36 protein-coding genes, 15 tRNA genes and 1 other RNA gene (1 of these 52 running past the window's edge) are annotated in these 47,902 nt (G+C 42.1%); 21 read left to right on the top strand and 31 right to left on the bottom strand.

The features are described 5' to 3' along the window. Positions 1-17: 17 nt before the first annotated feature. A complete protein-coding gene (locus tag WKU26_RS02485) occupies positions 18-1,067 on the bottom strand; it encodes a DUF2027 domain-containing protein (RefSeq protein ID WP_340320780.1) in 1,050 nt (349 codons plus the stop codon). 142 nt (positions 1,068-1,209) lie between these two features. Here WKU26_RS02485 and WKU26_RS02480 point away from each other — a divergent pair, with 142 nt between their 5' ends. Next, on the top strand, positions 1,210-2,427 hold the full coding sequence (locus WKU26_RS02480) for an S-adenosylmethionine:tRNA ribosyltransferase-isomerase (RefSeq protein WP_340320779.1): 1,218 nt from the start codon (positions 1,210-1,212) through the stop codon (positions 2,425-2,427). A 443-nt stretch (positions 2,428-2,870) separates the two neighbouring features. Here WKU26_RS02480 and WKU26_RS02475 read toward each other — a convergent pair. Next, positions 2,871-2,941 (bottom strand) — tRNA-Gln (locus WKU26_RS02475). A 48-nt stretch (positions 2,942-2,989) separates the two neighbouring features. After that, positions 2,990-3,060 (bottom strand) — tRNA-Gln (locus WKU26_RS02470). 282 nt (positions 3,061-3,342) lie between these two features. Here WKU26_RS02470 and rsfS point away from each other — a divergent pair. The 3 genes from rsfS to WKU26_RS02455 all read left to right on the top strand — a co-directional run bounded on the left by rsfS (position 3,343) and on the right by WKU26_RS02455 (position 6,785). After that, positions 3,343-3,702: a ribosome silencing factor gene (gene rsfS / locus WKU26_RS02465; protein WP_178266582.1), complete on the top strand. Its 360-nt coding sequence runs from the start codon at positions 3,343-3,345 to the stop codon at positions 3,700-3,702. A 33-nt stretch (positions 3,703-3,735) separates the two neighbouring features. Beyond that, positions 3,736-5,748, top strand: coding sequence for an ATP-dependent zinc metalloprotease FtsH (gene ftsH, locus WKU26_RS02460; RefSeq protein ID WP_340320778.1), 2,013 nt, complete (start codon positions 3,736-3,738; stop codon positions 5,746-5,748). Positions 5,749-5,945: 197 nt separating this feature from the next. Then, on the top strand, positions 5,946-6,785 hold the full coding sequence (locus WKU26_RS02455; protein ID WP_269877757.1) for a phosphatidate cytidylyltransferase: 840 nt from the start codon (positions 5,946-5,948) through the stop codon (positions 6,783-6,785). A gap of 88 nt (positions 6,786-6,873) precedes the next feature. Here WKU26_RS02455 and lpxB read toward each other — a convergent pair whose 3' ends face one another. Together lpxB and surE are read right to left on the bottom strand one after the other, a co-directional pair. Continuing rightward, a complete protein-coding gene (gene lpxB, locus WKU26_RS02450) occupies positions 6,874-8,007 on the bottom strand; it encodes a lipid-A-disaccharide synthase (protein WP_340320777.1) in 1,134 nt (377 codons plus the stop codon). Then, a complete protein-coding gene (surE, locus tag WKU26_RS02445; RefSeq protein ID WP_178266586.1) occupies positions 8,004-8,771 on the bottom strand; it encodes a 5'/3'-nucleotidase SurE in 768 nt (255 codons plus the stop codon). Before surE ends, lpxB begins: the two co-directional genes overlap by 4 nt. A 259-nt stretch (positions 8,772-9,030) precedes the next feature. Between surE and WKU26_RS02440 the strand changes: the two genes are divergently transcribed. The 4 genes from WKU26_RS02440 to WKU26_RS02425 are packed head-to-tail and all read left to right on the top strand — an operon-like array spanning position 9,031 to position 12,777. Continuing rightward, entirely contained in the window at positions 9,031-9,798 is a 768-nt protein-coding gene (locus tag WKU26_RS02440) for a ParA family protein (protein ID WP_178266587.1), read from the top strand. 6 nt (positions 9,799-9,804) lie between these two features. After that, positions 9,805-10,698 (top strand): ParB/RepB/Spo0J family partition protein, encoded by an 894-nt coding sequence (locus tag WKU26_RS02435; RefSeq protein ID WP_178266588.1) that lies wholly within the window; start codon positions 9,805-9,807, stop codon positions 10,696-10,698. Positions 10,699-10,710: 12 nt separating this feature from the next. Further along, positions 10,711-11,520, top strand: coding sequence for a DUF5683 domain-containing protein (locus WKU26_RS02430; RefSeq protein WP_340320776.1), 810 nt, complete (start codon positions 10,711-10,713; stop codon positions 11,518-11,520). A gap of 3 nt (positions 11,521-11,523) precedes the next feature. Further along, positions 11,524-12,777 carry a lytic transglycosylase domain-containing protein gene (locus WKU26_RS02425; protein ID WP_340320775.1) on the top strand — a complete coding sequence of 418 codons (1,254 nt, stop codon included), beginning with the start codon at positions 11,524-11,526 and terminating at the stop codon, positions 12,775-12,777. A 503-nt stretch (positions 12,778-13,280) separates the two neighbouring features. Here the strand turns inward: WKU26_RS02425 and WKU26_RS02420 are convergent. After that, on the bottom strand, positions 13,281-14,780 hold the full coding sequence (locus WKU26_RS02420) for a Do family serine endopeptidase (protein WP_340320774.1): 1,500 nt from the start codon (positions 14,778-14,780) through the stop codon (positions 13,281-13,283). 257 nt (positions 14,781-15,037) lie between these two features. Between WKU26_RS02420 and rnpB the strand changes: the two genes are divergently transcribed. Further along, positions 15,038-15,401: RNase P RNA component class A (rnpB, locus tag WKU26_RS02415), an RNA gene on the top strand. Between the two features lie 25 nt (positions 15,402-15,426). Next, positions 15,427-16,740, top strand: coding sequence for a YihY/virulence factor BrkB family protein (locus WKU26_RS02410; RefSeq protein ID WP_340320773.1), 1,314 nt, complete (start codon positions 15,427-15,429; stop codon positions 16,738-16,740). A gap of 8 nt (positions 16,741-16,748) precedes the next feature. Here WKU26_RS02410 and WKU26_RS02405 read toward each other — a convergent pair whose 3' ends face one another. The 13 genes from WKU26_RS02405 to WKU26_RS02345 form a co-directional block, all read right to left on the bottom strand. Beyond that, positions 16,749-17,354 carry a riboflavin synthase gene (locus tag WKU26_RS02405; protein WP_178266592.1) on the bottom strand — a complete coding sequence of 202 codons (606 nt, stop codon included), beginning with the start codon at positions 17,352-17,354 and terminating at the stop codon, positions 16,749-16,751. A gap of 47 nt (positions 17,355-17,401) precedes the next feature. Next, on the bottom strand, positions 17,402-17,605 hold the full coding sequence (locus tag WKU26_RS02400) for a hypothetical protein (RefSeq protein ID WP_178266593.1): 204 nt from the start codon (positions 17,603-17,605) through the stop codon (positions 17,402-17,404). 125 nt (positions 17,606-17,730) lie between these two features. Further along, positions 17,731-17,803, bottom strand: a tRNA-Gly gene (locus WKU26_RS02395). Between the two features lie 14 nt (positions 17,804-17,817). Further along, a tRNA-Leu gene (locus tag WKU26_RS02390) sits at positions 17,818-17,901 on the bottom strand. 28 nt (positions 17,902-17,929) lie between these two features. Beyond that, positions 17,930-18,011: transfer RNA gene (locus WKU26_RS02385), tRNA-Leu, on the bottom strand. 27 nt (positions 18,012-18,038) lie between these two features. Continuing rightward, a tRNA-Gly gene (locus WKU26_RS02380) sits at positions 18,039-18,111 on the bottom strand. 22 nt (positions 18,112-18,133) lie between these two features. Further along, a tRNA-Gly gene (locus WKU26_RS02375) sits at positions 18,134-18,206 on the bottom strand. An 8-nt stretch (positions 18,207-18,214) separates the two neighbouring features. After that, a tRNA-Leu gene (locus tag WKU26_RS02370) sits at positions 18,215-18,296 on the bottom strand. Between the two features lie 38 nt (positions 18,297-18,334). Continuing rightward, positions 18,335-18,407 (bottom strand) — tRNA-Gly (locus WKU26_RS02365). Between the two features lie 277 nt (positions 18,408-18,684). After that, positions 18,685-19,851, bottom strand: a complete 1,167-nt coding sequence (nspC, locus tag WKU26_RS02360) for a carboxynorspermidine decarboxylase (RefSeq protein ID WP_340320772.1) — start codon at positions 19,849-19,851, stop codon at positions 18,685-18,687. A gap of 11 nt (positions 19,852-19,862) precedes the next feature. Further along, the gene (locus WKU26_RS02355) at positions 19,863-22,229 is read right to left on the bottom strand and encodes an ATP-dependent helicase (RefSeq protein ID WP_340320771.1); all 2,367 of its coding nucleotides are present in this window, start codon (positions 22,227-22,229) and stop codon (positions 19,863-19,865) included. A gap of 411 nt (positions 22,230-22,640) precedes the next feature. Then, the gene (locus WKU26_RS02350; RefSeq protein ID WP_340320770.1) at positions 22,641-24,005 is read right to left on the bottom strand and encodes a PFL family protein; all 1,365 of its coding nucleotides are present in this window, start codon (positions 24,003-24,005) and stop codon (positions 22,641-22,643) included. Positions 24,006-24,023: 18 nt separating this feature from the next. Continuing rightward, positions 24,024-24,296, bottom strand: coding sequence for an ACT domain-containing protein (locus WKU26_RS02345; protein ID WP_178266681.1), 273 nt, complete (start codon positions 24,294-24,296; stop codon positions 24,024-24,026). A 173-nt stretch (positions 24,297-24,469) separates the two neighbouring features. On the opposite strand from WKU26_RS02345, the gene WKU26_RS02340 reads away from it, so the two are divergent. The 5 genes from WKU26_RS02340 (at position 24,470) to WKU26_RS02320 (ending at position 27,143) form a co-directional block, all read left to right on the top strand. After that, positions 24,470-24,554: transfer RNA gene (locus WKU26_RS02340), tRNA-Ser, on the top strand. Positions 24,555-24,584: 30 nt separating this feature from the next. After that, positions 24,585-24,660 (top strand) — tRNA-Met (locus tag WKU26_RS02335). 20 nt (positions 24,661-24,680) lie between these two features. Next, positions 24,681-24,753, top strand: a tRNA-Met gene (locus WKU26_RS02330). Positions 24,754-24,884: 131 nt separating this feature from the next. Further along, positions 24,885-25,832: a cysteine synthase A gene (gene cysK / locus WKU26_RS02325; protein WP_340320769.1), complete on the top strand. Its 948-nt coding sequence runs from the start codon at positions 24,885-24,887 to the stop codon at positions 25,830-25,832. A 24-nt stretch (positions 25,833-25,856) separates the two neighbouring features. Then, positions 25,857-27,143 carry an O-acetylhomoserine aminocarboxypropyltransferase/cysteine synthase family protein gene (locus WKU26_RS02320; RefSeq protein WP_340320768.1) on the top strand — a complete coding sequence of 429 codons (1,287 nt, stop codon included), beginning with the start codon at positions 25,857-25,859 and terminating at the stop codon, positions 27,141-27,143. Here WKU26_RS02320 and WKU26_RS02315 read toward each other — a convergent pair. From WKU26_RS02315 to WKU26_RS02300, 4 genes are all read right to left on the bottom strand, one after another. Next, complete coding sequence (locus WKU26_RS02315) at positions 27,134-27,778, bottom strand: helix-turn-helix transcriptional regulator (RefSeq protein ID WP_340320767.1); 645 nt, start codon at positions 27,776-27,778, stop codon at positions 27,134-27,136. The two genes, WKU26_RS02320 and WKU26_RS02315, sit on opposite strands and share 10 nt — an antisense overlap. 112 nt (positions 27,779-27,890) lie before the next feature. Continuing rightward, positions 27,891-27,965 (bottom strand) — tRNA-Val (locus WKU26_RS02310). 30 nt (positions 27,966-27,995) lie between these two features. Beyond that, a tRNA-Val gene (locus WKU26_RS02305) sits at positions 27,996-28,073 on the bottom strand. Between the two features lie 34 nt (positions 28,074-28,107). Next, positions 28,108-28,182: transfer RNA gene (locus tag WKU26_RS02300), tRNA-Val, on the bottom strand. A gap of 382 nt (positions 28,183-28,564) precedes the next feature. On the opposite strand from WKU26_RS02300, the gene WKU26_RS02295 reads away from it, so the two are divergent. Further along, complete coding sequence (locus WKU26_RS02295) at positions 28,565-29,722, top strand: acyltransferase family protein (protein ID WP_340320766.1); 1,158 nt, start codon at positions 28,565-28,567, stop codon at positions 29,720-29,722. Positions 29,723-30,542: 820 nt separating this feature from the next. Here WKU26_RS02295 and WKU26_RS02290 read toward each other — a convergent pair. The 4 genes from WKU26_RS02290 to WKU26_RS02275 all read right to left on the bottom strand — a co-directional run bounded on the left by WKU26_RS02290 (position 30,543) and on the right by WKU26_RS02275 (position 35,435). Then, positions 30,543-30,710 (bottom strand): 4Fe-4S binding protein, encoded by a 168-nt coding sequence (locus tag WKU26_RS02290; RefSeq protein WP_340320765.1) that lies wholly within the window; start codon positions 30,708-30,710, stop codon positions 30,543-30,545. A 121-nt stretch (positions 30,711-30,831) separates the two neighbouring features. Then, the gene (locus WKU26_RS02285; protein WP_340320764.1) at positions 30,832-33,801 is read right to left on the bottom strand and encodes a glycoside hydrolase family 3 N-terminal domain-containing protein; all 2,970 of its coding nucleotides are present in this window, start codon (positions 33,799-33,801) and stop codon (positions 30,832-30,834) included. Further along, entirely contained in the window at positions 33,802-34,647 is an 846-nt protein-coding gene (locus WKU26_RS02280; RefSeq protein WP_340320763.1) for a bifunctional metallophosphatase/5'-nucleotidase, read from the bottom strand. A gap of 17 nt (positions 34,648-34,664) precedes the next feature. Next, complete coding sequence (locus tag WKU26_RS02275; RefSeq protein WP_340320762.1) at positions 34,665-35,435, bottom strand: 5'-nucleotidase C-terminal domain-containing protein; 771 nt, start codon at positions 35,433-35,435, stop codon at positions 34,665-34,667. Positions 35,436-35,629: 194 nt separating this feature from the next. Here WKU26_RS02275 and rplS point away from each other — a divergent pair, with 194 nt between their 5' ends. After that, positions 35,630-35,983: a 50S ribosomal protein L19 gene (gene rplS / locus WKU26_RS02270; protein ID WP_204402086.1), complete on the top strand. Its 354-nt coding sequence runs from the start codon at positions 35,630-35,632 to the stop codon at positions 35,981-35,983. A 72-nt stretch (positions 35,984-36,055) separates the two neighbouring features. On the opposite strand, the gene WKU26_RS02265 is transcribed toward rplS, so the two are convergent. From WKU26_RS02265 to WKU26_RS02255, 3 genes are read right to left on the bottom strand one after another with little or no spacing between them, the layout of a single operon-like run. Then, the gene (locus WKU26_RS02265; RefSeq protein ID WP_178265932.1) at positions 36,056-36,712 is read right to left on the bottom strand and encodes an ABC transporter ATP-binding protein; all 657 of its coding nucleotides are present in this window, start codon (positions 36,710-36,712) and stop codon (positions 36,056-36,058) included. 4 nt (positions 36,713-36,716) lie between these two features. After that, on the bottom strand, positions 36,717-37,439 hold the full coding sequence (locus tag WKU26_RS02260; RefSeq protein ID WP_340320761.1) for a tRNA threonylcarbamoyladenosine dehydratase: 723 nt from the start codon (positions 37,437-37,439) through the stop codon (positions 36,717-36,719). Further along, the gene (locus WKU26_RS02255; protein WP_340320760.1) at positions 37,436-39,583 is read right to left on the bottom strand and encodes a cation:proton antiporter; all 2,148 of its coding nucleotides are present in this window, start codon (positions 39,581-39,583) and stop codon (positions 37,436-37,438) included. Before WKU26_RS02255 ends, WKU26_RS02260 begins: the two co-directional genes overlap by 4 nt. A 202-nt stretch (positions 39,584-39,785) precedes the next feature. On the opposite strand from WKU26_RS02255, the gene WKU26_RS02250 reads away from it, so the two are divergent. Together WKU26_RS02250 and WKU26_RS02245 are read left to right on the top strand one after the other, a co-directional pair. Beyond that, a complete protein-coding gene (locus WKU26_RS02250) occupies positions 39,786-40,796 on the top strand; it encodes an aspartate-semialdehyde dehydrogenase (RefSeq protein ID WP_340320759.1) in 1,011 nt (336 codons plus the stop codon). A gap of 237 nt (positions 40,797-41,033) precedes the next feature. After that, positions 41,034-43,424: a TonB-dependent receptor gene (locus tag WKU26_RS02245; RefSeq protein WP_340320758.1), complete on the top strand. Its 2,391-nt coding sequence runs from the start codon at positions 41,034-41,036 to the stop codon at positions 43,422-43,424. A 138-nt stretch (positions 43,425-43,562) separates the two neighbouring features. Here the strand turns inward: WKU26_RS02245 and WKU26_RS02240 are convergent, their stop codons facing one another. Further along, entirely contained in the window at positions 43,563-45,245 is a 1,683-nt protein-coding gene (locus WKU26_RS02240) for a putative transporter (RefSeq protein WP_340320757.1), read from the bottom strand. A gap of 314 nt (positions 45,246-45,559) precedes the next feature. Here WKU26_RS02240 and mutA point away from each other — a divergent pair, with 314 nt between their 5' ends. Together mutA and scpA are read left to right on the top strand one after the other, a co-directional pair. Next, positions 45,560-47,422, top strand: a complete 1,863-nt coding sequence (gene mutA / locus WKU26_RS02235) for a methylmalonyl-CoA mutase small subunit (RefSeq protein WP_340320756.1) — start codon at positions 45,560-45,562, stop codon at positions 47,420-47,422. 4 nt (positions 47,423-47,426) lie between these two features. Beyond that, on the top strand, positions 47,427-47,902 hold the beginning of the coding sequence (gene scpA / locus WKU26_RS02230; RefSeq protein WP_178265939.1) for a methylmalonyl-CoA mutase. 1,675 nt of this gene lie beyond the right edge of the window; only the first 476 of its 2,151 coding nucleotides appear in the window; the start codon lies at positions 47,427-47,429; the stop codon falls past the right edge of the window.

Here is a 47,902-nt window from a genome sequence, read left to right as displayed (position 1 = left end):
TTTTTTATCTTCTTTCTTTAATGAATAGTAACCATTGTAGCTCCAAAACCATACTCACGGAACGAAGCATCCTGACTGGAGTAATTTTTATATTTCCGCTTCAATTCATCCAAGATGGCACGGCGCAATACTCCATCCCCTTTTCCATGAATAAAGACAATTTTCTGTCCTTTCTTATTTTTATATTCTTCAAGCGTTTTATGAAATACATCCAACTGATAACTTAACATTTCTGCATTCCCCATCCCAGTGGTATCATCCAGCAATTCATGGATATGCAAATCGACCTCTACCAAATCATTTCTCATTTTAGCTTGCTTACGCTGGATCTTTCCCGGTACTTCGGGTTGAGCTTTCTTCAACAGAGCTTCCTTTATATCATCAGCCGAAACAAAAACCTGCTTTACGGCCTCATCATCACGAACTACATCGTAAATAAGAGCTGGCTCTTCAAAGAATTCAGACGGTTGAAAAGTATGCAGCTTATAGAATTTTACCGTATCAATACGAATTTCCTGACAAACTGCCGGTTTCAACAAGAATGTACGGTCGTCTTTGTAAGCAATCAGTTGCACTGCTACGTGTTCCATTCCGTTTAATGCACTCTTTTCAAACTCTTCCAAATGAAGTTTCATATTGGGTTTCACAGTACCTCTGCTGCGCAGTGTCCAACTTTTTCCTTCAGCCGACAAATACAAATAATCGATAAAATAATTGCTGTCGTTTATCAGATAAGCATCGAAAGATGTAGAAGATATAGCTTTTACATCTTGAGGTACATAAGCCAGGAACACATTCAATATATCGTTTCCACGAATTTCGGGTGCACGATAGGTAATAGGCTTTTCCTCTTCCGGTTCTTCTTCTACAACCGCAGGTTCAGGCTTTGATACCGACTTCAACGGAATGTTATAATCGTCTGTCTGAATTACCACACACTCTTTTATCAGCATTGGAATTTCAAAACCATCTTCTCCTTCCACCAGTGCAATATCTTTTCCTTGAAATCCTCGTACTATTCCACCTCCTACTTCACTCAGAAAGCGGACTTTATCTCCTATTTTCATATTTGTTCATTTTTTTATTCATACAAAAGTAAAGAGTTTAAAGAAATACACCTCCAATATTTGATAAAAAAATCAAACCTTTTCATCTATATAAACTAGGAATATTATACTTTTGCAAACTATAAACTAACTGACTGACAAGATGGAAGAAACAAAACACATCAAAATCAACGATTATAATTATCCTCTTCCGGAGGAACGTATCGCAAAGTTCCCTCTTCCTGTACGAGACCAGTCCAAACTGCTGGTATATCGAAAAGGTGAAATAAGCGAAACCATCTTTACTTCATTACCAAACTATCTGGATGCCGGTAGCTTAATGATTTTCAATAATACAAAGGTTATTCAAGCCCGCCTTCACTTCCGTAAAGAAACAGGTGCCCTGATCGAGATATTCTGCCTGGAACCTATCCAGCCCAATGATTATGCACTCAATTTTCAGCAAACCCAACATGCTGCCTGGCTATGTATGATTGGTAACCTGAAAAAATGGAAAGAAGGCAGTCTGCACAAGGAGCTCACCGTAAAAGGAAAACCTCTCACTCTTACTGCTACACGCGGAGCTTGTCACGGGACCAGCCATTGGGTAGATTTTACCTGGAACAATGACGAAGTGACTTTTGCGGATATACTCGAAGTTTTTGGAGAACTTCCTATCCCTCCTTACCTCAACCGGGAAACACAGGAAAGCGATAAAGAGACCTACCAAACCGTATATTCCAAAATAAAAGGCTCAGTAGCAGCACCTACAGCAGGTTTACATTTCACTCAAAGAGTATTAGATTCGCTGGCAGAAAAAGGTGTCGATCTGGAAGAAGTAACTCTTCATGTAGGAGCAGGTACTTTTAAACCTGTGAAAAGCGAAGAAATAGAAGGTCACGAAATGCATACAGAATACATCTCTGTCAATCGCCGCACCATTGAAAAATTGCTTGCGCATCAGGGAGAAGCTATTGCAGTAGGAACTACCTCTGTACGAACATTGGAAAGTTTGTACTATATAGGAACTACAATCAGTCAACACCCGGATGCCAGTCAGGAAGAATTACATGTAAAACAATGGCAACCTTATGAAACTTCCTCGTCTTTAAGTGCCATAGAAGCATTACAGCAGATACTGAATTACATGGAGAGACACCAGTTGGAGACTCTTCATACCAGTACTCAAATTATCATCGCACCAGGATATGAATATAAAATAGTAAAAAAGATGATTACCAACTTCCATCAGCCACAAAGCACCCTGTTACTGTTGGTTTCAGCTTTTGTAAAAGGAAATTGGAAGAGTATCTACGATTATGCACTCAGCCATGATTTCCGCTTCCTGAGTTATGGAGATTCATCACTGCTAATACCGTAAAACAGAAATATATAACTTTATCAACCCCATAGAAGAAACACGGTTTTATCTTGATAAAAGTCAAGAAAAGCCGTGTTTCTTTATTATATACCATTTATCAAAGAACAACTACTCATAAAAGAGAATATATTTGCGTCGGATAACATGGACAAACAACTAAACGAGCACATTATTAAACTCTGTAAAACAGGGAAAAACGACACTAATAAACTAAACAAAAGTAAATGATGAAACAGGTAAAAAGTTTTTTTAAGGTGGTAAAAAGAAATCTGCAATGGAGTGCCATAGCCATCTATGGACAATACTCTAAATAAGTGCAGTGTTTTCAGAAGAATACAAATACAATTACACCGAACTAAGGTTGTTTGTGAGAACAGACAACCTTTCTTTTTGATTTAATTGATATATAACAAAAAAGCACTTCCAGTTAGAAGTGCTTTTTGTTGGGCTACTCGGACTCGAACCAAGAAAAACAGGACCAGAATCTGTTGTGTTACCATTACACCATAGCCCAAACTTAACAGATATCCTCTCCGTGAGGACCTCCATGCCTTTAAGTGAGTTGGGCTACTCGGACTCGAACCAAGAAAAACAGGACCAGAATCTGTTGTGTTACCATTACACCATAGCCCAAAATCACAAGATGTTGTCATCTTTTTGTTTTGACGGTGCAAAGGTACAACATTTTTTGAACACACAAAGCATTTATCACTTTTTTTTCAAGAAAATATTTTCTTTTCCTAAAAATACAATGTCTTTACCTCATCGTATTTCTATCTAAAGAGAACTTTTATCACTAAAAATATAAAAAAGAGAAAGAGAATTAAAGCACTTTCTTTCGTGATATACAGAAAAGCAAGTATATTTGCCAGACATATATTAATGATAACTTTGAATAGAACAAAATAAGAAAGAATGAACGAAACAAAAATCTTAGTAGAAAAAATAACTGAAGGCATTCAAGAGAAAAAAGGGAAAAACATCGTAATCGCTGATTTAACCAACATCGAAGATACAATCTGCAAATATTTTGTAATTTGCCAAGGAAACTCCCCTAGTCAAGTAGCAGCAATTGTCGATTCAATAAGAGACTATGTTCGCAAAGAAACAGGAAACAAAGTATATGCCATCGACGGATTGCGTAATGCACAATGGGTAGCTATGGATTACAGCGATGTGTTAGTACACGTATTTTTACCGGAAGTAAGAGATTTCTATAATCTGGAACACTTGTGGGCTGATGCAAAACTTACTCACATTCCTGATTTAGACTGAAATTTAATCCTATAAACACTTTTTTGACGAATTATGAATGAAAATTTAAATAACAACAAGCCCAAAATCAACGTACCTCGTCCTAATCTGACGTGGCTGTATGTTGCTATAGCGGCAGTATTTGCTTACCTGTTATTTACCAGCGACGGAGGTAGTGCCAGCAAGGAGGTAACCTACACCGAATTCAAAGATATGGTAAGTAAAGGCTATGCAAGTAAAATTACCGCCTACGATGACAATACGGTGGAAATGCAAATCAAACCAGAACATATTGTCGACGTATTTAAAAAAGATGCTAGTAAAGTAGGAAGAAGTCCTTCCATAACTGTAGAAGTCGGTTCAATAGAATCGCTAGACAAATTTCTTGAGCAAGAACAGACAGAAGGACATTTTACCGGTACTATCAATTACGAAAAGAGAAACAATTATTTCGGAATGATATTCTGGAACATTGCTCCGTTCCTTCTTCTGATTGGTATCTGGATGTTTGCTATGCGACGCATGAGCGGTGGAGCCGGAGCAGGTGGCGGAGGTAACGTATTCAACGTTGGAAAAAGTAAAGCACAATTGTTTGACAAAGGTTCTACACGTGTTACTTTCAAAGATGTAGCAGGACAAGCAGCAGCCAAGCAGGAAGTTCAAGAAATTGTAGACTTTTTGAAACAGCCGCAAAAATATACCGATTTGGGAGGAAAGATTCCTAAAGGCGCTTTGTTGGTTGGCCCTCCGGGAACTGGTAAGACCTTACTTGCTAAAGCTGTAGCAGGTGAAGCAGACGTACCATTCTTTTCTATTTCAGGTTCCGATTTCGTAGAAATGTTTGTCGGTGTAGGTGCTTCACGAGTACGCGATCTTTTCCGTCAGGCAAAAGAAAAATCACCTTGTATCATCTTTATTGACGAAATTGATGCCGTTGGTCGTGCACGTGGAAAAAACCCCAGCATGGGAGGAAATGACGAACGTGAAAATACATTGAACCAGTTGCTGACTGAAATGGATGGATTTGGTTCAAACAGCGGCGTAATTATCCTTGCTGCTACAAACCGCGTGGATATTTTGGATAAAGCGTTATTGCGTGCGGGACGTTTCGACCGTCAGATCTATGTAGATTTACCCGATTTGAACGAACGTAAGGAAGTATTCGGAGTACATCTGCGTCCATTGAAACTGGATGATAGCGTAGATATTGATTTGTTATCACGTCAGACACCAGGATTTAGCGGTGCAGATATTGCCAACGTATGTAACGAAGCCGCATTGATTGCCGCACGTCATTCTAAAACAGCTGTCGGAAAAGATGACTTCCTTGCTGCTATCGACCGCATTGTAGGAGGACTGGAAAAGAAAACCAAAGTAATGACTGCAGCAGAAAAGCGTGCCATTGCATTGCACGAAGCGGGTCATGCTACTATCTCGTGGTTCCTGGAACACGCCAATCCATTGATTAAAGTGACCATCGTACCACGTGGACGTGCCCTTGGAGCAGCCTGGTATCTGCCCGAAGAACGACAGATTACGACCAAAGAGCAGATGCTCGATGAAATGTGTGCTACACTGGGAGGACGAGCTGCCGAAGAAGTATTTATCGGACACATTTCTACCGGTGCCATGAACGACTTGGAACGCGTCACCAAACAAGCATATGGCATGATTGCCTATGCAGGTATGAGCGACAAGTTACCTAACTTATGCTATTACAGCAACGATGAATACAGCTTTAACAAGCCTTATAGTGAACATACTGCCGAACTGATAGACAAAGAAGTTCAATCGATGATCAATGAGCAGTATGCACGTGCAAAAGCGTTGTTGCAGGAGCACAAAGAAGGTCATAATCAGTTGGCACAATTGCTGATAGATAAGGAAGTAATCTTTGCGGAAGATGTAGAAAAGATTTTCGGCAAACGTCCGTGGGCTTCACGCTCCGAAGAAATCATGGCTGCAGAAACAACTGCAGAAAGCAACTCTGAGGAAGATACAGCCCAACCGCAGGAAACAAAAGTTTCTGAAACTGAAACAACTTCTGCAAGTGAAGAAAAGCAATAATAAGAATTAGAAAAAGTAAAGAATCTGTAGCCTGTTTTTTGTGCACAGATTCTTTGCTTCTTATAAAGTCAAAGTTTTGAAAGAACAACGTCTGAATTTGCATTCCTTATATTTAAGGATTCAGCAAGACAAAGACCTCAAATCAAAATTGAAGAACTCATAAACTCAGTAAACATTAACCCTCAAAAAATATTGCCGTGAAGAGCAACTTTATCCAACGAGCCATTACAGGTATAATTTTCATAGCTGTACTGATAGGATGTATTTTGGGAGGTGGAATTCCCTTTACCATCCTTTTTGCACTAATTAGTGCATTAACGATCCATGAATTCGGTACGATCGTAAACCGTACCGGAAAGGTTCAGATGAATAAGCGTATTACCGTATTATCAGGTGTATTCCTCTTTCTTTGCTTCAGTTATACAGGAGTAGTACCAGGTACATACGAAATCTTTATCCCCTACCTGTTTCTGATCATGTATCTGCTTATCAGTGAGCTTTACATGAAACGTAAAGATCCTATCAACAACTGGGCCTATGGAATGATGAGCCAGCTTTATATCGCTTTACCTTTTGCCCTGCTTAATGTATTGGCTTACCATACGACAGAAGCAGAAGGTATATCACAGTATAACCCAATTTTACCTTTGTCTATTTTTATTTTCAACTGGGTAAACGACACAGGCGCTTACTGCACAGGTATGCTTTTTGGAAAACATCGCCTGTTCGAAAGAATTTCTCCTAAAAAATCATGGGAAGGTTCTATCGGAGGAGCAGCATTCAGCATTGTAGCCGCTATCGTCTTAGCTCACTTCTTCGACTTCCTGACCGTAGCACAATGGATTGGCTTAGGACTGACTGTAGTCATTTTCGGAACATGGGGTGATTTGACCGAATCTTTGCTAAAACGAACATTAGGTATCAAAGATTCCGGAAACATCCTTCCCGGTCACGGAGGAATGCTCGACCGTTTCGACAGTACCCTAATGGCTGTACCGGCTGCAGTAGTTTATCTGTATGTTATTTCATTGGTATAACACCCTGCCTCAATAATAAGGCCATAAAAAATAAGCGTGAGCAATATATCGGAATAATTGCTCACGCTTATTTTTTATCACACTTTTATTATCTTTTCCGCAACGAACAGACAATAGTCTTGGCAGCTCTTTCGGAAGCCCCGGGAGCCCCCAAACGTTCTATCAGGCAATCATAATCATTCAGCATCCGGGCTCGGGAATTTCCTCCTTCCAGAATAGCCGAAAGTTCTGCTTTCACATTCTCCACAGTCATACCGTCGGCTACCAACTCTGTAACCACTTCTTTATCTGCTATCAGATTAACCAGCGAAATATATTTCACTTTCAAGATATGCCGACGAAGGAAAGAAACCAGTTTACCCATTGCTGTATAATAACATACCACCTGCGGCACACGAAACAAAGCGGTTTCCAATGTAGCTGTACCCGAAGTAACTAAAGCAGCCTCAGCCTGCTGCAACAAACGATAAGTCTGTCCAAATACAATCTTCGTATCAGCAGCCATGTACTCACGGTAGAAAGAAGGATCGATACCGGGTGCTCCAGCCACTACAAACTGATATTCCGGAAAATCTTTTGCAGCTTCTATCATACGAGACAGATTATCTTTTATTTCCTGCTTCCTGCTACCGGCAAGCAAGGCAATAATGGGCCGTCCGTCCAAAGCATTGACTGTTCGGAATGTTTCTGCAGTTTCCTGTCCTTTTTTCCGGAATTCGTCTACAGCATCTACACACGGATTACCCACATAACATACCGGATACTGATGCTTCTTAAAGAAATCGACCTCAAAAGGAAGAATGGAAAACAAACGGTCTACATCCCGTTTTATATTCTTGATGCGATACTCTTTCCATGCCCAGATTTTAGGAGAGATATAATAATACACTGGAATCTGTGTATGCTTTTTGATATATTCAGCAATCTTCAGATTGAAGCCCGGATAATCTACTAAAATCAAGACATCCGGACGCCATGCTTCCACATCGTGCTTGCAATAATCCATGTTGCGGAAAATAGTACGCAAGTGCAACAGCACAGGAATGAACCCCATGTAAGCCAATTCCTTATAATGCTTCACACAGGTACCTCCCACCGCTTTCATCAAATCACCTCCGAAAAAGCGAAATTCAGCTTGTGGATCTTCCTGCTGCAAAGCCTTCATCAAATTAGAAGCATGCAAATCGCCCGATGCCTCTCCTACAATCAGGTAATATTTCATAAGTTCCAGGTTTTCAATTCTTCCATCAACTTATAATCCGTCACATCCACTTTTGTCGGAGTAATTGCCACATATCCGTTGTCTAAAGCCCAATGATCTGTTGCCTCTGCTCCCACTTCCAGATTACAATAGTCCCCTGTCAGCCAAAAGCTGTATCCTCCGCGTGGGTTTTCTGTCTTTACAAACTCGTTAATCCACACCCCATTGGTCTGCCGGCAAACGCGTACACCTTTTATTTCCGCTGTATCCGGGAAGTTTACATTCAGACAAGTTCCGTTGGGAAGACCTTTTTCCAGCACCTTTTCTACAATAGAACGTACATAAGGTAGGACCGGTGAGAAATCGGCATCTGCCGCATGATTACACAACGAAAAGCCTACCGAAGGAATCCCTTTGAGACAACCTTCTATCACCACTCCCATAGTACCCGAATAATGTACATTGACAGAAGAGTTATCTCCATGATTAATACCACCGATAACCATACTGGGAACACGTGTTACGATATCAAACAAAGCCAGCTTAATACAGTCTACAGGCGTTCCTGTACATTTATAAATAAATAACCCCGGTTCTTGTTGTATCAGCGAATACTGCAAGGGCTGCACAGAAGTAATTGCTCCCGATGATCCTGAGCGAGGACCGTCTGGCGCCACCACAACCAAATCTGCAACCGGACGTAGAGCCTTTATCAATTCACGTATACCTTTTGCATTAAACCCATCATCATTCGACAACAATAAAAGCGGTCTTTCTTTAGCCATAATTCTACTTATTTTATTTATGGCAGTAAAGGTACAATCTTTCAGGCGATTGCCCAAGCAATCCTCAGACTACATTGCGTTTACAAATCTTAATCTTCTCAAACTTAGAAGCATAATTAAGTAAAAATATGTATCTTTGCCCTGCTCAAGTTATTAACAAAAGCAGTGAGTTATCAACACATCTTACGAAATATAGGGTCAGATGATAGGTACTCTCCGCTATTATTAGTTACTTCGCTGTCAGAATAAACTGATTAATATGGGAAAAATTATTGCTTTAGCCAATCAAAAAGGCGGAGTAGGCAAAACTACGACAACTATTAATCTGGCTGCATCATTAGCTACCCTGGAAAAAAAGGTTCTGGTAGTCGATGCAGACCCACAGGCAAACGCTTCATCCGGTTTGGGAGTAGACTTAAAAGACATAGATTGCTCCATATACGAATGTCTGATAAACCAAGCTGATATAAGAGAAGCGATTTATACAACCGATATTGACGGATTGGATATCATTCCTTCGCACATCGATCTTGTCGGTGCAGAAATTGAAATGCTGAATCTGGAAAATCGCGAGAAGATTATGAAACAGGCCTTAGAACCTATGAAAAGTGAATACGACTATATTCTGATAGACTGTTCACCTTCGTTGGGACTGATTACCATCAATGCGCTTACCGCTTCCGATTCTGTCATCATCCCGGTGCAATGTGAATACTTCGCACTGGAAGGTATCAGCAAATTGCTGAATACCATTAAAATAATAAAAACAAAATTGAATCCGGCATTGGAAATAGAAGGCTTCCTTCTCACCATGTTCGATTCTCGTCTGCGTCTGGCCAACCAGATATATGATGAAGTAAAACGACATTTCCAGGAACTGGTATTCAAGACCATTATACAGCGTAACGTAAAACTGAGTGAAGCTCCAAGCCATGGTATTCCGGCCATCTTGTATGATGCAGACTCTACAGGAGCAAAGAACCACCTGGCATTGGCAAACGAAATTATAAATAAAAACAGCAAGTAAAAAACTATGGCAGTACAGAAAAAGTTTGCATTAGGCAGAGGACTTGACGCATTGATTTCTACCGAAGAAGTAAAGACTTCGGGCTCCTCTTCTATCAACGAAATTGAGCTGAATAAGATTTCTGTCAATCCCAATCAGCCTCGCCGCGAATTTGATCCGGTAGCCTTACAAGAACTTGCAGACTCCATCGCGGAAATAGGTATTATCCAACCTATCACATTACGTAAACTCAGTGAAGATTCTTATCAGATTATAGCAGGAGAACGACGCTACCGCGCTTCTATACAGGCCGGACTGAAAACGATTCCTGCTTATATCCGTACGGCAGACGATGAGAATGTAATGGAAATGGCGCTGATAGAGAACATTCAGCGTGAAGACCTTAATTCACTGGAAATAGCGCTGGCTTACCAGCATCTTATAGAGCAATACGAACTGACTCAGGAACGTTTGAGCGAACGCATCGGAAAAAAACGTACTACTATAGCCAATTATCTGCGCCTGCTGAAACTACCGGCTCAGATACAGGTTGCTCTGAAGAACAAGGAAATAGACATGGGACATGCACGTGCTTTGCTGGCACTGGACGATCCCAAGACACAAATCCGCATCTTCAACGAAATTCTGCTTCAAGGATATTCGGTTCGTAAAGTAGAAGAAATTGTAAAAGCACTCACTTCGGGAGAAAGCATCGAATCGGGGGGAAAGAAAATCGCTCCCAAAGGTGCAAAGCTTTCTGAAGAATATACTATGCTGCAAAACCATCTGTGCAGTTTTTTCGGAACCAAAGTACAGTTGTCATGCAGTGCCAAAGGAAAAGGGAAAATCAGTATTCCATTTAATAACGAAGCCGACTTGGAACGTATCATGGAAATTCTGGATACACTAAAGGCTGAATAAAAGAAGAACAAATTGAGACAACAACGTTATCTATACATATCATCTGTAATTCTGATTTTGTGTTTCATCTTTGGAGCACAAACAGAAGTTTCTGCCCGGCAAACCAATCTATCCGGTTTGTGGGGAGATTCTATACAGGTGCATCATCGTACAGACAGCATTGCTTTGCAGGATACGGTGAGAAGCGAATGGTCGGATATCCACCAAAAAGAACTGGAAAAACTGGAAGCTCCGGTAGATACAGCCGCACTCATCCGCCAAAACGATTCCATCCAGCAAACAATGTTACAACAACAGCCTGCAGAAACCAAGAAAAAACGCTGGTTGCCCGTACCCAACAACTCCATTTGGCTGGGACTGGTAATTCCCGGTGCAGGACAGATTTACAATCATAAATACTGGAAACTCCCCATCATCTACGGAGGATTCCTGGGATGTACCTATGCCCTTACCTGGAATACCAAAATGTACAAAGATTACTCACAGGCTTATCAGGACATCATGAGCGACAATACTGAAAATGACAGCTACATGAACTTTATCAAAAACGGTATGACCAAGGAAGATGTCTTGAAAAATCTGGACTATTATCAGAATATATTTCGCCAGCGCAAGGATGCTTTCCGACGTCAACGAGACTTAAGTATCATTGCCTTTATTGCTGTATATCTGCTTTCAGTTGTCGATGCCTATGTGGATGCCGAACTGTCGAACTTCGATATTTCGGACGACTTGACCATGACACTGGAACCTACTATATTCAATGATGCATATCGTGGCCGACCGCAAGGTATAGGCATACAATGCAATATTAAATTTTAATCCATGAAAAAAATATTTATCGGTTTACTAACTCTGCTAAGTACTTCTGCACTGTATGCACAACAGACAGAACAAAGCATAACGGTCCGCTCGGCCAGTGGAACTGACCAGGTAATTGACTTACCGGAAGGTATGTTGTCTACTACAGATAGTTTGTACTTAGACTGGATATCCAAGAACTATATCAATTTAGGGGAAAACTGCACAAGCACCGCCACCAATCCTGTTGTCAGCGACTCGGTCTATATCGACCGTCTGCAGCGTATTCCTGCCATTATTGAAATGCCTTACAACGAAGTGGTAAGAAAATTCATCGACATGTATGCTACTCGCTTGAGACAGAAAGTAGCATTTATGCTGAGTGCAAACAATTTCTACATGCCTATCTTCGAGGAAGCACTCGACCTGTACGACCTTCCACAAGAGTTGAAATACCTGCCGGTCATTGAATCGGCCCTCAACCCTACAGCAACTTCACGCGCAGGAGCAGTCGGACTCTGGCAGTTCATGCTGACTACCGGCAAAATCTACGGGTTGAAAAACAACAGTCTGGTAGACGAACGCCGCGACCCTATCAAGTCGACCCGTGCTGCTGTACGCTACCTGAAAGATTTGTACGAAATATACAACGACTGGAATCTGGTATTGGCTGCCTACAACTGCGGACCGGGTACTATCAATAAAGCCATCCGCCGTGCCGGAGGAGAGAAAGATTTCTGGACTTTGTACAACTATCTGCCTAAGGAAACCAGAGGATATGTGCCTGCATTCATTGCTGCCAATTATATCATGACATATTACTGTGAGCACAATATCAGTCCGATGGGAATGCGCATGCCCGAAGGAACCGATACTATCCAGGTATCTAAAAATCTGCATTTGCAGCAGGTAGCAGATGTCTGCAAAATCAACATCGACCAGTTGCGTGCCTTGAATCCGGAATTCAAGAAAGATATTATCCCAGGCAACGAAGAGCCTTATGCATTGCGTCTGCCTAACAACATGATTAGCTGCTTTATCGAACACGAAGACAGCATCTACAACTATAAGCCGGAAATATACCAGAAACGCCGCGCAACAGTAGCTATCACTACTCCAAAATCTTCTTCGGGTAAGGCTGTATACCACAAAATACGCAGTGGAGAAACGTTGGGAGGTATTGCAGCAAAATATGGCGTCAGCATAAGTCAGCTACGCCGTCTGAACGGAATAAAAGGAAGCAACATACGGGCTGGAAAATCGCTCCGCATCCGATAATTCATTACTCAATCAGATACTGAAACAGAATCAGTTGTCTTGTCGGTACTTCGAAGGTTTAAATACAAACGAAGATCTACTGATACACGACAGTTGATTCTGTTTTTATTTTCATCCATCAGTCTTCATACCCTGATAAAATACATTTTTAAAGAAAAACGATTCGGGTTTCCGCATCGAAGCACATATTCGTTTGGACTGAACTTTCTGAGCAAGGAAACAACCCGACATAATCTTTTCAGCTCCTTCAAAGACAGCCTTGCCTTATTAGACGAATTTCCAGTACTTTCAAGTGATGAGTGCAGTTTTTCCTTGAAAAAACTATACTACTTTCAAGAAGAAACTGCACTCATCACTTGAAAGTACTGGGCAAAAGAATATAAACGGGATGAAATTTGTAATCTCAGAAAAAAGAATGAGCCCCAAAGAAAAAGCCCGACTTGTATGTCGGGCTTTTTCTTTCGTCTGATTTCGAGATGAACAGTCAGTACAATCTATATCTATTAATTTTGCGACAAATCTACAGCATAATTTGCACGTTTTCCTGACGGATAAACACCTGTCATAAACAATACCTGATCAGGAGATTGCGAAGCAGCCTTCATCACATCTTCCAAATCCTGTACGGTTTTCAACTGCTTGCTGTTTGCTTTCAGAATAATGAATCCTTTACGGATACCACTTTCCTTCATTCGGCCGTCCGATACTCCGGTTACCTCTACTCCATAACCCAAGTTCAACTGACGTTTCAAATCTTGAGGCACTTCACGGAAGGCAGCACCCAAAATCTGCATATCGACATTCTTCACAATTTTTGTATTACCCTGTGCATTCTTCAAGGTAAGTGTAAATTCTTTCTCTTTCTTATCGCGCAATACAGTCAATTTAATCTTATCACCCGGACGGTACTTAGCCAATGTACCTTGCAGTTCGGCCATAGTCTTTATCTTCTTACCTTCCATTGCAATAATTACATCGTTTTTCTGGAGCACTCCATCAGCAGATCCACCTTCTGTAACTTCCACAATCTGTACACCTTCTGTAGCACCCAGTTCTTTCTGTTCCTTCTTGATTTCATCCGGATATACTTCGTTACCCATATCACGTCCAGCAATACCCAACAACGCACGTTGTACAGTACCATATTGCTTCAAGTCGGTTACCACCTTCGTCATAATGCTGGTAGGAATGGCAAAACCATATCCCGAATAAGCTCCTGTAGGTGAATAAAGCATGGCATTGATACCTACCAGTTGTCCGGTAGCATCTACCAGCGCACCTCCACTGTTACCCTGATTGATGGCTGCATCGGTCTGAATAAACGATTCCACACCGTTTGCTCCCAATCCTCTGGCCTTGGCACTGACGATACCTGCTGTAACTGTAGAACCCAAGTTAAACGGATTACCTACTGCCAATACCCATTCTCCCACTTTCAACTGGTCGGAATCACCCACCGGAATAGCCGGGAAATCATCACCTTCGATTTTAATCAAAGCCAAGTCGGTAGAAGGGTCTGTACCAATCATACGGCCTTTCATTTCACGTCCGTCGTGCAGTTTTACAGAAATATCATCGGCATTTTCAATCACGTGATTATTGGTTACGATGTATCCGTCTTTCGAAATAATCACGCCCGACCCCAAACCACGACGTTCCGGAGTCTGCACCTGCTGACGGCGTCCCTGGCCGTCTCCAAAGAAGAAGTCGAAGAAATCCGGTTGAGTCTGAATGGTTTGTACTTTACTGCGCTGTACAGCCATGATATGCACAACAGAATTCAAAGAACTTTCTGCAGCTTTTGTCAAATCTACGGGTTGCATGCTTGCGGGCGACAAGGCAGCCGTACGCGTATTCAGATTAGTCTGAAATGCATCATTGAAGGAAACCTCACCTTTATTATCTTTTGATTGTAATACGGTATAAGCAGTAACTCCTGCTACACCTGCGCTGGCAACCAACATTGTCGCTGTTCCTATTACATACTTAGTTACTCTTTTCATAATTCTATTCTGATTATATTGTTAATTTCGTCATTTGTTTAACATTTCATTTGCTAAAGTAGAACAAAAATTATACGATTGTACTCCTTGTCAGTTCTTTTTTCTCTCTTTTAACAAAGGCATAGTACCCATTAACCGCAATTAACGGGCAATTCTGCCAATTTTACATTCATTATCAGTTATTTTTGTCAGCATCAAAGGATATTTTGCCAATTATGTCGCCATTTCGGTTTATTTGCGTACCTTTGCAGTGAAAAGCAGTTGGTCGGTTTGTCGCTGGTACATGTGTGTACAAGAGGAAAGTCCGGGCAACACAGAGCATCCTACTTCCTAACAGAAAGCTGCCCGCGAGGGTGGAGTAATGCAGAAGAAAATAACCGCCTTTTCTTTCGGGAAAAGGTAAGGGTGAGAAGGTAGGGTAAGAGCCTACCAGCCGTATAGTGATATGCGGGCTGTGCATCTTAGGAGTTGTAAGGTCATGTAAACCGGCATTAATGAGGGTTGCTCGCCCCACGTCGGAGGGTAGACCGCTAGAGCCTGCTGGTGACAGCAGGCGTAGATAAATGACAGACACCTTATTTTTATAAGGAACAGAACCCGGCTTATAGACTGACTGCTTTTTCTTTAATTTCATCCCCTCACTACTATGAACAAGAACCGAATAAACCAATGGCTGCATTTCTTCCAGTACGATATCTGGCGAATCACAGACGACGAGCTGAATCCTATCCAACGAAAGTTATATGCCTGCATCAAAATCCCCATTTTATCGGTTCGACAATTTTTGAATGACAGAATTCAGGTACGTGCCGCTGCATTGACTTATAGTACTCTGTTATCCATTATTCCCATATTGGCTATACTTTTTGCCATTGCCCGTGGGTTCGGATTCGATTTAATTATCGAGAACAATCTCCGTCAAAGCATGACTGAACAGCAGGCAGAACTTATCATCTCATGGATTAATTCGTATCTGCTTCATGCCAAGAGCGGAGTATTCATTGGAGTAGGTCTGATTATGTTGCTGTGGACTATATTGATTCTGACAGACAATATCGAGCGGAGTTTCAACGCTATCTGGCAGGTAAAACATCCCAGAAGTGTATTCCGTAAAATTACCGATTATTTCTCCATGATTCTTCTGTTGCCGTTGCTGATTGTCATCTCCAGTGGTCTGACAATCTTTATGACGACCTATATCAAAAACATGGATAACTTTTTGCTGCTGACCCCCATCTTAAAGTTTGTGGTACGCATGATTCCTTATATACTTACATGGGGAATGTTTATCGGTTTATTTATCTTTATTCCTAATACCAAAGTACGCCTGCGGCATAGCTGGTTGCCGGGTATCCTGGCAGGAAGTGCTTTTCAGGCATTCCAATACATTTATATCAACAGTCAGATATGGCTTTCAAGCTACAATGCCATCTATGGAAGTTTTGCAGCAATCCCCATGTTTCTGTTATGGGCACAAATATCATGGACCATCTGCCTGTTTGGAGCAGAAATGAGTTATGTAAGCCAGAACCTCACTTCTTTTGAATTTGGCAAGGAAACCGCCAATATCAGTCGGCGCTACCATGATTTTTTCTGCACCATCATCCTGTCTGCTATCTGCAAACAGTTCGCTCAGGGGAAACAGCCTTATACAGCCGAAGAAATAAGCAAGGAACATAAAATACCAATCCGTCTGACCAAGAAGATTCTGTATGAATTGCAGGATATGCATCTCATCTACGAAGCAGGAAATGAGGACAACCGGAAAGATACCGGTTATGTACCGGGAATGGATATCAACCGTCTGACAGTAGGAATGCTCCTGAGCCGACTGGATTCAACCGGCTCAGAAGCATTCAAAATAGATCGTAAACAATACTCAGCTTCTTGGGAGGCTTTGGTAAAAGCCCGCGACGAGTATATTTACCATAACAATCAGATTTTATTGAAAGATCTCTGATATTCTCTTTATTTGGTGAGCTGCATCATACGGCTCAGATACTTGCCGATAATATCGAACTCAATATTTACAATACTTCCTACCTTGAAAGTATGGAAGTTGGTATGTTCGTATGTATAAGGAATAATGGCTACCTGAAATGAATTTTCTGTAGGATTGCATACAGTAAGACTGACTCCGTTGACAGTAACCGAACCTTTATCTACGGTAAAATATCCACGTTTGGCCATTTCGGGATTGAAATCATACTTAAATGTAAAATACCAGCTTCCTTCTGCATCATCGATTGCCACACAAGTGGCAGTCTGATCTACATGTCCCTGTACGATATGACCGTCTAAACGACCATTCATCATCATGCTGCGTTCTACATTTACCTTATCTCCCGCCTGCAAAAGTCCGATATTAGAGCGTTCAATGGTTTCCTTCATGGCTGTTACAGTATAAGTACCATCCTGAATACTGACCACTGTAAGACATACTCCATTATGAGATACACTCTGGTCTATCTTCAATTCATCCACAAACGAACACTTCAAAGTAAGGTGAAGATTTTCCTGATCTTTTACTACCTTAACAACTTCTGCATATTCTTCTACTATTCCTGAGAACATAAGCTTAATTCTATTTTTTTTATATTATTATTCCTGTTATTTATTCATCAATCGGGAATAGGCTTGCTCCAAACCATCTCTCCCTCCGAATCGACTACCATAATTGTACCTCCGGCGTATTCTCTAATATAACTGTTTCCTTTTTCCAGCATATCTTCAGCCATATGAATCGCCTTCTCTTCAGTCTTTATTGAAAAACCTTTGTTATCAGTCGATCTCCCGTCTGTAAAATAGATATCGTATGTCTTCATCTTGTCTGTATATAAATAAAACAGCCGCAAATATATCAAAATACACGAAGCACCACAATAAGAAATAAAAAAAATCCTCACAATCTTCTTAAAGCTGATTGCAAGGATTACTACTAATCATTTTGAGCGGAAAACGAGACTCGAACTCGCGACCCTAACCTTGGCAAGGTTATGCTCTACCAACTGAGCTATTTCCGCAATTTATCATTGTGTGAAGGAAATGAGACTCGAACTCACACGACATAACTGTCACCACCCCCTCAAAGTGGCGCGTCTACCAATTCCGCCATTCCTCCATAAAAAAGAGAAAGGATGTCTTCTTTGTGCCCAGAACAGGACTCGAACCTGCATGCCTCTCGACACACGCACCTGAAACGTGCGCGTCTACCAATTCCGCCACCTGGGCAATTTACGCACAACCTTTCTGCTTTCGAGCGGAAAACGAGACTCGAACTCGCGACCCTAACCTTGGCAAGGTTATGCTCTACCAACTGAGCTATTTCCGCAATTTGTATCAAAATGTTTTTGAGCGGAAAACGAGACTCGAACTCGCGACCCTAACCTTGGCAAGGTTATGCTCTACCAACTGAGCTATTTCCGCAATTTATGTGCCCAGAACAGGACTCGAACCTGCATGCCTCTCGACACACGCACCTGAAACGTGCGCGTCTACCAATTCCGCCACCTGGGCAATTCTACTCTTATGAGTACGTCGCACTAAATGCTTTGAGCGGAAAACGAGACTCGAACTCGCGACCCTAACCTTGGCAAGGTTATGCTCTACCAACTGAGCTATTTCCGCAATTATTTTAATTACACAATCGGAAGTGATTTTCGATTGCGAGTGCAAAAGTAGTGCTTTTTTCCTTATCTGCAAAAATTAGCTTCATTTTTTTTCAGAAAAGTAGATTTTTCTTGTACTTACCCCACTAAAATCTCACTTTCTGCAATCTCAAAGCAGCAAACTTTTTTATGGAATAAAACAAACAAAGCCTTTATACAGAAAAAAGACGGTTCATACCGAAGTCTACAAAGCACTTCGAGATGAACCGTACAATTGAATCAGACTATATAATCAATTAGCACATTCTGTCACGATAATCCTCATATCGGAAGGTCTTATACACTTCCAGTTCGCCGTCTGTATGAAGCAAAGCAATAGACGGATGATGAATTCCGTTGAACATATTGGTTTTCACCATGGTGTAATGAATCATATCTTCAAAAACAATTCTTTCTCCAATCTGCAACTCATGATCGAACTTCCAGCTGCCCATATAGTCGCCACTCAGGCAGCTATTTCCTCCCAAACGGTATACATGATCCTCAGCTGATGCTGTTTTCACCGCATCGGCAGGAAGACTTTCTGCTCCACGTACCCGAGGCTGGTAAGGCATTTCCAGGCAGTCGGGCATATGACAAGTGAAACTTACATCCAGAATAGCAGTCCGTATGCCACGGCTCATTACTACATCGACAACCGATGCTACCAATGTACCTGTCTGCCATGTAAAAGCAGAACCAGGTTCCAGAATAATCTGCAAATGGGGATAACGCTCTTTCAAACCTTTTAAAAGTCCAATCAAATGCTCTACATCGTAGTCTTTGCGTGTCATCAGATGCCCTCCTCCTAAATTCAACCATTTCAACAGAGGAAACCAACGGCTAAATTTTTCTTCTATATGCTGTAAGGTCCGCTCCAATTCGTAAGAACTTGATTCGCAATGACAGTGACAATGAAAGCCTTCAATACCTTCGGGCAATACCTCCGGCAATGAATCGGAAGTAACTCCAAAACGAGTACCAGGAGCACAAGGATTATACAATTCTACTTCTACCTCTGAGTATTCAGGGTTAATACGTATTCCGCACGAAACACCCTCTTTCCGTGCTTGCGAAGAAAAACGTTCAAACTGAGAGAGAGAATTGAAAGTAAGATGACTGCTATATTTCAAAAATTCAGAAATATTTCTGTCAGTATAGGCTGGCGAGTAAGTGTGTGCCTTACTTCCAAACTCCTCGTAAGCCAAGCGGGCTTCATACACAGAACTTGCTGTTGTGTAATGAATGTATTCTCTGAAAATAGGAAAAGATTTCCACATCGCAAATGCCTTAAAGGCTAAAATAATTTCGACTCCTGCACGTTCTGCAACACTCTTTATCAGAGTCAGATTTTTTCTTAGCAAATCCTCCTCCATCACATAACAAGGAATATCTGCCGATTTGATTATTTTTTCTATTTCCATGTATATTTATTTTATTGATTGACAACTTTAAAACGTGCAAACTTCAACAGAAGTTGCTTTTCTCCAACATTACGGAAACGTACTGTAGCCTTACAGTTATCACCTGTACCTTCCACACGGATTACTTCTCCCAACCCAAAACGTTCGTGTTCTATGGTCTGTCCTACCGATACACCATGCGTAGAAGCGGAAGAGGATACCGAAGTGCCTGCAGTCGGTATTTTTCTTAATGTACGGGAAGGTGCAGGTTTTACAAAACGACGGGGTTCCTGAGGTATTTCGCCTCCATCGAACATGGAAGGTGCATGACGGTCGATATACCGCCCTTCCCTTTCCTCACGGTGTGCAGAAAACAGATTATCCTGCCGGAAACGAGTAGCCCCCTCGTCTACTTTACGTGCAATCGCTTCTCCTTGCGGCAAATTCAGATAACGGGAATCTATATCACTCAGAAAGCGACTTGGATTACAAAACTCCATTTTACCATACTTAAAGCGGCTTTTGGCATACGACAGGAAGCAATGTTCTTCGGCCCGGGTAATGGCGACATAAAACAAACGGCGTTCTTCTTCCAGTGCTTTATATGACGAACCGGACATCAGACTCGGAAATAAGTTTTCCTCCAGACCTACCACAAATACATTCTTAAACTCCAATCCTTTGGCAGAATGAATCGTCATCAATGTAATTTGAGGGACGTATTCATCTTTATTGTTGTCCTGATCGGTAAGCAAGGCAATTTCAGAAAGATAGTCCTGCAACAAAATATGCTCGTTTCCTTCTTCCTGACGGGTAGCACAAAAATCGTGCATACCATTCACCAATTCTTCTATATTTTCCTGACGGCTTAAATTCTCCGGTGAACGGTCCTGATAAATCTCACTGATAATACCCGACTGACGCACGATTTCACCTCCCAGTTCATAGGCAGTTTTAGAAGTTGCAGCTTCTACAAATCCTGCTATCAAATCGCGGAATCCCTGCAACTTGGCATGTGTACCTTTATTCAAACTGACATTATATGATAACGGCTCGCACAACACCGTCCACAGGCTTACCTTATGTATATTGGCAGCATTGACAATTTTTCCCAAAGTAGTATCCCCGATACCACGTGCCGGATAATTAATGACACGTTTTAAGGCTTCTTCATCATTCGGATTAACGGCCAGACGAAAATAAGCAATTACATCTTTTATCTCCTTACGCTGATAAAAAGACAATCCGCCATATACCCGGTAAGGCAAAGCGTGCTTGCGCAACGCTTCTTCAAAAATACGGCTCTGCGCATTGGTACGATACAATACAGCAAAATCATCATACCCATATCCCTCACGAGTGTGAAGTTGAGCAATTTTCCCGGCAACAATCTCCCCTTCTTCCACATCACTATAAGCACTGAAGACAGTAATCGGTTCTCCTGCCTCATTTTTCGAGAACACTTCTTTCCGTATCTGTTCTCTATTTTTCTCAATCAGACTGTTGGCCGCTTTTACAATGGTTTGGGTAGAGCGATAGTTTTGCTCCAATTTGAACAAGCGGGCATCATTATACAGCTGAGTAAATTTCAGGATATTGTCTATATTTGCTCCACGGAAAGAATAAATACTCTGCGCATCATCTCCCACCACGCAAACCTTGCGGTGAATGCCAGTCAACTGCTGCACAATACTATGCTGTGCAAAGTTCGTATCCTGATACTCATCAACCAATACATACTGAAAATGTTCGGCATAACGCCTGCAAATATCCGGATACTGTTTAAACAACAAATAGGTATACAACAGCAAATCATCAAAGTCCATTACATCACTCTGACGGCATCTTTCCCAATAAAACCGATAAATATCACGGACAGCAGGCATCTTCGCAGCTGCATCACTTTCGTATAATTCGGCATTAGCTGCATAAGCATCGGGTAAAATCAGATGATTTTTCGCGTTACTGATACGCGCCTGCACTGTTCCGGGTTTATAGACTTTATCATCCAGATGCATTTCCTTGATGATTGACTTTATCAGACTTTTGGAATCGGAAGAGTCATAAATCGTGAAATTAGATGTAAAGCCTATGCTTTCTGCCTCCGTACGTAATATACGTGAAAAGACAGAATGAAATGTACCCATCCACAAGTAACGTGCCCTTTCCACACCTACCTGGCGAGAAATACGCTCTTTCATTTCACGGGCAGCCTTATTGGTAAATGTAAGAGCCAATATAGAACGGGCATCATAACCACTATCCAGCAAATACGCTATTTTATAAGTCAAGACACGTGTCTTTCCCGACCCTGCACCTGCAATTACCAAAGAAGGTCCTTCGTTATAAAGTACGGCAGCACGCTGACTTTCATTCAGTTCATCCAAATAATTCACCATAAATATTCTGTAGAGATTCTGTTTTCGAGCTTATAAGCCGACAGGGTTGCAATGGTTTTATTTCATCATACTCCTATTTTACTTATAAACCAAGTCTACCTGTTATAAGATTGACCGGTACAAAGATACGCAATTCCAGAAAAATTTTAGATAGCTATGAACAAATCAGGAGACAATATTGTTTACTTTATAAAACAAGCCTAAAATCATCAAACAAGAGTTGCATTAGACATTATTAAGGTTATAGAGAAAGGTTAATTAAAGTAGGTTTAGTTTTCAGAAATCTTCAATTCTATCAGGATAACAATTGAAGTATTTCGAGAGAAAAAGATTGTTCACAAAAAACATCCCGTTGTTTCACTAAGAAAAACACAATTTTCACTAAGAAACAACGGGAATTTTTATGTTTTATCAGTTTTTAAAGCTATGAATAGGAGCCGGTATACGTCCTCCTCGTCCCACAAAAGCATCACAACTAAACGAGTTGACCGGCATAACAGGTGCATATCCAAGTAATCCACCAAACTCTACGGTTTCACCGACTTCTTTTCCTACCACAGGAATGATACGTACCGCTGTTGTTTTCTGATTAATCATACCAATAGCAGCTTCATCGGCAATAATACCCGAAATAGTAGCAGCCGATGTACTTCCCGGTATCGCAATCATATCCAGTCCCACAGAGCAGACACAAGTCATCGCTTCCAGTTTTTCTATAGTCAGTGCTCCGGCTTCTACCGCATCAATCATTCCCTTATCCTCACTGACCGGAATAAATGCACCACTTAATCCTCCTACATAAGAAGAAGCCATTACCCCTCCTTTTTTCACCTGATCGTTCAACAATGCCAGTGCGGCAGTCGTGCCGGGAGCTCCCGGATATTCCAGACCAATTTCCTGCAAAATTTCAGCTACACTATCACCCACAGCCGGAGTTGGCGCCAATGAAAGATCTATAATACCGAAAGGAACACCTAAACGGCGAGATGCTTCCTGTGCAACCAATTGCCCTACACGAGTAATTTTAAATGCAGTACGCTTGATTGTTTCACAAAGCACTTCAAAGCTTTGTCCGCGAATCTGCTCCAATGCATACTTCACAACACCCGGACCACTGACTCCCACATTAATGATAGCATCAGCTTCCGATACCCCATGGAATGCACCTGCCATAAACGGATTATCATCCGGGGCATTGCACAACACTACCAGTTTGGCACATCCCAAAGAATCGCGTTCCTTTGTAGCTTCTGCCGTGTCTTTAATAATTTCACCCATCAGTTTAACAGCATCCATATTGATACCTGTCTTGGTAGAACCGACATTAACAGAACTGCAAATACGTTCCGTGCAAGCCAAAGCCTTCGGAATAGAACGAATCAAAAGTTCATCACTACGAGTCATCCCTTTCGAAACAATCGCCGAGTACCCTCCAATGAAATTCACACCCAACTCTTCCGCCACGCGATCCAATGTCTGTGCAATCTTTACATAATCATCAGGAGTTTTACATGCAGAGCCTCCCACCAATGCGATGGGAGTAATTGAGATACGTTTATTTACAATAGGAATACCAAACTCCTTTGATATCTCTTCTCCTGTACTCACCAACTTTTCTGCATAGCGGAAAATTTTATTGTATATATTCTGACAAAGAACATCCAGATTGCTATCCGCACAATCCAACAGGTTAATCCCCATTGTAATAGTACGTACATCCAGATTTTCCTGTTCAATCATCTTATTGGTTTCAATAACCTCTGAAATATTAATCATACAAGAAAAGTTATAAAATTAAATACGATGCATTTTATTAAAGATTTCTTCACGCTGACACTTAATCTGCACTCCTATCTCATTTCCCAATTCGGCCAGCTCTGCTACAACCTGCTCAAAAGGTTTCTGCATGCGAGTTACATCTACTATCATCATCATGTTAAAATATTCCTGCACGATTGTTTGCGAAATATCCAAAATATTCACCTCATTTTCTGCCAAGTACGTACATACCTTTGCAATGATACCCACCGTATCCTTACCTACAACTGTAATAATCGACTTATTCATATTCATATATTGTTTTGTATTGTTTTTGTCAATAACAAAGGTACATATTTTCATATAAAAAATCCCATAATACTCTTTTCTTCAAAAAAAAGTGGCCAAAGTTTTGCATATTCAAAAATAATCCCTACCTTTGCATCGCTTTTGAGAAACAAAGCATCCTTCACAAGGATTTTGGAGAGGTGGCAGAGTGGTCGATTGCGGCGGTCTTGAAAACCGTTGTACCGCGAGGTACCCGGGGTTCGAATCCCTGTCTCTCCGCTATCCGTTGAAAACGGAAAATCATAACATCGCGGAGTGGAGCAGTTGGTAGCTCGTTGGGCTCATAACCCAAAGGTCGTCTGTTCGAGTCAGGCCTCCGCAACCAAGCATTACTTTATTAAACATCGCGGAGTGGAGCAGTTGGTAGCTCGTTGGGCTCATAACCCAAAGGTCGTCTGTTCGAGTCAGGCCTCCGCAACTAATTTCAAAGAGAAGCCTATCGCTCCTCTTTTTTTTTATTTTATCCGCACCCATCATATACCCTATTTAGGGTATTGCATCCCAATTCACTTTCCACTACTTTTGTTTTCAATATAAAAACATACAGATATGGCACGGATAAAAAAGCAACTGACCGAATTAATCGGACATACTCCATTATTATCACTGGACCGAATCAAACAACATCATCAGGTAGAAGGCAATCTTATAGCCAAACTGGAATTTTTCAACCCGGGAGGTAGCGTAAAAGACCGGATTGCACTGGCCATGATAGAAGACGCCGAACAAAAAGGACTACTCAAACCTGGCGCAACCATCATTGAACCTACAAGCGGAAACACCGGAGTGGGATTAGCATGGGTAGCCACAGTAAAAGGATACAAGACTATTCTCACCATGCCGGAAACAATGAGTATCGAACGCCAGAATCTGCTCAAAGCCATGGGGGCTGAGCTTGTACTGACCGCAGGAGAAAAAGGAATGAACGGAGCAATAGAAAAAGCCAACGAGCTTCATCAGCACACCCCCAACTCTATCATTCTACAACAATTTGAAAATCCTGCCAATCCTCAGGCACACACAGCTACTACAGCGCAAGAAATATGGCAGGACACAGACGGAAAGATTGATATCTTTATCGCAGGAGTGGGAACCGGAGGTACCTTAAGCGGAACCGGACTTGGACTCAAACAGCACAATCCTCACATAAAAATCATCGGAGTAGAACCTGACTCATCAGCCGTATTATCCGGAGACAAACCAGGACCACATAAAATACAAGGCATCGGAGCAGGCTTTATCCCCGACACTTATCATTCTGAAGTCGTCGACGAAATTATACGTGTAAAAGATGATGACGCTATCCGCACCGGAAGAGAATTATCTCTGAAAGAAGGACTATTAGTAGGAATTTCATCCGGAGCTGCCACATACGCCGCCATACAAGTTGCCTCCCGCCCCGAAAACAAGAATAAAAATATTGTCGTACTGCTTCCCGACACAGGAGAACGATATCTGTCAACCGTATTATATGCATTCAAAGAATACCCACTTTAATAACCCAAAAAACAAATACAACTTATGGATTTAAACAAACTACACTTCGAAACCCTCCAGCTTCATGCCGGCCAGGAACAGGCAGACCCTACCACCGATGCCCGCGCCGTACCCATCTACCAAACAACCTCATACGTATTCCACAATTCCGCCGATGCAGCAGCACGCTTTGCCCTGCAACAACCCGGCAATATATATGGAAGACTGACTAACCCCACTCAGGATGTGCTCGAAAAGCGCATAGCTACCCTAGAAGGAGGAATTGCCGCACTGGCTGTAGCCTCTGGAGCAGCCGCCATCGCCTATGCATTCCAGAACATCACCCAGACAGGCGATCACATTGTAGCCGCAAAAACCATCTATGGAGGTACATACAATCTTCTGGCACACACCCTTCCCACATCAGGGATACATACCACTTTCGTAGACCCAGAGCGCATCGAGAATTTTGAAGAAGCTATCCAGACAAACACCAAGCTTATCTTTATCGAAACCTTAGGCAATCCCAATTCAAACCTCATCGACATCGAAAAGGTAGCAGACATTGCACACCGTCACCACATTCCTCTCATCATCGATAATACGTTTGGAACTCCTTATCTGATTCGTCCCATTGAATACGGAGCAGACATCGTAGTACATTCGGCTACCAAATTCATCGGAGGACATGGTACAAGTCTAGGAGGCGTTATTGTCGACTCAGGAAAATTCGACTGGAAAGCATCCGGCAAATTCCCGCAACTTACCGAAGCAGACCCTTGCTACCACGGACTTAAGTTTACCGAAGTAGCCGGAGCTGCCGCATTCGTAACCCGCATACGCGCCATTCTGCTTCGCGATACAGGAGCTGCCATCAGCCCATTCAATGCATTTCTATTGCTACAAGGACTGGAAACACTTTCACTTCGTGTAGAACGGCATGTAGAAAATGTATTGAAGATAGTAGAATACCTGAACCAGCATCCAAAGATAGAAGCCGTACACCATCCGTCTCTCCCCAACCATCCTAATCACGGATTATACCAACAGTATTTTCCCAAAGGAGGGGGATCGATTTTTACCATCGACATAAAAGGAGGAAGCACAGAAGCACAAAAATTCATCGACAGCCTGCAGATATTCTCCCTTCTTGCCAATGTAGCCGACATGAAATCGTTGGCCATACACCCGGCCAGCACTACACACTCGCAACTCAACGAGCAGGAGTTAAAAGAACAGCACATCCTCCCCGGAACCGTACGTCTGTCAATAGGAACCGAACACATAGACGATCTGATAGCCGATCTGACACAGGCCCTCGATCAGATATAATACTCCACTATATCTACAAGTCCCGCACGAAGCGCATAACGAATCGCTTCGTGCGCATTGTTTACACAAAGCTTACGAAAGATATTCTTACGATGTGTCATCACCGTATACACGCTAAGAAAACGTTCTGAAGCAATTTCCTTTGTCGATTTCCCCAAAGCCATTGCCCGAAGAATCTCTTTCTCGGTCGATGTCAAAGGCAAGACTTCTTCCTTTACCTTTTCTTTTGCATACAACCAGGAAGACACTTTCTCACAGACAAACAATCTGCCTTCCGAAGCCGCCGCAAAACATGCCTTTATCTCCTCCAAAGAAGAATCTTTCAGTAGCACACTGAATCCCTCCCTGCCACACACCATGCGGCGCACAAAATCTTCACTAAGAGAATCACTGAAAAGAATAAAATGAATACCAGAAAAACGTTCCTTTAATACAAACAACTGTTCAGCCGTACAATCAAACAAAGTATAGTCGAGCACTACCACCGCATCCCTGTTTTCCAACAAAGCTTCCGACAGCTCTTTCTCACTAAAAACACGCAGTCCCTTCCCTGCACCAAATCCGTGCAGTTGCCATACAGTTTCTATTCCAATGCAAGTCACATCCTGATTATCGGCCAACACCAACGTCTTCATAAAAGTATATCTGGTAATATGTTTCTTTCAAGAAAACAACGCCAGCATAAAAAATGTTCCGAACCAAACAGATAAAAAAGAAAAGCCTCGCAAATGCGAGGCTTATTGGAAGTGGGCGTTGACGGATTCGAACCGCCGACCCTCTGCTTGTAAGGCAGATGCTCTGAACCAGCTGAGCTAAACGCCCGAAAGGGAAATTCGATCAATAAGTTCTTTTTGGTGGGCGTTGACGGATTCGAACCGCCGACCCTCTGCTTGTAAGGCAGATGCTCTGAACCAGCTGAGCTAAACGCCCAAAAAGGCTTTCGAGAATCGATTTCATATCGGAGTGGGCGTTGACGGATTCGAACCGCCGACCCTCTGCTTGTAAGGCAGATGCTCTGAACCAGCTGAGCTAAACGCCCGTTGTATCGTTCTCGATTGCGGTTGCAAAGGTACAGCTTTATTTTAAACCTGCAAACATTTCCTGCACTTTTTTTCATAAAAAATTTCATCTTTCTTTCGCAGACAAATATAACATTCTTATTTTCAGCGACTAACCCTTATTCACAAAATCAAAAAAAATTCAGCCCTCAATACAGTAACACACACATACCCTTGCCTCCCATCACAAAAATACCATCCATATCCATAAAACAAAATGTTCAATCCTACCCTTATCAACCCCAATAATCGGTCTTTCTTCTCAGTCCGTCCGGTCGTTTTTGTTTTAGGACAAATATTATTTCTATAAAGTTACCTACTTTTGCCCCACTAAAAACATAACTACAAAATCATTCAAATATCATGTCACACATTTCTTCAGCAGCTTTTACCGATACAAAGCCACACTACGAACTTCTCAACGGACTACGAGGAGTAGCAGCATTACTAGTCGTATTTTACCATATTTTCGAAGGTCTTTCCTTTGCTGCCGGAGGTACATTGATTACCACCATCAATCACGGCTATCTGGCAGTCGACTTTTTCTTCATTCTTTCGGGATTTGTCATCGGCTATGCCTACGATGACCGTTGGAAAAGAAACATGACATTAGGCAACTTCTTTACACGCCGCCTGATTCGCCTTCACCCCATGATTATTATGGGAACAATCATTGGAGCTATCACTTTTTGCATTCAAGGCTCTGTACAGTGGGATGGAAGCCACGTTGCTACCTCAGCCGTTATGCTTGCCCTGCTGGCCGCCATGTTCTTTATTCCGGCTTATCCGGGAGCGGGCTACGACGTACGGGGAAATGGAGAAATGTTCTCTCTGAACGGTCCCAGCTGGTCTCTGTTTTTCGAATACATTGGAAATATCCTGTATGCCTTATTCATCCATCGTCTTTCCAACAGGGGACTGGCTATACTGGTCGCCCTTTCAGGTATCGGACTGGCCTGGTTTGCACTCTTCGACATTGTAGGATACGGCATGCTGGGAGTAGGATGGACACTCGATGGTGCAAACTTCTGGGGAGGCATGCTGCGTATGCTCTTTCCGTTTTCACTGGGTATGTTACTGTCCCGACACTTCCGCCCCATAAAAGCAAGAGGAGCTTTCTGGATTTGCTCGGCCGCATTGCTGATACTGTTTTGCGTGCCCTATATAGAAGGAAAATCACCGGTCTGCTTGAACGGAGTATACGAGTTGATTTGTATCGCTCTTATCTTTCCTGCATTGGTTTGGATAGCCGCCTCCGGTAAAACTACAGACAAACAGTCTACACGCATCTGCCGTTTTTTAGGCGACATCTCTTTCCCTCTGTATGCCATTCACTATCCGCTGATGTACCTGTTCTATGCATGGCTGATAAAAAACAAGCTTTATACATTTACAGAATGCTGGCAAATGGCCGCCCTTGTATACACAGGAAGCATCCTGCTGGCCTATCTGTGCTTGAAGTGTTACGACGAACCTGTCAGAAAATGGCTTAGCCGTAAGTTCTTATCCAAAAACAAGTAATCTGTGCTCCATTCTATCCATGCTCTGCCGGATTTCAGTCCACCACAATATAGGGCATGGATAGAATTTCCAGCGACTGATAAAACCCGCTCCAACTGACAAAATGTAAAAAAGGAACAACTCCCCCAACGGAGAAAAAGATAATAACAAAATGTCAAATCAGAGGCTTCTACACGGCGCTATTCGTCTCCTCACTCAGAAGTCATAAGAAATTTGCCCGTTTTCCGGCATTTGAAAAATTCACAAAGAAAGAGAATGCAGACATTTTCATCCTATTTTCCTACAAACAGCTCTACCCTTTTACAATATGCCTCCAATAAACATTATCCTGAGTCTTTTTATCTTTTTTCAAACGAAGAATATTTTTCTCATAAAAAGGACTGAATAGCCACAAAAACAACATTAAAACCGGATTCTATTCGCAACTGCAAACGTGATTAGTCGCGTAAGGCAACGCGATTAGTCACACAACCTGTCGATACTTGTATCATCAGCCCACAATACAAGTACTTTTATCTTCGATTACAAGTCTCTAATTTATGTTGTACAACAGAATACTCCGCATATTTTCTCTGTTTATACTCCCAAATTCCATTCGTGAGCATAAGTTTTGAGCAAAACACGAGTTAGCACAAAAGGCTTTTTCTTTTATTTTTATTATCAAAACAAGAAAAATCACATCGATTTGTCAACCTGAAATTTCAAGACAAATCAGTAAAATCAGTCATCCTTCGAAAGGCACAAACAGGGATATAAATAAAAATAGGCTGCTCTCGTTAAGAGAACAGCCTATATTAGTTTGTCATAAGACGATTATCGATTATTCCAAGCTGATAGCTTCAGAAGGACATACATCTGCACATGTTCCACATTCTGTACACATTTCTGGGTTGATAGAGTATTTATCACCTTCAGAAATTGCGCTAACCGGACATTCATCGATACAAGTACCGCAAGCGATACAATCGTCACTAATTACGTAAGCCATTGTAGTAAAAGTTAAGTTATTATAGTAGTACTAATTCGTTATTGCAAAGGTAAACAATTTAGCTTATGTTGTAACCTCCACATAGCAAAAACTACTATATTTATACTTATTCTAAATAAACTCATTTCTTTAAAGACTGATACATTGCCTGTTGCATACGAGGACGAATATTCAGTTTCATCAAAAGATTCCGTCCAAAAGCTTCCGGATAAATACGATTGCTAAGAAAAACAAAGACCAGATTATTATCCGGATCGGCCCATGCACACGTACCGGTAAATCCGGTATGACCAAACACAGTTGCGGGAGCTTCTGCCGCACAAGGACTGGCCTCTGCATCCTTTACATCCGGTTTGTCGAATCCCAAACCTCTCCGGCTATTCTTCGACTTCATCGTCATAAACAAATCGCAAGTATTACGGCTTAAATACCGACGGTCGCCGTAAATTCCCCGATCTATTATCATCTGAAAAATGGCAGCTACCTCACGTGCCGTAGAAAAGAGACCGGCATTGCCGGAAACTCCTCCCAACAAGGCTGTAGCCTCATCGTGTACATATCCTTGCAATACACCGCCACGCAAAAAATCTTCTGCCACAGAGGGAACAACCTCGTCTTTTTTAAAGCGGGCCAGAGGATTATAAAGTGTATGGGGCAGCCCCATGGGTTTATAAAATACACTGTCCAAATAACTGTCCATCGGCATTCCCGATATATTTTCAACCATTTCTTTCAGCAGCATAAAATTCAAGCAACTATAACGGTATGAACGATTTTTGAGAGGAGCATCTGCCAATTCTTTCAGAACTACATTCCGAAATTCTTTCTTTATAAACAAGCTGTCGGCTATCTGCAAAGGATAGTCTGTAGAATACGTTCTGGAAATCCATTCCGGCTTATACTTATAATCGGTAGAGATATACAAGCTGGAAGCAATCTGTATCCGATGAGCGCTATCCTTCTTTTTGGAATAAAACCCGCCTTTGCAACTTTCCTTATCAATTACTTCCATATAAAAAGGTAAATAAGAAGGTAGTCCGGATTCATGATACAACAACTCCTGTACAGTAATATTCTGCTTGTCGGTGCCTGCAAGCTGAGGTACATAACGGCTGATTTTATCGGTCAGACCAAATCTTCCTTCATCATACAACTTCATCACAGCAAGCAAAGTCCCCGTAGCCTTACTCAATGAGGCCAGATCGTACAAATCATTTTCTGTGACCGGACTTGAAGCTTCGTCATAAGTAAAATGTCCGAAACATTTATTATAAACAGGATATCCCTCTTTCTGTATCAGTACATGACAACCCGGAAAAGCACCTGCACGGATTCCTTCTTGTGCAATACTATCAATAGACGACAAAACACGGGAATCCAATCCAAAATCTTCAGGCTTAAAGCGGCGTGGACGATCCGGGTCAAGGATTATTCCGGTACCTGCTGCCCAAAGTCCTGACACACCCACCGACAAGCGTCCGTCGATACAAGTCTTTCCTGTTATTGCATCTGCTACATATCGCTGCACTGATGGAGTATCCGTATGAGCCAACACTACAGCCGCAACCTTTTTCATTACCGACGGAATTTTCTCCAATGATTTCTGAGAGGTAAAACAAACAAAAACCACATTTTTTTCTCCGGCAATTTCCTTTATCAAACGAGCATAAGGGGTACAATCTTTCTCATACAAGGCTACAATTACTCGTTGTGCAGCCCGAAGTTTCTGACGAATAACCGACAAGGAATCCGTATTGGCCCGCATCCAGCTAAGGTCTACCGTTTCGCGCAACCGTTGATAAAAAGGAGCAGATTTTGTCAGCGAAGAAGACACACTCAACAAAACCGTTCCGGATAACGACAAGTCTAAGGGCAGCACATAATCTGAATCTTTCAGCAAGGTCACCGCTGCCTTATCCAAATCCTTCATCAACTTTTCCGTATTATCAGTATAAAGACGCTTTCTTAACCCTTCGGTACGAATTTCCGGACGAGTGTTCATACCCAAGGCATATTTATAAGTCAACACCTTGCGGCATTTCTGATTGATTGTTTCTTCGGATAATTTCCCGCTTCGGATAGCAGCCAGTACACCGTCCAATTCCCTCTTCAGATTACGGGTAGCAAGCAACATATCGTTGCCGGCAATCAAAGCTTGTGCACAGAGATCCGTACTTCCGGAGATGCCTTTCATAGCCAGTGCATCGGTAAATGTCAAACCGGAGAATTTCAGTTCGCCTTGTAACACTCCCCGCACAATATCCGGTGAAACCGATGCGGGCTTTTTCCCCAATGCCGGCACATTCAAATGCCCGGTCATCATTCCACTGATACCGGCATTTATCGCCTGTCTGAAAGGCAAAAGTTCCACACTGTCCAAACGGGCACGGTCGAAATTCAACACCGGAAGTGCATGATGCGAATCGACTTCAGTATCTCCATGACCAGGAAAATGCTTGCATACAGCCATCACTCCTCCATCTTCCAAACCTCGTGAATAAGCAATCACCTTCCGTGCTACTTCCTGAGGTATGCTTCCAAACGAACGGGTATTGATTACCGGATTCTTCGGATTGTTATCCACATCGGCTACCGGAGCAAAATTCACACATACCCCAATCTCGCGCAACTGACGGGCTACTTCCTGCCCATAACGATACAGCAAGGTATCACTCTGTATACATCCTAATATCCGGTTTCTCGGGAAAGCAGGAAACTCTTTCAACCGCATGGCCAGTCCCCATTCCCCATCGAAAGTTATCATCAAGGGAACTTTAGCCATTTGCTGTGCCCAGTTTGTAAGCTGCACCTGTTTATCGAGTGTACCCCCGGAAAACAGAAGTCCTCCCACGGCATATTCTTTCACTGCCTGCGCTATATTCTCCTTATTCTTTTGCGTAGTAACCGGAGCTACCGTATGGATAAACAGTTGCCCGATTTTCTGTTTCAGAGTCATTCCGGCAAGCTGCTCCTCTACCCATTTGTTACAAGCAACCGTATCTTTTATATGGCTCAATATGCCTGTTGTCTGTGCAGACAAAGCCATACCTATACACAAAAGCCATATACTACATATAAATCGTCTGTTCATTTATTTTTCTTTCTCAAGTTTCAACACTACTTTACCTACAAAGGCTGCATTCTTGCCCATTTGCTGCAAGGGGATTCGTTCTCCATCCAGATTTTCATAAAACTCCGGTTTTTCAAAATAAGAATGAGAATGTCCTCCCAATACCAAATCAATATAACGAGTGTTTTCTATCAGAGAGATATCCGAATAAGGATCGTCTTTCCATCCCAGATGAGAAAGACAGATAACCAAATCGCAATGTTCTTTTTCTTTCAAAAAGACAGCCACACGCTGAGCCTCCGAAACAGGGTCTTCGAACTTCACATCACCATAGCATTCGGCAGCAACCAATCCTTCCAGTTGAGGACCAAGACCGAAGACTCCAATCTTCAATCCCTCCCGATTGAGAATCACATATTCCTTTACCAATCCTTCGAGTACGGTACCCGTCACATCATAATTGGCACAAACAATAGGGAAATTAGCCAATTTGAACAAACGGGCCATGTTCTCCAATCCGAAATCAAACTCATGATTGCCTATTGTACCGGCATCATAACCCATCTCGTTCATCAGTTTCACTTCCACCTCTCCCTTAAAGAGATTATAATATGGAGTGCCTTGAGAAAAGTCGCCGGAATCGAACAACAATAAATCAGGGTGTATTCTTCGCTGCTCCTTTATAAAAGTAGCCCGACGTACCAATCCGCCTTTTCCAGCCAACAACGTATCCTGATAATCTTGCGGGAAGGCTTCTACCCTGCTATGCATATCATTGGTATGAAAAACATATACTTCTTTAGTCTTCTGTGCCGTTGCAACAACAGCAAACAGGAAAAACAATGCGGTCAAATAAATTCTTTTCATCTTTATACCCTCCTTTACTATTGTTCCACAATACGTCCTTCAACTTTTGCACGTACAGGCTTTCCCTGTTTCTCACAACGCTTTACATAATCAATAAACAAATCACGCAAAATGGCATCGGAAGGAATTGTCTTGTTTACAGCTTTTTTAAATGCTTCCAAACGATCGTTTCCTTCAGCAAGATAATCAATAGTAGCCACTTTATACAGTTTTTCAGGCTCGATGTTCCGCCCTCCGACTTTAGCACTCAAGAGCTTTCCATCTTTTGAGATAACCAGTTTTGCTCCACTCAGTCCTTCGCCATGCACGGCTGCCATCTGTCCAAACAACTCCAACAAATCTTCTCCTTTCATTTCTACTACCACCAAGGCATTCTGAAACGGACTTATTTCATAGATGGAACTGACTGTAATAGCTCCTGCATTCAGAATATTACGAATACCTCCCATATTCATCACACCGACTTCAGGAAGCACTCCAGTCTTTATCTCTGCACTTTCACGCAGTACATCCGCAATCAAGTTCGACAGAGGAGACTCCGGACGATACGCTTTCAACACTTCGGGAGCATAACCTATAATAGGAGCCATCACCGCATCTACACTATCTTTATAAGACTTGACAATCTGCAGAGCTGCTTGATCTGCCTGACTGTCATACATGTCAGTCATGGCAACTCTTCCTCCTTCTACTGACACCAAAGAATAACTGGAACTACATGCTGTATTTCCTATCACACAGGCCAGCAAAGCAGACATTGCCACTTGCTTCATACAATTCAGTTTCATACAATATTCATTTTATTTTCAAAAGTAGATAAAAAAAGTAAGCCCTACAACGTTTTATTTCCAAAATATCCCATAAACGTTTGGCTATGTGCCGAAAAATCATTTACTTTGCACCGCTTTCGCGCAATCGCTGTCAAAGAAGAGTTACTTGATATGTTGCGTTGTAACGATAAACAATTTAATTTTAAAAAACAATGGATTTAATTAAAATTGCAGAAGAAGCATTTGCTACTGGTAAACAACATCCTTCATTCAAAGCTGGTGACACAATCACAGTAGCATACCGTATCGTTGAAGGTAGCAAGGAACGCGTTCAGTTGTATCGCGGTGTTGTTATCAAAATCTCAGGTCACGGTGAAAAGAAACGTTTCACTGTACGTAAAATGTCAGGAACTGTAGGTGTAGAACGTATCTTCCCTTTGGAATCTCCGGCTATCGACAGCATTACAGTTAATAAGATTGGTAAAGTACGCCGTGCTAAATTGTACTACTTGCGTGCTCTTACTGGTAAGAAGGCCAGAATTCAGGAAAAACGTGTTAACGCGTAATTCCCCAAACTTATTATTCCTACATAAAAAACTCCTGCCGTCATCGACAGGAGTTTTTTTTATTTTATTACCTTAAAGTGAAACAACCCGGCCATCTATCAGATGAATAGTACGGTCTGTTTTCGAAGCCAAGTCTTCGTCATGGGTCACAATGACAAAAGTCTGGCCCAGTTTATCACGTAAATCGAAAAACAGACGGTGCAGTTCCTCTTTGTTTTGTGTATCCAGACTTCCCGAAGGCTCATCGGCCAGAATAACCGAAGGATGATTAACTAAAGCACGGGCTACAGCCACACGCTGTTTCTCTCCTCCCGACAGTTCTGCCGGTTTGTGCGATACACGAGAAGACAATCCTAAGAAATCCAGCATTTCCATAGCCGATTTCCGAGCTGTACTTGAAGAAACACCTTGAATCAAGGCAGGTATCATTACATTTTCCAATGCTGTAAACTCGGGCAATAACTGGTGAAACTGAAAGACGAAACCAATCTCCCGGTTTCGAAAAGCTGAAAGTTCCTTCTCCTTCATCCGGCTGACGTCTGTTCCGTTCAACCAGACCTGTCCGCTATCCGGTCTGTCCAATGTGCCCATTATTTGCAGTAAAGTAGTCTTTCCTGCTCCACTGGGTCCCACTATACTTACAACTTCTCCTTTTTCAATCGTAAAACTTATTCCCTTCAACACCTGTAAAGAGCCGAAGTTTTTCGTAATACTTTCTAATTGTATCATATGATCAGATTTTACGAATTACATATTCAGCAAGATAACATCCAAATACCGCCGGCATATAGCTGACTGTTCCTGCTGTTGATTTCTTGTTTTGTTCATTGTCTACCAGAATCACCGCATGTTCATCAGCCTGTTCCGTACTGAAGACAACAGGCAACTTCCGCTTCATTCCCATCTTCTGCAAGCGTTTCCGAACCGCCTTACTCAATCCGCAATGATAGGTTTCCCACAAATCGGCAAAACGTATCTGAGTGATATCCCGTTTGGCACCTGCTCCCATGCTGCTTACAATTTTAAGTCCTCGCTGAAGTGCATGATAGATAAGGTAACACTTAGGGGCAACCGTATCAATAGCATCGACAATAAAATCGAAAGAAGCACTATCCAACAACTCCGGAATAGCCTCATCCTTTAAATATACAGGCAAGACATTCAGCTCCAACTCCGGATTAATATCCTTAAACCGCTCGGCCAATACTTCAGCTTTTGGTCTTCCCAATACAGAATGAGTGGCAGGAAGCTGGCGGTTGATATTGCTGGGTTGAACCGTATCGGCATCTACAATGGTCATTTTTCCCACTCCTGCTCTGCAAATCATTTCGGCAGCATAGGCTCCTACTCCTCCCAGTCCAACAACCAGCACATGCGCCCGGTGCAGACGTTCCATCTTTTCCTCTCCCAACAACAGTTCTGTACGCTGTTGCCAATCTTTCTTTATTTCACTCATGAATTTTTCTTAAACCATTTATAAAACCAGTTACCTACTTTATCATAATACTGAGTTTCAGCCCAGCCACGTGGATCGGAGAAAGAAAGACTCTCGTTCGGATCTCCTTTCTGTTCCGGATAAAGCACCATGATACTGTTGTTATTAAAATATCTGGAAATCTGAGTCGGCAGTTTTTCGAAAGCCGAATCATAAGAAATGGAGCCACGACGTGCACTGACAATAACCAACAGATGATCATAGTTCACTTGTCCGGTCAGAATCAACAAGTCATCCCAGTTTTCCAACTCAGAGAAAACAGCTCTTGTTTCTTTATGCTTCTGTTGAATATAACCTTTGATATACCCCAATGTACGGGCTTGCGCATAAAAGTGTACACGACATCCCAACTGTCCGCTCATTCTACACATATGAGTAATCCACTTCATAAAGCCATGCTCAAACTCGGCTTTCGGAGGTACAGCCACAATAATACGCCTCAACGTATTCACAGGAATAAGGAAGCGGGCTACCATCACCTGCAAATAAGTATTCTTCAACAAATTTTCCGTCAAACTTCCGAAAAAAGAGTCTACAATACTCATTTTATAATGCAAACCAATGATGATATTGGTCGCTTCGTGTTCTTTAGCTGCATGCAGAATCCCTGTTGTAATATTTAAATCGAAACGGCTGACTGTTTTCAAGTCCACATTTGCAGAGGCTGTAATCTGCGCCGCACGCTCCAGATTACGTTTTCCCCTCATCTCCTGTTTGGCAGCCGAGTCACTATTATCATTAATTACACTCAAAGCAACCAGATTGTTGTTCATTTTACCATCCCGTACCACCAATCCAAGATTCATCAAATTTTCTACAGTTTCCGGATTGGCAACCGGTATGAGGAAACATTCCTTCTCCTGTTTTTTTTCATCGGTTACAGCCGCATCATCCATAGCAATACGTTTCGCTGCATGTTCCGTAATGAAAGAACTAACTACACACGTTACCAGTATAAGCAGAATTGTTCCATTCAGTACATCTTCATTCAGCAAGCGTTCGCCCGAAGGAAGAATAATATTATATCCGACCAACACTGCAGCCAGTGTAGCAGCAGCCTGAGCATTACTCAATCCAAACATCAGTTCACGTTCCAATGCCCGCATCTTATAAATCTTCTGTGTAAGCCATGAAGCAATCCACTTTCCTAGCAGAGCCACCACAATCATTACCACAGCTACTTTAACCGAGTCGATATGTCCAAATAAGACGTTGACATTAATCAACATCCCCACGCCGATAAGGAAGTAAGGAATAAACAAGGCATTTCCGACAAACTCCAGATGACTCATCAAAGGAGAAACATGAGGTATCAGACGATTCAACACCAAACCAGCCAAAAAGGCTCCCAAGATTCCCTCCATACCGACAAACTCCATCAGACCGGCTCCAAGGAAAACCATGGCCATCACAAAGATATATTGCACTACATTGTCACTGTAACGACGGAAAAACCAACGTCCGATACGGGGGAAGGTAAACATAATAACCGCACTGAGCACAACGACTTTCAATACCAGCCATATCCAGAACATTTCGGAAGTCTCACCTTTATACATACCTCCAATCACAGCCAGCACCAACAAAGTCAGCGTATCAGTGACCGCCGTACCCCCTACAGCTATGCTGACAGCCCTTTGCCTGTTAATACCGTAGCGAATCACAATCGGATAAGCAATCAGGGTATGTGAAGCATACATACTGGCCAGCAGCACAGAAGTCATCAAACCGTAGTTCAGCAGGTTCAGATTCGTCCAGATACCTATACCCAATGGAAAGATAAAAGCCAGCAATCCCAAGACCGTAGCCTTAACACGGATGCTCTTAAAATCTTCCATATTCATTTCCAGACCAGCCAGAAACATGATATAATACAACCCTACCTTACCGAACAATTCAAAACTACTGTCGCGTGCCAGGATATTGAACCCATGCTCCCCTACTACCACACCGGCCAGAATCATACCAATGATATGCGGAATGCGAAGCCGTTCCAGCACAATCGGCGCAAACAAAATGATGACCAATACCAAAAAGAATATCCATGTAGGATCTGTAATAGGAAAACTTATATCAAAATTCATCAAATCGAACAGTTCTTTCATAAAACAGATAATCTATTTTCATTTTAACAACAAAATTACAAAAAACTTCCCATTTCACCGAGTTTATATTTAATAATGTCTTATTTTTGCAGTCAGTTAGAGAATTGCAACATTTTGCATTACAAAAAAGCAACATAACATTACATAAAGTCCGATAACTGGATAAAGAACTAACATTAATCAGAAAATAAAAACGAAGAAAATGAAAGTAGCAATTGTTGGTGCGAGCGGAGCCGTAGGTCAAGAATTCCTGCGTGTGCTCGAAGAAAGAAACTTCCCTGTCGATGAATTAGTATTGTTCGGTTCTACACGTAGTGCCGGAAAGAAGTACACATTCCGAGGAAAAGAGATTGAAGTGAAACTTCTGCAGCACAACGATGACTTTAAAGGTGTAGACATTGCCTTTACTTCTGCAGGTGCAGGAACTTCTAAAGAATTTGCTGATACTATCACCAAGTATGGTGCAGTAATGATCGACAATTCAAGTGCGTTCCGTATGGATAACGATATTCCATTGGTAGTACCTGAAGTAAACGCTGAAGATGCACTGAACCGTCCGAGAGGTATTATTGCCAACCCGAACTGTACTACTATTCAGATGGTTGTAGCACTGAAAGCTATCGAAAACCTGACACACATCAAACGTGTACACGTATCTACTTATCAGGCTGCCAGTGGTGCCGGTGCAGCTGCTATGGACGAATTGTACGAACAATATCGTCAGGTATTGGCAGGAGAACCTGTAAAAGTAGAAAAATTTGCTTATCAGTTGGCCTTCAACCTGATTCCTCAGATTGACGTATTTACTGAAAACGGATATACAAAAGAAGAAATGAAGATGTACAACGAAACACGGAAAATCATGCACTCTGATGTACAGGTAAGTGCTACTTGTGTACGTGTACCTGCTCTTCGCTCTCATTCAGAAAGCATCTGGATTGAAACAGAACGTCCGGTATCTGTAGAAGAAGCACGCAAGGCTTTCGAAGAAGGAGAAGGACTGATTCTGATGGACAACCCGGAAAAGAAAGAATATCCGATGCCATTGTTCCTTGCAGGAAAAGATCCTGTATATGTAGGACGTATCCGTAAAGACCTGGCAAACGAAAACGGATTGACTTTCTGGATTGTAGGTGACCAGATTAAGAAAGGAGCAGCCTTGAATGCTGTACAAATCGCAGAATATCTTATCAAAGTAAAGAATATCGGATAAGTTGAATCCGGTTATCACAGGCGTCCCACGGCAGTGGGACGGTCGTACCATTATAATGAGACACCCGTCTCCTTGTAGTGGGACGGTCGTCTCCTTGCAGTGAGACGCTTCTTGTATACAGTTTCTTTTACTCTTTCCATTGCATAAAATCCTCATAAATTAGGATTGCACGTTTCACTTGTTCGTACTTACTTTGCAACCGAATTTAAAAACAGTATTAACAGATACAATACGAGGATGAAAAAAAGTGCTTTATTGCTCACACTCACAACTGTAGCAAGTGCTGCAATGGCAGCAAACGAAACAGGCTATGTACCTGAAAGCAAAGATACCACCAAAGTGATAGACATTGAAGAAGTAGTGGTAATTGCTACCCCCAAAGAAAACAACCGCCTCCGTCAACAGGCTTTATCGTCTACTTCATTTTCTCAGAATGAAATGAGAAACAATGCAGTGACCTCCATCAAATCCATTTCCGGACTGGTGCCTAACCTGTTTATCCCCGATTATGGTTCAAAGCTGACCACTTCTGTTTATGTACGTGGAATCGGCTCACGTATCAATACTCCAGCAATCGGATTGTATGTAGACAATATTCCTTTTATTGACAAGTCGGCTTTCGATTTCAACTATTCAGACATCGAACGTATCGATGTAATGAGAGGTCCTCAAGGTACACTTTATGGTAGAAATACCATGGGCGGACTGATTCGTGTCTTTACCAAATCACCTTTCACTTATCAGGGAACAGATGTACGGCTCAGTGCAGCCACATATAATGACTACAAAGCATCGCTTACACATTATCACCGTATTTCTTCACAGTTTGCTTTCTCCGCCGGATTCTTTTACCAGCACAATGGAGGGTTCTTCAAAAACAGTTACAACGGCAAACGCATTGACACCGATGACGAATTCGGAGGACGCATCCGTGCCATCTATCTGCCTACAGAGAACTTGAAACTGGACTTCACCCTTAACTACGAATACACCAATCAAGGTGGATATCCATATATGTATACCGGAAAAACCAGCGGAGAGGAAGATCGTGCAGAATATATCAACCAGATTTCCTATAACCACGAATGTGGATACAAACGTAATCTTCTGAATGCCGGAATGAACCTTTCTTACCAGGCAGACAATTTTATACTAAGCAGTTCTACCGGTGTACAGTATCTGTACGACCAGATGAATCTTGACCAGGATTTTACAGAGCTGGATATTTACACCATGATGCAGAAGCAGAACTCCAAAACACTGACAGAAGAACTGGTGCTGAAATCGAAAGCCGGACAACGCTGGCAGTGGACTACCGGTATAAGCGGATTCTATCAGTGGCTGACTACCGACGCTCCTGTAACCTTCCAGCAGGATGGAGTAAAAAGTATGATTGAAGATAATGTAAACAGTATTTTCCCAAGCGGCTCTCCGATGATGCCTACCATGCATCTGACTGTGAACAATCCTACTATGCCGGTACCGGGAAGCTACGATACTCCTATTTTGAACGGAGCCATCTACCACCAATCTACACTGAACGATCTATTGGTTGAGGGTCTGTCTGTAACAGCCGGTCTGCGTTTGGATTATGAAAAGATAAAGATGAATTACAATGCACATAGTGCCATGAACTTTGACTTCTTATTCAAAATGGGTCCTATGCAGATGGAAAGTAAAAATCTGGATGCACTTTCATCATTTACAGGAAAAGAGTCGACCGACTACCTGCAGTTACTGCCTAAATTCACGATACAATATGCCTGGAACAAGCAGAATAATGTATACGTAACTGCCACCAAAGGATACCGTTCCGGAGGATACAACATACAGATGTTCTCGGATTTAATTCAAGGTTCTCTGAAAAATGCCATGCTCGATGCACTGGCACAGGATCCGAACTTCAGTAAGTTTGCCAGCATGTTCGAAAAGTACAAAGACCAGCCGGCCAACGTCAGTGAAACGGTTCTTTACAAGCCAGAGTATTCCTGGAACTATGAAGTGGGAACTCACCTCACCCTATTCGACGGTAAACTACAGGCAGATTTGGCTGCTTTCTATATGGATACACGCGACCAGCAGATTTCACGCTTCTCAGACAACGGTTTAGGACGAATCACTGTCAATGCGGGAAAGAGCCGTAGCATAGGTGCCGAAGCCTCTTTACGTGCGCAACTCACGGATGCATGGAGCCTGAATGGTAACTACGGATACACGTACGCAACCTTTACCGATTATGAAACGAATGAAAAGGCAGGAAAAGAAATAGTAAAAATAAGCTATAACGGTCACTACGTACCCTTCGTGCCGAAACATACCTTCAGTGTAGGAACACAATATATATGGACATTGCGTAAGAACAGCATACTCGACAATATCACATTCAATGCTAATTATAAAGCAGCAGGACGTATTTATTGGACAGAAAAAAATGATGCCAGCCAATCTCTTTACGGCACACTGAATGGCCGTATCAGCCTCAACAAAGGAAATGGGCAGATAGGATTCTGGGTAAACAACGCACTGAATACCGACTATCAGGCATTCTACTTCGAAACAATGAGTCGTGGGTTTGCACAAATGGGACGCCCGGTACAGGTTGGAGTAGATATCCGCTGCCGTTTCTAAAACAGACTTAATCACACTCTCTATATCCTATCCGGTACAAAGAAAAAACTTTCTTTCTGTACCGGATTCTTTTTTAAAAGAAAATCCGCTATCCGGAAAGAAACCGGATAGCGGATTATTAATTATCTGATAAAAGAATTATCCTGCCATAAACAGAATCAGCAATTGTGCGGTAAGAATACGCAAGAACATAGTCAACGGATATACAGTAGAATATCCTACAGCAGGAGCATCATTACCTGAAATCTGATTCGCGTAAGCCAATGCAGGAGGGTCTGTGTTGCTACCGGCAATCAATCCCATCAATGTATAATAGTTCAGTTTATGACGCCAGCGAGCCACCATTCCGATAATCAGCAATGGGATAACTGTAATAAGGAAACCAATACCTACATACAACATACCATCGCCTTCCACAACCATCTGCACGAAATTCTCTCCTGCTTTAATACCGACACTGGCAAGGAACAAAACCAGTCCCACTTCTCGCAGCATCAAATTGGCACTCATTGTTGTATAAGTTACCAGTTTTACCTTGTGTCCGAAACGACCTATCAAAATAGAAATAATCAATGGTCCTCCTGCCAGACCCAGTTTAACCGGAGTCGGTATTCCAGGGAATGCAATAGGAAGACTACCAAACAGAATACCAACCAGAATACCTACGAAAATGGTTACGATATTCGGATGATCCAGACGTTTCAACTGATTACCCAACAACGCTGCCACACGTTCAATTGCATCCTGAGGACCTACCACCATCACACGGTCACCCACCTGCAAAGTCAGTTGACGAGCCGCAAACAAGTCCATACCCGAACGGTTTACACGAGTCACGTTTACACCATACATGCTACTGAAATGCAGTTCTCCCAAGGTCTTACCGTTAATAGACGGCTGAGTAACAAGAATACGGCGTGATACCATCGGCTTATCCTGCTTACTCTGCTTGTCCCAGTCTACCCCGTCGATTTTGGGACCAATAAACGCCTGAATAGCTTCAGAATCGTCCTCGGCACAGACAATGTTCATTTCATCTCCCAAACGTAATACCGTATCAGCATTCGGTACATATACATGTCCGTCCTGAAGAATACGGGAACAAACGAAATCACGAGCCAGGAAGTTTTGTACCTGAGACATTTTCTTTCCACTCAAAGCCTCATTCTGTACCTTCAATACAATGTGATAAGGCTTCAGGTGAGGATTAGCTTCCTCCTCCTTTTGGATATCCTCTGCTTCTTTCTGCATATTTACTCTACATATATAACGTATAGCAATCATAGAAAGAATGATACCCATTACTCCCAACGGATACGCACAAGCATATCCCATTGCGATTTCCGGACCTTGGTAGTTCAACTGCTGTAATGCCTCGTTTGCAGCACCCAAACCGGGAGTATTGGTTACGGCACCACAAAGAATACCCACCATCATCGGAATATCAACCCGACCTTGCAGAGCATAGTACAATGCCAATGCAACCACAATATTCAGGACAACAATTCCCACGGCCAACATATTCATGGTTATTCCCCCTTTCTTAAAAGAAGAGAAGAAGGAAGGTCCTACTTGTAGGCCAATACAAAAAACAAATAAAATTAACCCGAAATCTTGTACAAAGGATAAAATAGCCGGATTACCGGTAAATCCAAAATGCCCGACCAAAATCCCAACAAATAGTACAAAAGTAACCCCTAATGAGATACCAAAAATTTTAATCTTACCCAAAAGAACCCCCACAGCTATCACAAAAGCATAAAGTGCCATGATATGAGCTATAGAGTTAGGGTTTGTCAATAAATCTTGTAGCCAATTCATGATATTAAATAATAAGTTTTATACGGCAAAAATAGGTAAATAAAAATAATCAATCAACCCTCTTTTACTGAAAAAAACTTATATAAACTTTAGTTATTTTTACTTTTTTAAGCACCACCAATACTTCTGCAGCTATTCTTTCAAAGATATTTACATTCTCTTTTTTTTAAAGGATTAATGACAACATGAGATTCTAAAAAATACTCTTGCTCTTTCATTACTCTATGCAATTTATTCGTATATTTGCCCAGCATGGATTTAAAATCGAATGCAAGAGAACATTAAATCATAATATCAAAAAAACACTTTTCACTATGGCAGATAGTAAAGAAACACTCTTTTCAGATTTTCCTTCCGTTTCCACACAAGAGTGGATGGATAAAATCACAGTCGACCTAAAGGGAGCCGACTACGAAAAGAAGTTGGTATGGAAAACCAATGAAGGATTTAAAGTAAAACCCTTCTACCGTCAGGAAGATTTAGAAGGAATAAAAACCACAGAAGGACTTCCAGGACAGTTCCCTTATGTAAGAGGAAATAAAAAAGATGACAATACATGGTTTATCCGACAAGATATCCAAGTAAACAATCCTGCAGAAGCCAATGCCAAAGCACTCGATATTTTAAATAAAGGGATTGATTCATTAGGCTTCACAATCAAAGGCGACGAAGTAAGTGAGGAATTAGTTCGCGTACTATTAAAAGATATCTGCTGCGAATGTGTGGAACTGAACTTCTCCACTTGTCAGCGACACACCGTACAGTTAGCCAAAATCTTAGTGGGTTATTTTAAAGAAAAAGGATATAATCCCGAAAAGATTCAAGGTTCTGTCAACTTCGACCCTATCAGTAAAATGTTGAAGAAAGGAAAGGATCTTACTTCTGTGATTGACTCAGCAAAAGAATTGGTAGAAGTTTTAGCTGAATATCCTAATTTCCGTTGTATTGCTGTCAACTCCCTCCTTCTGAACAATTCCGGAGCTTATATCTATCAGGAACTGGGGTACGCCCTCGCTTGGGGAAATGAATACTTAAGCAAACTGACAGAAGCTGGTGTTCCTGCTGATCTGGCTGCGAAAAAAATCAAATTCAATTTCGGTATCAGCTCCAACTATTTCATGGAAATAGCCAAATTCCGTGCAGCTCGTATGCTGTGGGCCAACATTGTCAACGAATACAAACCTGCATGCAAATGTGCTTGTCAGATGCTTGCACATGCAGAAACATCCAGTTTCAACCTGACCTTGTTCGATGCACATGTCAACTTGCTCCGTACTCAGACAGAAGCAATGAGTGCAGCTGTAGCAGGTGTCAACTCTATCACCGTTAGTCCTTTCGACAAGGCATACGAAACTCCAAACGATTTTTCTGAAAGAATTGCACGCAACCAACAGTTGCTGCTGAAGGAAGAAGCACACCTCAACCGTATTGTAGACCCAGCAGCAGGTTCTTACTACATTGAAAACCTGACTGTAGCTATTGCAAAACAGGCATGGGAACTGTTCTTACAGACAGAGGATGAAGGCGGTATGCTGAAAGCGGTTTTATCTGAAAGTGTACAGAATGCTGTCAATGCCAGCAACAAGGCTCGTCATGAAGCCGTATCGAAACGAAAAGAAATTCTATTGGGAACCAACCAATATCCTAACTTCAACGAACTGGCAGGAGAAAAAGCTCCGGTTGCTTCGTCATGCAGTTGTGAAATCAAAGAAAAAGAAGATACAACTTTTGCAAAACTGAATACCGACCGTGCTGCAAGCGAATTCGAAGCGTTACGTTTGCAGACCGAACACTCTGGTAAACGTCCAAAAGCATTCATGCTTACTATCGGTAACTTGGCTATGCGTCAGGCACGTGCGCAGTTCTCCTGCAACTTCCTGGCATGTGCAGGCTATGAGGTAATAGACAACTTGGGCTTTGCTTCAGTAGAAGAAGGAGTAGAAGCTGCAATGAAAGCACAGGCAGACATTGTGGTTATCTGTTCCAGCGATGATGAATATGCAGAATATGCAATTCCTGCCTTCCAGGCTGTAAACGGACGCGCAATGTTCATTGTAGCCGGTGCACCAGCTTGTATGGAAGATCTGAAAGCTGCAGGCATTGAAAACTTCATCCATGTACGCTGCAACGTGTTAGAAACATTGAAAGAGTATAACGAAAAGTTAGGAGTAAAGTAGTCTCATGAAACCGAATTTTAAACATATCGATATATATGCCGGATTCCAGCCACAAAACGGAATGGAATGGCAAAAAGAAAATGGCATCACAGCCAACTGGAGAACACCGGAACAGATTCAAGTAAAACCGGTATATACAAAAGAAGACTTGGAAGGCATGGAACATCTTAATTACGCAGCAGGTATTCCACCTTATCTGCGTGGTCCGTATTCCATGATGTATACTTTCCGTCCCTGGACCATCCGTCAGTATGCAGGATTCTCTACAGCAGAAGAATCGAATGCATTCTACCGCCGTAATCTGGCATCAGGACAGAAAGGTTTGTCGGTAGCCTTCGACCTTCCGACACATCGCGGTTACGACCCCGATCATCCGCGTGTAGTAGGTGATGTAGGTAAGGCTGGCGTATCTATCTGTTCATTGGAAAACATGAAAGTGCTGTTCGACGGTATTCCATTGAATAAAATGTCTGTTTCCAT

Source organism: Phocaeicola sp. HCN-40430 (genome assembly GCF_037890285.1).
GTDB classification, from domain to species: Bacteria; Bacteroidota; Bacteroidia; order Bacteroidales; family Bacteroidaceae; genus Phocaeicola; species Phocaeicola acetigenes.
Note: the sequence above shows the minus strand (reverse complement) of the source record. Positions and strands in the feature narration are given on the sequence as shown.

Excerpts from the sequence above, each read along its gene's own strand:
- WKU26_RS02345 (WP_178266681.1), bottom strand. The coding sequence starts at position 24,296 with ATGAATAAGTCGATTATTACAGTTGTAGGTAAGGATACGGTGGGTATC.
- WKU26_RS02320 (WP_340320768.1), top strand. The coding sequence starts at position 25,857 with ATGGATTTAAACAAACTACACTTCGAAACCCTCCAGCTTCATGCCGGC.
- WKU26_RS02425 (WP_340320775.1), top strand. The coding sequence starts at position 11,524 with ATGAAAAAAATATTTATCGGTTTACTAACTCTGCTAAGTACTTCTGCA.
- WKU26_RS02400 (WP_178266593.1), bottom strand. The coding sequence starts at position 17,605 with ATGAAGACATACGATATCTATTTTACAGACGGGAGATCGACTGATAAC.
- mutA (WP_340320756.1), top strand. The coding sequence starts at position 45,560 with ATGGCAGATAGTAAAGAAACACTCTTTTCAGATTTTCCTTCCGTTTCC.
- WKU26_RS02405 (WP_178266592.1), bottom strand. The coding sequence starts at position 17,354 with ATGTTCTCAGGAATAGTAGAAGAATATGCAGAAGTTGTTAAGGTAGTA.
- lpxB (WP_340320777.1), bottom strand. The coding sequence starts at position 8,007 with ATGAAATATTACCTGATTGTAGGAGAGGCATCGGGCGATTTGCATGCT.
- WKU26_RS02240 (WP_340320757.1), bottom strand. The coding sequence starts at position 45,245 with ATGAATTGGCTACAAGATTTATTGACAAACCCTAACTCTATAGCTCAT.
- WKU26_RS02435 (WP_178266588.1), top strand. The coding sequence starts at position 9,805 with ATGGCAGTACAGAAAAAGTTTGCATTAGGCAGAGGACTTGACGCATTG.
- WKU26_RS02440 (WP_178266587.1), top strand. The coding sequence starts at position 9,031 with ATGGGAAAAATTATTGCTTTAGCCAATCAAAAAGGCGGAGTAGGCAAA.
- WKU26_RS02420 (WP_340320774.1), bottom strand. The coding sequence starts at position 14,780 with ATGAAAAGAGTAACTAAGTATGTAATAGGAACAGCGACAATGTTGGTT.
- rplS (WP_204402086.1), top strand. The coding sequence starts at position 35,630 with ATGGATTTAATTAAAATTGCAGAAGAAGCATTTGCTACTGGTAAACAA.
- cysK (WP_340320769.1), top strand. The coding sequence starts at position 24,885 with ATGGCACGGATAAAAAAGCAACTGACCGAATTAATCGGACATACTCCA.
- WKU26_RS02295 (WP_340320766.1), top strand. The coding sequence starts at position 28,565 with ATGTCACACATTTCTTCAGCAGCTTTTACCGATACAAAGCCACACTAC.
- WKU26_RS02245 (WP_340320758.1), top strand. The coding sequence starts at position 41,034 with ATGAAAAAAAGTGCTTTATTGCTCACACTCACAACTGTAGCAAGTGCT.
- WKU26_RS02265 (WP_178265932.1), bottom strand. The coding sequence starts at position 36,712 with ATGATACAATTAGAAAGTATTACGAAAAACTTCGGCTCTTTACAGGTG.
- WKU26_RS02250 (WP_340320759.1), top strand. The coding sequence starts at position 39,786 with ATGAAAGTAGCAATTGTTGGTGCGAGCGGAGCCGTAGGTCAAGAATTC.
- WKU26_RS02480 (WP_340320779.1), top strand. The coding sequence starts at position 1,210 with ATGGAAGAAACAAAACACATCAAAATCAACGATTATAATTATCCTCTT.
- WKU26_RS02285 (WP_340320764.1), bottom strand. The coding sequence starts at position 33,801 with ATGAACAGACGATTTATATGTAGTATATGGCTTTTGTGTATAGGTATG.
- ftsH (WP_340320778.1), top strand. The coding sequence starts at position 3,736 with ATGAATGAAAATTTAAATAACAACAAGCCCAAAATCAACGTACCTCGT.
- WKU26_RS02290 (WP_340320765.1), bottom strand. The coding sequence starts at position 30,710 with ATGGCTTACGTAATTAGTGACGATTGTATCGCTTGCGGTACTTGTATC.
- surE (WP_178266586.1), bottom strand. The coding sequence starts at position 8,771 with ATGGCTAAAGAAAGACCGCTTTTATTGTTGTCGAATGATGATGGGTTT.
- WKU26_RS02280 (WP_340320763.1), bottom strand. The coding sequence starts at position 34,647 with ATGAAAAGAATTTATTTGACCGCATTGTTTTTCCTGTTTGCTGTTGTT.
- nspC (WP_340320772.1), bottom strand. The coding sequence starts at position 19,851 with ATGGAAATAGAAAAAATAATCAAATCGGCAGATATTCCTTGTTATGTG.
- WKU26_RS02485 (WP_340320780.1), bottom strand. The coding sequence starts at position 1,067 with ATGAAAATAGGAGATAAAGTCCGCTTTCTGAGTGAAGTAGGAGGTGGA.
- WKU26_RS02255 (WP_340320760.1), bottom strand. The coding sequence starts at position 39,583 with ATGAAAGAACTGTTCGATTTGATGAATTTTGATATAAGTTTTCCTATT.
- WKU26_RS02355 (WP_340320771.1), bottom strand. The coding sequence starts at position 22,229 with ATGGTGAATTATTTGGATGAACTGAATGAAAGTCAGCGTGCTGCCGTA.
- WKU26_RS02410 (WP_340320773.1), top strand. The coding sequence starts at position 15,427 with ATGAACAAGAACCGAATAAACCAATGGCTGCATTTCTTCCAGTACGAT.
- WKU26_RS02275 (WP_340320762.1), bottom strand. The coding sequence starts at position 35,435 with ATGAAACTGAATTGTATGAAGCAAGTGGCAATGTCTGCTTTGCTGGCC.
- WKU26_RS02350 (WP_340320770.1), bottom strand. The coding sequence starts at position 24,005 with ATGATTAATATTTCAGAGGTTATTGAAACCAATAAGATGATTGAACAG.
- WKU26_RS02260 (WP_340320761.1), bottom strand. The coding sequence starts at position 37,439 with ATGAGTGAAATAAAGAAAGATTGGCAACAGCGTACAGAACTGTTGTTG.
- rsfS (WP_178266582.1), top strand. The coding sequence starts at position 3,343 with ATGAACGAAACAAAAATCTTAGTAGAAAAAATAACTGAAGGCATTCAA.
- WKU26_RS02315 (WP_340320767.1), bottom strand. The coding sequence starts at position 27,778 with ATGAAGACGTTGGTGTTGGCCGATAATCAGGATGTGACTTGCATTGGA.